General features: G+C 33.3%; 51 protein-coding genes and 2 tRNA genes (2 of these 53 cut by a window edge). 25 read left to right on the top strand and 28 right to left on the bottom strand.

The annotated features are described in order from the left end of the window. A protein-coding gene (locus ACHRVL_RS20750) for a LytR/AlgR family response regulator transcription factor (RefSeq protein WP_395415247.1) crosses the window boundary here: on the top strand, positions 1-349 show its final stretch. The gene continues 350 nt to the left of window position 1, outside the view; the window shows 349 of its 699 coding nt (coding positions 351-699); the start codon falls outside the window, past its left edge; it ends in the stop codon at positions 347-349. Between the two features lie 46 nt (positions 350-395). On the opposite strand, the gene ACHRVL_RS20745 is transcribed toward ACHRVL_RS20750, so the two are convergent. From ACHRVL_RS20745 to ACHRVL_RS20730, 4 genes are all read right to left on the bottom strand, one after another. Next, positions 396-2,138, bottom strand: coding sequence for a CocE/NonD family hydrolase (locus tag ACHRVL_RS20745; protein WP_395415246.1), 1,743 nt, complete (start codon positions 2,136-2,138; stop codon positions 396-398). Positions 2,139-2,150: 12 nt separating this feature from the next. Next, positions 2,151-2,870, bottom strand: a complete 720-nt coding sequence (locus tag ACHRVL_RS20740; protein WP_395415244.1) for a LytR/AlgR family response regulator transcription factor — start codon at positions 2,868-2,870, stop codon at positions 2,151-2,153. Beyond that, on the bottom strand, positions 2,867-3,922 hold the full coding sequence (locus tag ACHRVL_RS20735) for a sensor histidine kinase (protein ID WP_395415242.1): 1,056 nt from the start codon (positions 3,920-3,922) through the stop codon (positions 2,867-2,869). The genes ACHRVL_RS20740 and ACHRVL_RS20735 overlap by 4 nt, the downstream gene beginning before the upstream one ends. Before the next feature lie 183 nt (positions 3,923-4,105). Beyond that, positions 4,106-4,873, bottom strand: a complete 768-nt coding sequence (locus tag ACHRVL_RS20730) for a carbonic anhydrase family protein (protein WP_395415240.1) — start codon at positions 4,871-4,873, stop codon at positions 4,106-4,108. Positions 4,874-5,147: 274 nt separating this feature from the next. Here ACHRVL_RS20730 and ACHRVL_RS20725 point away from each other — a divergent pair, with 274 nt between their 5' ends. Then, positions 5,148-5,879: a hypothetical protein gene (locus ACHRVL_RS20725; RefSeq protein WP_395415239.1), complete on the top strand. Its 732-nt coding sequence runs from the start codon at positions 5,148-5,150 to the stop codon at positions 5,877-5,879. Between the two features lie 68 nt (positions 5,880-5,947). Here the strand turns inward: ACHRVL_RS20725 and rsmG are convergent, their stop codons facing one another. Beyond that, entirely contained in the window at positions 5,948-6,577 is a 630-nt protein-coding gene (gene rsmG, locus ACHRVL_RS20720; RefSeq protein WP_129055200.1) for a 16S rRNA (guanine(527)-N(7))-methyltransferase RsmG, read from the bottom strand. A 107-nt stretch (positions 6,578-6,684) separates the two neighbouring features. Here rsmG and ACHRVL_RS20715 point away from each other — a divergent pair, with 107 nt between their 5' ends. The 7 genes from ACHRVL_RS20715 (at position 6,685) to ACHRVL_RS20685 (ending at position 14,865) form a co-directional block, all read left to right on the top strand. Beyond that, on the top strand, positions 6,685-7,782 hold the full coding sequence (locus ACHRVL_RS20715) for an acyl-CoA desaturase (RefSeq protein ID WP_129023947.1): 1,098 nt from the start codon (positions 6,685-6,687) through the stop codon (positions 7,780-7,782). Positions 7,783-7,855: 73 nt separating this feature from the next. Then, positions 7,856-9,046: a pyridoxal phosphate-dependent aminotransferase gene (locus ACHRVL_RS20710; RefSeq protein ID WP_089058197.1), complete on the top strand. Its 1,191-nt coding sequence runs from the start codon at positions 7,856-7,858 to the stop codon at positions 9,044-9,046. A 171-nt stretch (positions 9,047-9,217) separates the two neighbouring features. Next, positions 9,218-10,255, top strand: a complete 1,038-nt coding sequence (locus ACHRVL_RS20705; protein WP_395415236.1) for a hypothetical protein — start codon at positions 9,218-9,220, stop codon at positions 10,253-10,255. A 200-nt stretch (positions 10,256-10,455) separates the two neighbouring features. Continuing rightward, positions 10,456-12,330, top strand: coding sequence for a U32 family peptidase (locus ACHRVL_RS20700; RefSeq protein WP_395415235.1), 1,875 nt, complete (start codon positions 10,456-10,458; stop codon positions 12,328-12,330). A gap of 464 nt (positions 12,331-12,794) precedes the next feature. Beyond that, complete coding sequence (purT, locus tag ACHRVL_RS20695; protein WP_395415320.1) at positions 12,795-13,970, top strand: formate-dependent phosphoribosylglycinamide formyltransferase; 1,176 nt, start codon at positions 12,795-12,797, stop codon at positions 13,968-13,970. 2 nt (positions 13,971-13,972) lie between these two features. Further along, positions 13,973-14,290: a DUF6370 family protein gene (locus ACHRVL_RS20690; protein ID WP_395415233.1), complete on the top strand. Its 318-nt coding sequence runs from the start codon at positions 13,973-13,975 to the stop codon at positions 14,288-14,290. Then, the gene (locus ACHRVL_RS20685; RefSeq protein WP_395415232.1) at positions 14,290-14,865 is read left to right on the top strand and encodes a Crp/Fnr family transcriptional regulator; all 576 of its coding nucleotides are present in this window, start codon (positions 14,290-14,292) and stop codon (positions 14,863-14,865) included. The genes ACHRVL_RS20690 and ACHRVL_RS20685 overlap by 1 nt, the downstream gene beginning before the upstream one ends. Before the next feature lie 186 nt (positions 14,866-15,051). On the opposite strand, the gene aceA is transcribed toward ACHRVL_RS20685, so the two are convergent. Then, positions 15,052-16,332, bottom strand: coding sequence for an isocitrate lyase (gene aceA, locus ACHRVL_RS20680; RefSeq protein WP_395415231.1), 1,281 nt, complete (start codon positions 16,330-16,332; stop codon positions 15,052-15,054). Positions 16,333-16,539: 207 nt separating this feature from the next. After that, positions 16,540-18,141: a malate synthase A gene (gene aceB / locus ACHRVL_RS20675; RefSeq protein WP_395415229.1), complete on the bottom strand. Its 1,602-nt coding sequence runs from the start codon at positions 18,139-18,141 to the stop codon at positions 16,540-16,542. A gap of 208 nt (positions 18,142-18,349) precedes the next feature. Here aceB and ACHRVL_RS20670 point away from each other — a divergent pair, with 208 nt between their 5' ends. The 3 genes from ACHRVL_RS20670 (at position 18,350) to ACHRVL_RS20660 (ending at position 21,727) form a co-directional block, all read left to right on the top strand. Beyond that, positions 18,350-19,831 (top strand): helix-turn-helix domain-containing protein, encoded by a 1,482-nt coding sequence (locus ACHRVL_RS20670; RefSeq protein ID WP_395415227.1) that lies wholly within the window; start codon positions 18,350-18,352, stop codon positions 19,829-19,831. 278 nt (positions 19,832-20,109) lie between these two features. Next, positions 20,110-20,826, top strand: coding sequence for a pirin family protein (locus tag ACHRVL_RS20665; RefSeq protein WP_395415225.1), 717 nt, complete (start codon positions 20,110-20,112; stop codon positions 20,824-20,826). Between the two features lie 367 nt (positions 20,827-21,193). Beyond that, the gene (locus ACHRVL_RS20660) at positions 21,194-21,727 is read left to right on the top strand and encodes a YceI family protein (RefSeq protein ID WP_089054976.1); all 534 of its coding nucleotides are present in this window, start codon (positions 21,194-21,196) and stop codon (positions 21,725-21,727) included. A 242-nt stretch (positions 21,728-21,969) separates the two neighbouring features. Here the strand turns inward: ACHRVL_RS20660 and ACHRVL_RS20655 are convergent, their stop codons facing one another. Then, entirely contained in the window at positions 21,970-22,833 is an 864-nt protein-coding gene (locus tag ACHRVL_RS20655) for a helix-turn-helix domain-containing protein (protein WP_099720251.1), read from the bottom strand. Positions 22,834-22,928: 95 nt separating this feature from the next. On the opposite strand from ACHRVL_RS20655, the gene ACHRVL_RS20650 reads away from it, so the two are divergent. Further along, complete coding sequence (locus ACHRVL_RS20650) at positions 22,929-23,291, top strand: DUF983 domain-containing protein (protein ID WP_071636409.1); 363 nt, start codon at positions 22,929-22,931, stop codon at positions 23,289-23,291. A gap of 72 nt (positions 23,292-23,363) precedes the next feature. Next, positions 23,364-24,239 (top strand): ACP S-malonyltransferase, encoded by an 876-nt coding sequence (gene fabD, locus ACHRVL_RS20645; RefSeq protein WP_073489107.1) that lies wholly within the window; start codon positions 23,364-23,366, stop codon positions 24,237-24,239. A 186-nt stretch (positions 24,240-24,425) separates the two neighbouring features. Here the strand turns inward: fabD and ACHRVL_RS20640 are convergent, their stop codons facing one another. The 3 genes from ACHRVL_RS20640 to ACHRVL_RS20630 all read right to left on the bottom strand — a co-directional run bounded on the left by ACHRVL_RS20640 (position 24,426) and on the right by ACHRVL_RS20630 (position 27,656). Continuing rightward, on the bottom strand, positions 24,426-25,343 hold the full coding sequence (locus ACHRVL_RS20640) for a DMT family transporter (RefSeq protein ID WP_395415222.1): 918 nt from the start codon (positions 25,341-25,343) through the stop codon (positions 24,426-24,428). Between the two features lie 123 nt (positions 25,344-25,466). After that, positions 25,467-26,480, bottom strand: coding sequence for a UDP-glucose 4-epimerase GalE (galE, locus tag ACHRVL_RS20635; RefSeq protein WP_395415220.1), 1,014 nt, complete (start codon positions 26,478-26,480; stop codon positions 25,467-25,469). Between the two features lie 42 nt (positions 26,481-26,522). Then, positions 26,523-27,656 carry a DegT/DnrJ/EryC1/StrS family aminotransferase gene (locus ACHRVL_RS20630; RefSeq protein ID WP_395415219.1) on the bottom strand — a complete coding sequence of 378 codons (1,134 nt, stop codon included), beginning with the start codon at positions 27,654-27,656 and terminating at the stop codon, positions 26,523-26,525. 134 nt (positions 27,657-27,790) lie between these two features. Between ACHRVL_RS20630 and ACHRVL_RS20625 the strand changes: the two genes are divergently transcribed. Together ACHRVL_RS20625 and ACHRVL_RS20620 are read left to right on the top strand one after the other, a co-directional pair. Then, complete coding sequence (locus ACHRVL_RS20625) at positions 27,791-29,020, top strand: 3-deoxy-D-manno-octulosonic acid transferase (RefSeq protein WP_395415217.1); 1,230 nt, start codon at positions 27,791-27,793, stop codon at positions 29,018-29,020. A gap of 345 nt (positions 29,021-29,365) precedes the next feature. Next, positions 29,366-29,590, top strand: coding sequence for a hypothetical protein (locus ACHRVL_RS20620; RefSeq protein WP_089054494.1), 225 nt, complete (start codon positions 29,366-29,368; stop codon positions 29,588-29,590). Positions 29,591-29,708: 118 nt separating this feature from the next. On the opposite strand, the gene ACHRVL_RS20615 is transcribed toward ACHRVL_RS20620, so the two are convergent. The 4 genes from ACHRVL_RS20615 to mutS all read right to left on the bottom strand — a co-directional run bounded on the left by ACHRVL_RS20615 (position 29,709) and on the right by mutS (position 33,157). After that, the gene (locus ACHRVL_RS20615) at positions 29,709-30,089 is read right to left on the bottom strand and encodes a DUF1508 domain-containing protein (protein ID WP_395415216.1); all 381 of its coding nucleotides are present in this window, start codon (positions 30,087-30,089) and stop codon (positions 29,709-29,711) included. Positions 30,090-30,227: 138 nt separating this feature from the next. Next, positions 30,228-30,313, bottom strand: a tRNA-Leu gene (locus tag ACHRVL_RS20610). Positions 30,314-30,327: 14 nt separating this feature from the next. After that, positions 30,328-30,400, bottom strand: a tRNA-Gly gene (locus tag ACHRVL_RS20605). Between the two features lie 150 nt (positions 30,401-30,550). Beyond that, positions 30,551-33,157, bottom strand: coding sequence for a DNA mismatch repair protein MutS (gene mutS, locus ACHRVL_RS20600; RefSeq protein ID WP_395415214.1), 2,607 nt, complete (start codon positions 33,155-33,157; stop codon positions 30,551-30,553). A 159-nt stretch (positions 33,158-33,316) separates the two neighbouring features. Between mutS and ACHRVL_RS20595 the strand changes: the two genes are divergently transcribed. The 3 genes from ACHRVL_RS20595 to ACHRVL_RS20585 all read left to right on the top strand — a co-directional run bounded on the left by ACHRVL_RS20595 (position 33,317) and on the right by ACHRVL_RS20585 (position 36,674). Beyond that, positions 33,317-33,754 (top strand): DUF1573 domain-containing protein, encoded by a 438-nt coding sequence (locus tag ACHRVL_RS20595; protein WP_089054493.1) that lies wholly within the window; start codon positions 33,317-33,319, stop codon positions 33,752-33,754. A gap of 74 nt (positions 33,755-33,828) precedes the next feature. Next, the gene (locus tag ACHRVL_RS20590; RefSeq protein WP_395415212.1) at positions 33,829-34,371 is read left to right on the top strand and encodes an RNA methyltransferase; all 543 of its coding nucleotides are present in this window, start codon (positions 33,829-33,831) and stop codon (positions 34,369-34,371) included. A gap of 107 nt (positions 34,372-34,478) precedes the next feature. Then, a complete protein-coding gene (locus tag ACHRVL_RS20585) occupies positions 34,479-36,674 on the top strand; it encodes a T9SS type B sorting domain-containing protein (RefSeq protein WP_395415210.1) in 2,196 nt (731 codons plus the stop codon). Between the two features lie 78 nt (positions 36,675-36,752). On the opposite strand, the gene folK is transcribed toward ACHRVL_RS20585, so the two are convergent. Together folK and ACHRVL_RS20575 are read right to left on the bottom strand one after the other, a co-directional pair. Further along, on the bottom strand, positions 36,753-37,886 hold the full coding sequence (gene folK / locus ACHRVL_RS20580) for a 2-amino-4-hydroxy-6-hydroxymethyldihydropteridine diphosphokinase (protein ID WP_395415208.1): 1,134 nt from the start codon (positions 37,884-37,886) through the stop codon (positions 36,753-36,755). A 58-nt stretch (positions 37,887-37,944) separates the two neighbouring features. Continuing rightward, a complete protein-coding gene (locus ACHRVL_RS20575; protein WP_395415206.1) occupies positions 37,945-39,135 on the bottom strand; it encodes a carboxypeptidase-like regulatory domain-containing protein in 1,191 nt (396 codons plus the stop codon). Between the two features lie 201 nt (positions 39,136-39,336). On the opposite strand from ACHRVL_RS20575, the gene sppA reads away from it, so the two are divergent. The 3 genes from sppA to ACHRVL_RS20560 all read left to right on the top strand — a co-directional run bounded on the left by sppA (position 39,337) and on the right by ACHRVL_RS20560 (position 44,827). After that, positions 39,337-41,094 (top strand): signal peptide peptidase SppA, encoded by a 1,758-nt coding sequence (gene sppA / locus ACHRVL_RS20570; RefSeq protein WP_395415205.1) that lies wholly within the window; start codon positions 39,337-39,339, stop codon positions 41,092-41,094. A 14-nt stretch (positions 41,095-41,108) separates the two neighbouring features. Then, complete coding sequence (locus tag ACHRVL_RS20565; RefSeq protein WP_395415203.1) at positions 41,109-42,056, top strand: alpha/beta hydrolase; 948 nt, start codon at positions 41,109-41,111, stop codon at positions 42,054-42,056. Between the two features lie 170 nt (positions 42,057-42,226). Then, positions 42,227-44,827: an AsmA-like C-terminal region-containing protein gene (locus ACHRVL_RS20560; RefSeq protein WP_395415202.1), complete on the top strand. Its 2,601-nt coding sequence runs from the start codon at positions 42,227-42,229 to the stop codon at positions 44,825-44,827. 53 nt (positions 44,828-44,880) lie between these two features. Here ACHRVL_RS20560 and ACHRVL_RS20555 read toward each other — a convergent pair whose 3' ends face one another. Further along, on the bottom strand, positions 44,881-45,960 hold the full coding sequence (locus ACHRVL_RS20555; protein ID WP_395415200.1) for a glycosyltransferase family 9 protein: 1,080 nt from the start codon (positions 45,958-45,960) through the stop codon (positions 44,881-44,883). Positions 45,961-46,219: 259 nt separating this feature from the next. Continuing rightward, entirely contained in the window at positions 46,220-47,014 is a 795-nt protein-coding gene (locus tag ACHRVL_RS20550; protein WP_129055154.1) for a DUF2797 domain-containing protein, read from the bottom strand. Positions 47,015-47,239: 225 nt separating this feature from the next. Here ACHRVL_RS20550 and ACHRVL_RS20545 point away from each other — a divergent pair, with 225 nt between their 5' ends. Next, the gene (locus tag ACHRVL_RS20545; RefSeq protein ID WP_395415198.1) at positions 47,240-48,748 is read left to right on the top strand and encodes a GH3 auxin-responsive promoter family protein; all 1,509 of its coding nucleotides are present in this window, start codon (positions 47,240-47,242) and stop codon (positions 48,746-48,748) included. 50 nt (positions 48,749-48,798) lie between these two features. Beyond that, complete coding sequence (locus ACHRVL_RS20540) at positions 48,799-49,314, top strand: hypothetical protein (protein ID WP_395415197.1); 516 nt, start codon at positions 48,799-48,801, stop codon at positions 49,312-49,314. Positions 49,315-49,680: 366 nt separating this feature from the next. Here the strand turns inward: ACHRVL_RS20540 and serB are convergent, their stop codons facing one another. The 6 genes from serB to ACHRVL_RS20510 form a co-directional block, all read right to left on the bottom strand. Then, positions 49,681-50,910 carry a phosphoserine phosphatase SerB gene (gene serB, locus ACHRVL_RS20535; protein ID WP_395415195.1) on the bottom strand — a complete coding sequence of 410 codons (1,230 nt, stop codon included), beginning with the start codon at positions 50,908-50,910 and terminating at the stop codon, positions 49,681-49,683. A gap of 241 nt (positions 50,911-51,151) precedes the next feature. Then, entirely contained in the window at positions 51,152-51,589 is a 438-nt protein-coding gene (locus ACHRVL_RS20530) for a VOC family protein (RefSeq protein ID WP_395415193.1), read from the bottom strand. A 71-nt stretch (positions 51,590-51,660) separates the two neighbouring features. Then, positions 51,661-52,104: an SRPBCC domain-containing protein gene (locus tag ACHRVL_RS20525; RefSeq protein WP_395415191.1), complete on the bottom strand. Its 444-nt coding sequence runs from the start codon at positions 52,102-52,104 to the stop codon at positions 51,661-51,663. A gap of 2 nt (positions 52,105-52,106) precedes the next feature. Continuing rightward, positions 52,107-52,514, bottom strand: a complete 408-nt coding sequence (locus tag ACHRVL_RS20520; protein WP_395415189.1) for a VOC family protein — start codon at positions 52,512-52,514, stop codon at positions 52,107-52,109. 92 nt (positions 52,515-52,606) lie between these two features. Continuing rightward, positions 52,607-53,011, bottom strand: coding sequence for an SRPBCC family protein (locus ACHRVL_RS20515; RefSeq protein ID WP_395415188.1), 405 nt, complete (start codon positions 53,009-53,011; stop codon positions 52,607-52,609). Between the two features lie 41 nt (positions 53,012-53,052). After that, complete coding sequence (locus tag ACHRVL_RS20510; protein ID WP_395415186.1) at positions 53,053-53,463, bottom strand: VOC family protein; 411 nt, start codon at positions 53,461-53,463, stop codon at positions 53,053-53,055. 143 nt (positions 53,464-53,606) lie between these two features. Between ACHRVL_RS20510 and ACHRVL_RS20505 the strand changes: the two genes are divergently transcribed. Then, positions 53,607-54,572, top strand: coding sequence for a GlxA family transcriptional regulator (locus ACHRVL_RS20505; protein ID WP_395415184.1), 966 nt, complete (start codon positions 53,607-53,609; stop codon positions 54,570-54,572). A 136-nt stretch (positions 54,573-54,708) separates the two neighbouring features. On the opposite strand, the gene clpX is transcribed toward ACHRVL_RS20505, so the two are convergent. From clpX to ACHRVL_RS20490, 3 genes are all read right to left on the bottom strand, one after another. Next, positions 54,709-55,941: an ATP-dependent Clp protease ATP-binding subunit ClpX gene (clpX, locus tag ACHRVL_RS20500; RefSeq protein ID WP_089054474.1), complete on the bottom strand. Its 1,233-nt coding sequence runs from the start codon at positions 55,939-55,941 to the stop codon at positions 54,709-54,711. Between the two features lie 177 nt (positions 55,942-56,118). After that, positions 56,119-56,793, bottom strand: coding sequence for an ATP-dependent Clp endopeptidase proteolytic subunit ClpP (gene clpP, locus ACHRVL_RS20495; RefSeq protein WP_089054473.1), 675 nt, complete (start codon positions 56,791-56,793; stop codon positions 56,119-56,121). Between the two features lie 229 nt (positions 56,794-57,022). Next, positions 57,023-57,671, bottom strand: partial view of a trigger factor gene (locus tag ACHRVL_RS20490; RefSeq protein ID WP_089054472.1) — the 3' portion only. 674 nt of this gene lie beyond the right edge of the window; 649 of the gene's 1,323 nt are visible here — the last part of the coding sequence; the start codon falls outside the window, past its right edge; the stop codon is at positions 57,023-57,025.

Below are 57,671 nucleotides of genomic sequence, written 5' to 3'. Positions count from 1 at the left end.
ACAAACTCTTAAAAAAGAGAGTAATTCAACGACTGAAAATTATATTTTTGTTACAAGCGGCAATAAAAATATTAAAATTATTCTGGATGAAATATTATTTATTGAAAGCCTCAAAGATTACATAACAATACATCTCGAAAATGGCAGGTCGTATCACATCAAACAAAATATTTCTGTTTTTGAAAAGTTATTAAATCCAGATTTTGTTCGTGTTCACCGCTCATTCATTATTCATGCAAAAAAATTAACCTCTTATTCTAAAAATGAAATTGAAATAAATTCCGTCGAAATTCCAATTGGGAATAGCTACAAAGAAAACTGGTTAATTCACTTAAATACAATCACGTAACAAAAATCCGAATCTTTTTATCGAGATTCGGATTTTTGTTTTTTCTTTACTTCCAAATTGGAATTTTCACAAAGCTGTCATTATACCATTTAACTTTTAATGGTTCTTTTGTATCTTCAATTGTTTCATCGCTGACTTCTTTTCCTGTTCCATAATTTAATTGAGAAAACGGATTTTTATTAACATTGATAACTACCAGCAAACGACTTCCTTTACTTAATTGTTTGCTTACCAAATGCGTATTTGAAAAAGGAATTGATTCAATTTCATTTGGTTTCAGTAAATTTCTTTTAGCAATATCTTTAGTATAACTCGCACGTCCTAAAAAGTATGAAAGATGAAAATATTCCCCATTTGGCATTACTTCATATAAAGTAACTCCTACATCCATATCTTTCTTATTGATACTGGCTTTTATTTCGCCAAAAAAAGAACCATTAATCAAGATCGGTTCTTTCAACGGTTCGCTTACAAAAACAAAGCCATTTGCTGTATCGATTTCTTTTCTGATAATAGGATCTGGATAATACTCATTATTTTGAACTTGTCGGTCCGCAAAATCAACTTCTTGGTACAGGTACTTTTTTTGAGCTGCTTTTTTATCTTTCAAAGAATAAAACTTTCCTCTTTTACTATCTGACAAATACAATTTAAGAAAACCATTAGCCATCTTATCAAGAGAGGGAGCGCTTCGCCATTCATTTGCCCCCATTATTTCATAGTTAATCTTGTCTTTAAGTATTTCTGGTTTTTCACCATTTTTCAAAATGTAATCAAACCATTGGTAGGTTATTTTTTTAATATTGATTATCGACACTGGATCAACTTTGTAATCATACAATTCTTTTTCACCTCCAACCTGAGTCCCAAAATGATCGTAAGGTCCAATAACCACATAGACTGGGTTTTTGGGATTGTATTTTTGAAGTTCTCTTACATAATATAAGCTTGAATTTTGAGAATCATTATAATAACCATCAAATACTAATACGGGAATATTTATTTGTGCAAAATCATTTTTATAGGGTGCCATTTTTTGCCAATATTCATCAAATGAAGGATGCTTGATCCACCGTTGAAAAAGTCGATTGGGACTTCCATCTAGACTGTCTAGTTTTTTGTAAGCTTCGCCCGTTTCCCACCATTTCCATTGCATTTTTCTAAAACGCTGTCTGTCATTTCCCGCAATTGTATCCAAATATTTATTATTACCAACATAAAATGACCATTCATAATTAGGATTTATAAATACATTGTTTTCCATTGGCAAACCCATTCCAGGTCTATTAGCAACATACGGAACTATCGTCTTAAGTGCTGGATGCATTTTTTTACAAGCAGCCCATTGTGTAAATCCGTTATAACTGCCACCATACATTCCTACGCTTCCGTTGCACCATTTTTGCTTGCTGATCCAATCAATAATATCATAAGCATCATTACCGTCATTTTCATAAGGAAGTATGTCACTTTGACTAAATCGCTTTCCCCTTGTATAAGCAATTACACCTACATAGCCATTATCAACAGCTTCTTTTAAAGATTTAATGTCTCTACCTTTATCTCTAACATAAATCGTAAATTGAAATAGTACTGGTTTTGGAATAAGAGCTTCTTTTTTTCTCACTATTATTGCCGATATAAAAGCGCCATCTCGTGTTTTAATCATCACACTATCTTGAATATCATAAGCACTTTTTAAATCTTCAGATTTTATTCTGTCAGTTTGTTGCGAAAATGTATTTGATACTATTAAAATAAGAAATACAAAATTTAAAATTGTTTTCATTGAATAGCTTTATTAAATCCCATTGCTTTTTTTGAATTTTGCTGATTGACGTTTGGACACCTTTAATAATTCTCCTGTTTTAAGTTTTACTTCAAGTCCGCCATCGATTGTACTATTAACTTCCTGAATGTATTTAATATTTACAATTTCCGTTCTGTTTATTCTAAAAAAAACAGTTCTATCCAGCATCTCTTCCCATTGTCGGAGTGACCGCCTTTGCATCGCTTTTTTGTCTTGAAAATAAAGTCTAGTATAATTCTCTAAAGATTCAATTAAATAAATTTCATCTAATGGAATGAAAAACCTTTTTTCGCCATCTTTAATAAAAATCCTTCGGTCTTGTTCTGTCGCATTGCTCAAAACAGATTTCATGCCTATGGTATTTCTTATTTTTTCAATTGCTTTCGAAAAACGTTCATCTCTTATGGGTTTCAGTAAATAGTCTAATGCATTTACTTCAAATGCTTGTACTGCAAATTGATTATGGGCTGTAATAAATAATACCTCTGGAACATTCTCTAAGGATTCTAATAAATCAAAGCCAGATCTTTCAGGCATTTCAATATCTAAAAAAATCAAATCAGGCATTTTCTTTTCAATCAGATCTTTGGCGTCATACGCATTTTCAGCCTCACCAATTAGAATAAAATCTTCATACAATCGTAAAGCTCGTTTAAGTTCTTCTCTCGACAAACGTTCGTCATCAACTATTACAACTTTTATCTTTTTCATTTCGATGGTATTAAAATTGTTGCCAAAACTGTTTCATCCTGCATCTCTTTAATTTCAAAAAAAGCTTGTCCATTATATTGCAACAGCAATCGCTCTTTCAGATTTTTTAGTCCAATGCCAGAATCCTTCATTTCTTTGCTGAGTTTACCTGAATTTTGGACTGTAATTTTTATTGAATCATTTTCGGTTTTTACTTTTACTTCTATAAATCCGCCGTTTTTTCTTTTTTCAATTCCATGTTTAACGGCATTTTCAACTAATGACTGAATACTAAAAGGCAGAATCAAATGCGTTAATTCTTCTTCATTTGCTTCAATTTTGATTTGCAAGCGTTCTTCAAAACGCATTTTTTCCAATTCAAGATAATCTCTAACCAAATTAATTTCATCACTTAAAAAAATTAATTTCTCAACATTACAGTTTAAAGAATTCCTTAACAATTCAGACAAAAGATCAATTGCTCTTCTGGCTAAATGTGGATTCTCTAATACCAAAAATTTTATATTATTTAGTGAATTAAAAAAGAAATGCGGATTAAGCTGTGCATTTAGATTATTTAGTTGTGCTTCTTTTACAATAATAGACAGTCTAGCGTTTTCTTTTACTGTTTGCAATTCAAGTCTTGAATAATGATAAAGGTGATACGCTAATACCCAAATCGACATTAATCTGGTTCCTGTAATAAAAATTTGCAATTGCATCGATTTAAAAAATACGGTAAAAGGTAAAAGATCACCTTTTAGTATAAAGAGACGAACCAGATATAATTTACCAGCAATCAAAACTGTATATAACAAAGAAAGTATCAAAACACCTATTATCATTTTTGGAATTATTTTTTTTAGATTTAATTTATTCCATTCCTTTTTTAAAACAAAATTTCGGTAAAGATGTGTTAGTCCAATGCCAATCGAAACATCTAGTATTAAATCGGCAACACCAATTTCCCAGATAAAATTACCGCTGAAAAAAGCCTGAAATCCCCAGTATAAAGAAGCTGTAAGCCATCCTGCCAGTTGAATTTTCCAATAAGTCGATATTGTTTTATTCATTTTTAAAGTAAAAGATATTAGTGACTTGGTAAAGGTATTTCTCTACTGTAGAGCGAACAAATAAAAGTACACGAAAGAAAAATAATAGGTGATAAATGAAATTTTCTTGCTCAAAATTTTATCTGCATGAAAAAAGCCGGATCCATTTTCAAGATTCGGCTTTTATTTTTAATGATTTTAGAATTAAAGAAAAACAACTTCTCCCGAATGCAAATCATAATAAGCTCCTATAATTTTGATTTCGCCTTTATCTGCCATTTCTTTTAAAATAGGACTTTTTACTTTGATATTTTCGATTGTTTCAAGTACATTTGTTTTTGCAACATGCGCTACAAATTCATCATTTTTAGAAGTTCTGTCTCCTTTAAAATCTTGAGATTTTGCTATTGCCGGTTTTATTTTAGCAAGCATTGCCGTGATATTCCCTAATTCTACATTGTCAATCGCTGATTTTATTGCTCCGCAGGATTCATGTCCTAAAACCAAAATGAGTTTTGCTCCAGAAACTTTACAGCCAAACTCCATACTGCCTAATAAATCTTCATTAACAAAATTGCCGGCAACTCTTCCAACAAAAAGATCTCCAATTCCTTTATCAAAAACATCTTCTACAGGAATTCTGCTGTCAACACAAGAAAGAATAACTGCCTTTGGGTATTGCCCTTCAACAGCATCGCGAACCAATGCTGAATGATCTCTTAAAGTTAAATCGTTATTCATATATCGCTTATTTCCCTCTTTTAAACTCTGAATAATCAAATCGGGAGTAAGTGCTTTTTGTTGTTCTGCAGTTAGAACTTTTTCTTTTAATGGAACTAATTTTGAAGCTGTTTCGATCATTACATTTTCATGTAATTCTTCAGGCTCTTGCGTTTTTTTTGCTTGTTTTTTCTCGCAAGAAACTACGAAAAACATCATTAAACAAATCGTACAAAGTATTTTATTCATCATAGATATTTTTTAAATTAAACAATAAAAAAAGTTCAAATAACCAATCAAAGGGAAACAAAATTTCTTACAATTTTACCGAATTAAATTTACACAAAATAGCATTACTTTAATTAATACTTTTCGAATAGCTATTGTAGTACTTTTCTTATATTGCTGATTACTAATACCATACACTTGTTAAAAAACTTATTTTGTTGTTTTAAAAACTTATAGTAACATTTCGTAAAAAAACATCCCTCTAAATTTGTCTAAAATAATTTAACACATTAATCAAATGAGGAATTTAAACAATGTCCCTAAAATAATTTTAGAATCAAAAAGTATCGGTCATTCAATTGATTTTACGTGGACTAGGAAGAAAATAGACAAATTTTTAGACCCTCTTGAACAAAATCAAGAGTTGGAAAATGCGCTAACACATATTAACCATAAAGGCTCTATTGGTCTAACTGCGGCATTATTAGAATGGATTTACTGGCGCTTTACAGGATTCACGCAAACAACAAATGACACTCAAAAACGAATTGAAGCTCTTTGGTGCTGTATTAATAACCGAGAGCAGACAAATCCTTTATTGTTTGATACCGAGCTTGAAATTCCTGCCGCAGGTCCTGTAGATGGTGCATTATGGATCGCTTTAATGAACGTGACTATGATTGATGTTAGATATAGAAAAGGATCTTATTTTTTACAAAATGAACTTTTAGGATTAGCATTGTTAGCGCGTCATATTACTCCAAAAAAGAAAACTTTTGACAAATGGCTTAACAGCACGATCTCTAACTTAGTTTCAATTTATCCTTGTACTTATAGTTATATTGATTTAGACGAATCTGACGAGGCAGTTTACAATTCATCAAATGAGCCCGTAATATGCCGCGATTTTTTCTTTGATCCCGAGTTTAAATACAGTCTTGAAGCATCAGAAAATGCAATTCACAATTTTATCGATAATTTAGATCTCAAAGCAAATCCATTTTTGAATTCTGCTAAAAAAGCCTCTTAATCAAGATAATATTAATTCAAAAAATAACCCGAAAGAAAACTCATTCGGGTTATTTTTTTATATTTAATTTAAGCTTTAAATTTTAAAGGCAGATGAACCACTTTTTTAGTTTCAAAAAATTCATCGTCAAATATTTCTGCTAAGTCATACAGAGTAGTATTTGGAAAATCCTTTAATTCTTCTGTCAGATCTCCACCTTTCAAATACAAAATTCCGTTTTTCAAAGTATGCTTGTGCTGCTTTTTAATTTTATCTTTTATCCAAGAGACAAAATCTGGCATATTGGTTACGGCACGGCTGACAATAAAATCAAAATCACCTTTTACTAATTCTGCACGCTTTTGTTCAGCCTTTACGTTCTTTAATTCTAATGCATCAACAACACCTTGAACTACTTTTATTTTTTTTGCGATTACATCAATTAAATAAAAACGTGTTTCAGGAAAAAGAATCGCCAATGGAATTCCAGGAAAACCTCCCCCAGTTCCAACATCAAGAACTGTTGCTCCCGGCTCAAATTTCATGATTTTAGCAATTCCTAAAGAATGCAAAATGTGTTTTGTATATAAGGCATCAATGTCTTTTCTAGAAATCACATTGATTTTTTCATTCCAATCGTGGTATAAAAAGTCTAATTTTTGAAATTGTTCGATTTGAAGATCGGTCAAATCAGGAAAATATTTCAATATCTCATCCATTGCTCTAAATTTTTAACAAAAGTACTACTTTACGATTGAAATATTTAACTCAATTTTGCAAATTGAGAATTTATAATAATTACCTTTGAAACCTATTTAAATTAATTATGAATAACACTGCTCCAACTTTTGCAAGGCAAGACAATCTGAAGTTTTTCAGAACACTTAACTCTCGGGTAAACAATTACTTTAAAGAGAACAACATTCAGAAAACCGGAAACTGGAAGCTGCACTTAAAAGCTGTTATTCTGTTCGCGGTTTTTCTTACTCCGTATTTTTTAATCCTTACACTTAATATGCCATTTTGGGTAATGCTTCTTTTATCGATCGTAATTGGTATTGGTATGGCTGGTGTTGGAATGAATGTAATGCATGATGGAAATCATGGGTCGTATTCTAATATAAACTGGATTAACAAATTTATGGGAGGTACTATTTATGTACTGGCAGGAAATGTTTATAACTGGCAGGTACAGCATAATGTGCTTCATCATACATATACCAACATTCCAGGGCATGACGAAGATTTAGACGCTGGAAGAATTATCCGTTTTACTCAAGATGCAAAATGGCATAGTTTTCATCGTTTTCAACATTATTATTCTGTTTTCTTGTATGGGTTATTGACTTTTAATTGGGCCATTACTACCGATTTTAAGCAAATGAGAAACTACCTTAAAAGAAAATTATCTTATGGTGAACCAAAAAGCCCAAAAATTCTTTGGACAACTTTAATCATAACCAAAATCATATATGTTTCCATTTGGATTGTTTTACCAATTGTAATAGGAATTACTTGGTGGAAAGTTCTTCTTGGCTTTTTCGTAATGCATTACACTGCAGGATTAATCTTAAGTGTTGTTTTTCAATTAGCTCACGTTGTAGAACACACTACAAATCCAACTCCAAATGAGTTAGGAGAAATGGACAATACTTGGGCAATTCACCAATTGTTTACTACAACAAATTTTGCTCCAAAAAATGCAATTGTTAACTGGTACACAGGAGGATTGAATCATCAAATCGAACATCATATTTTTCCAAATATAAGTCACATACATTATGGTAAAATTGCAAAAATCGTAAAAGAAACTGCAAAGGAGTGCAACTTACCTTATTATGAATACAAAACAATGCGAAGTGCTATTATTGCACACTTTAAGCATTTACGCGATTTAGGAATGAAACCTGAATTATCAGTTTAAGCTAAAAAAAATCTATTAATAATAACCTTCCTTAATTAAAAGTTGAAAATTAAGGACATTCAAAATTTTTATAATGAACCATATTCTTTCAGACAGAATCAACAACCTTGCGACTTCACAAACATTAGCAATGGCAGCATTAGCTCGCGAATTAAAAGCACAAGGAAAAGACATTATCAGTTTAAGTTTAGGTGAGCCTGACTTTAATACACCTGACTTTATTAAAGAAGCTGTTAAAAAAGCAGTAGACGAAAATTATAGCACATATTCTCCAGTAGAAGGTTACCTTGAATTAAGAGAAGCAATCTGCAGAAAATTTAAAAGAGACAACGGATTAGAGTATAAACCAACTCAAATCGTAGTTTCTACAGGAGCAAAACAATCTTTATATAACATTGCACAAGTAATGTTAAACGATGGTGATGAAGTTATTTTACCTGCACCATATTGGGTTTCTTATTTCGAAATCGTTAAACTTTCAGGAGGAGTTCCTGTTGAAGTTCCGACTTCTGTAGATACAGATTTCAAAATTACACCGGAACAATTAGAAGCTGCCATCACACCAAAAACAAAAATGATGTGGTTTTCTTCTCCTTGTAATCCTTCAGGATCTGTTTACAGTAGAGAAGAATTAACGGCACTGGCTAAAGTTTTAGAAAAACATCCAAATATTTACGTAGTTGCAGATGAAATCTATGAGCATATTAATTTCTCTGGAACTTTCTGCAGTATAGGTTCAATCCCAGGAATGTTAGAAAGAACAATCACTGTAAACGGAGTTGCAAAAGCTTTCGCCATGACAGGATACAGAATTGGTTATATTGGAGCACCGGAATTCATCGCAAAAGCATGTACAAAAATTCAAGGACAAGTAACATCTGGAGCAAATTCTGTAGCACAACGCGCTACAATTACGGCTGTAGATGCAGATCCAAGTGTATTAAACCACATGGTTCAGGCTTTCCATACACGTAGAGATTTAGTAGTTGGATTATTAAAAGAAATTCCTGGAGTAAAAATCAACGTTCCAGAAGGAGCATTTTACGTATTCCCAGACGTTTCTTCTTTCTTCGGAAAAACTTTAAAAGGAACTGAAATTAAAGATGCAAACGATGTTTCAATGTATCTTTTAGCTGAAGCCAACGTTGCAACCGTAACTGGTGATGCTTTCGGAAATCCAAATTGTATTCGTTTCTCTTACGCAACAAGCGACGATATTTTAAAAGAAGCACTACGCAGAATCAAAGAAGCTTTGACTGCATAACAACATAAATAAGTTTTATTGAAAACGGCTTAAGGTTCAAAAGTTTCATCACTTTTATACTTTAAGCTGTTTTTTTATGCTAACCACTTATGACTTTTGACGAAGTAATTTTTTGTTTATTGTTAAAATAAAAAAAAATCCTACTTTCGTTGTAACCAAAACAAATCGAAAATGAAAAAAACACTACTCGCAATTATATTAACCTTTATTGTAATTAGTTGTGCGAGCGAAGAAACTCCTACTCCTACTGCACCAGAAGGTAATGTTCCAGCTGAACCTATTATACCATCAATACCTCCAATCGTCAAAGCTCAACTTAAACCAGCAATTACTAATAATATTAAATCATTAACAGCAAAGAAAGTTGAAGATAATTTAAAATTAGTAAAAAGAGTTTATTATTATAAAAATGTGCCTAACTTCAGCCAAGAAGCCGCTATTAAAGATTCATTAAACACATTTAAGGACACCCTGACTCGTTGGTGGGGAAGTAGAACTGATTACGAGTATGATGAAAAAAAACAATTAAAATCGACTAAAAAATACTTAGCTGGTTTTAATGGTAATCAGGCAAGTACCAATATAGATTTCATGGATACTTTTACTTATTCTAACGGAAAAGTAAATACCACTACCGAAGACAGATATTTGTACGACACAAGAGGTAATATTAGCGAATTAAATACCAAAGACGGTATTACTGTTCAGTATTCTTATGATAATTTAGATAGAATCACTCAAGCAAAAAGATATGTCCCATACAACAACATTAACTTCCCTAACATTTCGGGTCATAGGTTTATAATAGACTTAGTTCACATGGATCTGGGCGATAACAAAACTAAAGTTTTAGCATTTTACTGGATGCAAACTTATGACAAAACAGGTCACCTAGTAGCTGGTCAAGAACATTACAGCCTTAATGAAGATGTATATAATGTTGATACTAGTAAACCCGGAGTTTATGCAAATGAAGCCTGGTATAAAATATCAGGTTATCCAATTCTAAATTATATGAAAACTCAGGGTGAGGATTATAGTAACTACTTATGCACACCAACTACTCACATAACAGATTGGCTTTGGTATGCCAATAGACCAATAAAGGAGTATTATATTTATAATAAAGAAGGTTATCTCATTAAACAGATCACTACTACCGATTACACAAATGGAACAGCTTCTTCAATAACTATATTTGAATATTAACTTCAAAACAATATGGTACAAATACCCCCTTTTTTGGTATTTAATAAAGTTAACATCAAAAAGCTTCGACCTTTAAGTTCGAAGCTTTTATTTTTAGTATAACTCAAAAAAAATCGCTTCAGCATTAGCAAACTCAAATATTTTATAAGACCTTTGCACACTTTTTTTCGGGAATACCACAAAAGTCTAAAGTTTTAGAAATGAAGAAGAAAATCGAAATATTAGCTCCTGCTAAAGATTTAATTGGAGGAATGGCAGCCATCAACAGTGGCGCCGATGCAGTATATATTGGAGCGCCACAATTTGGTGCACGTTCTAACGCCAACAACTCTATTGAAGATGTTGCTGCTCTAGTACAATATGCGCATTTATTTAACGCTCAGGTTTTTGTCGTTATGAATACTATTTTATACGATAACGAACTTGAAACGTGTCGCTCAATGATCTGGGAGTTATACGATATTGGTGTTGATGCCTTGATCATTCAAGATATGGCTATTATGGAAATGGACTTACCTCCTATTGTACTTCACGCCAGCACACAAGCCAATAATCGAGATGCCGATAAAATTAAATTCTTAAAAGATGCCGGAATCAAACGTGTGGTTTTGGCCCGTGAATTGAACTTGCATCAAATTAAAACGATTTACGACGAAGCTGATGTTGAATTAGAATTTTTCGTAACCGGAGCTTTATGTGTTTCCTTCAGTGGAAACTGTTATATGAGTGTGGCAAACGGAGAACGCAGCGCCAATCGTGGTTCTTGCGCACAAAACTGTCGTTTACCGTATAACTTAATCGACGGAAACGGAGAAACTTTAATCAGAAACAGTCACTTGCTTTCGATAAAAGATTTAGATATTTCAGAGCAAATTCCGAATTTAATTGAAGCTGGAATCGTTTCTTTTAAAATTGAAGGACGTTTGAAAGATGTGGTTTATGTAAAAAATAACGTGTCTTATTTACGTCAAAAACTAGACAATTATTTAGAAGGAGAAGGAAGCGAAAAATACATGAAAGCCTCTTCTGGAACTTGCACTTATACTTTTGACTCCTCTTTGAACAGAACTTTCAACCGTGGTTATACGGATTATTTCGTAAACGAAAGACACAGCTCAATTGGTTCTTGGGAAAGCCCAAAATCAAAAGGTCAATATATTGGTAAACTAATTAGAACGGTTGGAAACGCTTACGAAATTGAAAACGGCGAATTCCTAAACAACGGTGACGGACTTTGTTTCATCAACGAAAACAACGAAGCGGACGGAATTTATGTAAACAAAGCCGAAAACGGTAAAATTTACCCGAACGTTTTAAAAGAAATAAAAGATGGAACTTTCATCTACAGAAATAACGACGCCGCTTTCATCAAAATTGTGGAAAGAGAAGATAGTGCTGTTCGTAAATTAAGCACCTCTTTATTGCTGACAGAAACTGAAACTGGTTTCGAATTAATCGCAACCGACGAAGACGGAAATGTAAGTATTGTGAATTTAGAACATGCTAAAGAGCAGACAAAAACGGGCGAATCAATCGAAGAAAACATCAAAACGCAATTGGCAAAAACAGGTTTTACGCCTTATACGGCGAATGAAATCAACATTATGTTCTCTCAAAACTGGTTCCTTCCTATTTCAAAAATCAACGAAATGAGAAGAACGGTTTACGATCAGTTGAGCGAAATTCGTTTGGCAAATTACAAACGTGAGGAACACCAAATGGTAAAAACTTCACATCCGTATCCTGAAACCAAATTGGATTTCATGTACAACGTTTCAAACAAAACGGCTCGTAAATTCTACGAACGCCACGGTGTAACCGAAATCGAAAAAGCATTCGAATTACAATGGGATCCAGGAAAATCTCGTGTAATGACAACCAAATATTGCATCAAATACGAATTAAAAAAATGCCCGATACACCAAAAAGATATCGTTGGTGTTAAGGTAAAAGAGCCTTTAGTATTGAAACAGGGAGAACTTGAATACAAACTAAAATTCAACTGCAAACCCTGCGAAATGGAAATCTGGGAAAAAGATGCCGAATTTGAGATTGAGGAAGATCATTTTCATTAATATACAAACCGATACTTTTTAAAAGAAGTATCGGTTTTTTATTTTGGCGTGTCCCTCCGGGTCGGGCTATCCGTTACAAGTCCTCGCACTTCCTTCGTCAGGCTGTGGGCTTTCCACTGCTATCCCTCACGCGAACGGTTTTATAAGAGCGTTTTCGTTTTCCAGTATTCATATACACACAATCTTGTCATTTCGACGAACGAGAAATCTTCGCAAGTAACTCCGTTCCAATAAGCCAATCTTTGTAGAGTTACTCGTGGAGATTTCTCGTTCCTCGAAATGACAAACTGCATGATTAATGTTTCTAAAAAAATAAAATTAAAATCTGCACAATCGGCAAAATCTGCGTGAAAACCTTTTTGCACATTTCTTTTAACTTAAAAACAAAAACTTAGCGTTCTTTGCGTAATTCTTTGCGAACTTTGCGGTTAAAAGCATTTTTCTGTACTTTTACTACTCAAACAATACAACACTTCAAAATGAAAATACTCCTTCTAGGTTCAGGCGAATTAGGCAAAGAATTTGTCATTGCCGCACAACGAATCGGACAAACCATAATTGCAGTTGACAGTTACGAAAATGCACCAGCCATGCAAGTTGCCCACGGTTTTGAAGTCATCAATATGCTTGACGGTGAAGCGCTTGATCGAATTGTAGCCAAACACCAACCCGATTTTATCGTTCCTGAAATAGAAGCCATTCGCACCGAACGTTTTTACGATTACGAAAAACAGGGAATCACCGTTGTTCCTTCAGCGAAAGCGGCAAATTTCACTATGAATCGTAAAGCAATTCGTGATTTAGCAGCGAAAGAACTCGGGCTAAAAACAGCCAAATACCAATACGCAACTTCAGCAGAAGAATTGCAAAAAGCCGTTCAGGAAGTTGGAATTCCTTGCGTCGTAAAACCTTTAATGTCATCCTCAGGAAAAGGGCAATCAACAATCAAAACAGAAAGTGATATCGAAAAAGCATGGCAATATGCTGTTGCAGGTTCGCGTGGCGATGTTATTGAAGTTATTGTTGAGGCTTTTGTTGATTTTGATTCAGAAATTACGCTTTTAACAGTTACTCAAAATGGTAATCCAACTTTGTTTTGCGCTCCAATTGGCCACAGACAAGAACGCGGCGATTATCAGGAAAGCTGGCAGCCGGCACAAGTTTCTGAAGCCGATTTGTACGAAGCGCAGGACATGGCCGAAAAAATTACCGAAGCACTTGGCGGCGCTGGACTTTTTGGCGTTGAATTTTTCCTAACGAAAGAAGGCGTTTATTTCTCTGAACTTTCGCCGCGTCCGCATGATACCGGAATGGTAACTTTGGCCGGAACGCAGAATTTCAACGAATTCGAATTACATTTAAGAGCGATTTTAAGTCTTCCAATTTTCGAAATTACTTTAGAAAAAGCTGGAGCAAGTGCTGTAATTTTAGCATCAGAAGATTCAACAAATCCAACTTTTACCGGAATCGAAAAAGTGGCTGCTTTACCAAAAACCGATTTCAGGATTTTTGGTAAACCAACTTCAAGACCGTATCGCCGAATGGGAGTTATTTTAAGTCATGATTCATTAACCACTCCAATCGAAAAAGTAACAGACCGTGCCAAAGAAACGGCAAAATTAATAACTATAAATTCTTAAAAATGAAAAAACTAACATTCATGCTCTTCCTATTTATCGGAATCGCAGTTCAGGCTCAATCAAAAAAAGTAATTGACAAACCAACAGTTGTAGAAGCTGCTTGTGGAGAATGTCAATTTGGAATGAAAGGCAAAAGCTGTGATTTAGCCGTTCGTATTGATGGAAAAACCTATTTCGTTGACGGAACAAAAATCGATGATCATGGTGATGCTCACGCTGAAGACGGATTTTGCAATGCAGTCAAAAAGGCAACAGTAACCGGAACAATCGAAAAAAATCGTTTTAAAGCTACTTCATTCACTTTAGTAAACGAAAAATAATGGCGTTAATTCTTGAAAATATCGCCAAACACGTTTCATTAACACCCGAAGAACAGGCTCTTTTTTTGTCTAAAACAGAAACTAAGATTTATAAAGCCAAAACGATTTTATTAAACGCCGGCGAAGTTTGCAAACATTCTTATTTTGTAAACTCGGGTATTTTAAGAAGTTTCAATATCAACGATAATATTGTCGAACATGTACTTTCATTTGCCTGCGAAGGCTGGTGGATGAGCGATATGTACAGTTATTTTTCACAAAAACCAGGACAGCTTTTTATTGAAGTTCTGGAAGACGCAGAAGTTGTTTCTTTATCCAAAGAAAATCAGGAACAACTCTTTCTTGAAATTCCAAAACTGGAACGCTTTTTTAGAATTTTAATAGAAAATTCACTCGTTGCGAATCAGCAAAGATTAATGGATAACTTGAGTTTACCTGCCGAAGAACGATTTGAAAAATTCACTAAAAAATACGGAACATTAGTTCATAAAGTTCCTCAAAAACAAATCGCTTCTTTCATTGGAGTAACACCAGAATTCTTCAGCAAAATGAAAGCTCGTCTTTTGAAGAAATAGTTTTTTTGCCACAGATTTCACAGATTGAAAGGATTAAAAAAAATGTTACCACGAATTACACGAATTTTCACGAATTAAATTAAAAGAAAATTAGTGTAAATTAGTGTAATTCGTGGCTAAAAAAAATCCTTATAATCTGCTGCAAAAAAATAAAGCCAGTTCAATGAACTGGCTTTTCTTTTTGAATTAAAATTGCTCAACCTCCGTAGAATGCTCCATCGCTGTTAGGGTTGATTTTCCAATCATAACCGTATTTTGAACCGCATCAAAATAAGAAGTCCCCACAAAAGCTTGATGTTTTACAGCTCTGAATCCGTTTTTCTGTAAAGCAAATTCACGTTCTTGCAATTCAGAATATCCTGCCATACCTCGCTCTTTATAAGCTCTTGACAATTCAAACATACTTGTATTCAAAGCATGAAATCCAGCCAAAGTAATAAATTGGAATTTATACCCCATTGCAGCTAAATCTTCTCTAAACGTTTCCATTTCGGCAACTGTTAATTTCGCAGCCCAATTGAAAGACGGAGAACAATTGTATGCCAACATTTTATCTGGAAATTCTTTTTTCATAGCTGTTGCAAACTTTCTCGCAAATTCTAAATCCGGATTACTGGTTTCCATCCAAATTAAATCGGCATAAGGCGCATAGCTCAAACCTCTTGCAATTCCCTGTTCGATTCCGTTCTTTACGTAGAAAAAACCTTCTGCCGTTTTTTCTCCAGTTAAAAATTTTCTGTCTCTTGGGTCTGCGTCGCTTGTTAATAGATTCGCTGCTTCTGCATCAGTTCTAGCCACAATTAAAGTTGAAACCCCCATAACATCTGAAGCCAAACGCGCAGCAATTAATTTATTAATTGCTTCCTGAGTTGGAACTAAAACTTTTCCTCCCAAGTGTCCGCACTTTTTAGCCGAACTCAATTGATCTTCAAAATGAACTCCAGAAGCTCCGGCTTCAATCATTGATTTCATTAATTCGAAAGCATTTAGATTTCCCCCAAAACCTGCTTCGGCATCAGCCACAATCGGAACTAAATAATCTTTTTTATCTTCAATATTGTTAACCGTCTGAATTTGATCAGCACGTAACAACGCATTATTTATCTTTTTTACCACCATCGGAACGCTGTTTACCGGATAAAGCGATTGGTCAGGATACATTTCGCCCGCCAGGTTTGCATCAGCAGCTACCTGCCAGCCACTTAAATAAATCGCTTCTAAACCCGCATCGACTTCCTGAATCGCCTGATTTCCAGTCAACGCCCCCAAACCAGCGACAAAATCCTGACTTTTTAACTTTCTCCATAATTTTTGCGCTCCCATTTTGGCAATAGAATGCTCAATATGATAAGAACCCTGAAGTGTAACTACTTCACTCGCAGTGTAAGGACGTTCAACACCTTTCCATCTCGGGTTCGTGATCCAATCGTTAATCAATTCCTGAATTCTATCTTCTGTTGTTTTCATAAGTAATTATTGTTAAGTTGGTTAGTAAAGTTTATTGTTATGTTGAGTTTTTAAACACATAGAAACATAGATTCTCTTTGTGGTTAAAGGCATTTCATTTGTTTAAACAAACATAGCTATGTGTGAAAATCTAGATTTATTAAAAACCTCTTTTTTCACATTTTGAACCTACGTCTCTATGCGTTAAAATTAAACTCAACGTTTTCTTTATAAATATTTGTAACATGGAATAGTCAAAAAGTCAACAAACTCAGTATTTACTACTAATCTTTCCAATACTTTTTCAGCAAGTGGAAATTGTTGTTTTTCGTGATTTTCTTCCCCTAATTCTTCTTTAATTTTTCTGAATTCATCTAAAGCCAATTCGTGATAATAAGCCAAATCTAATTTTTGTCCATTATCTAAAACCACTTTATTCTGAAGCCATTGCCACAATTGCGATCTCGAAATTTCGGCCGTTGCGGCGTCTTCCATTAAATTATGCAATGCGGCGGCGCCTTGTCCATTTAGCCAGGAAGCCAAATATAGAACTCCTACGTTAATGTTTTTTCGAACACCGTTTTCAGTGATGATTCCAATTGGTGGCTCAATTAAATCCTCTTCTGTAATTTTTCGATGCTCTCTTTTAATGTGAATTTGATTTGGAGTTGGCATTCCTTTATCAAAAATTTCTTTTGCTAGCGAAACCAAATCTGGATGCGCCACCCAAGTTCCGTCGTGCCCGTTTCGAACTTCACGTTCTTTATCGGTTTTTACTTTGGCGAAAGCAATTGCATTGGCTTCTTCATTATTTCGAATCGGAATTTGCGCTGCCATTCCTCCAATCGCATGTATTCCTCTTTTATGACATCTTTGAATAACTAAATTTGAATAGGCATTCATAAAAGGTGAAGTCATAGTTACCTGATCACGATCTGGAACAATGAATTTTGGATTTTTTCTGAACTTTTTGATGTATGAGAAAATATAATCCCAACGCCCGCAGTTCAATCCCACGATATGTTCTTTCAATTCGTAAATAATTTCATCAAGCTGAAAACTTGCTGTTATGGTTTCAATTAAAACCGTCACTTTTATCGTTCCTCTTTTCAGTTTCAAATAATCCTCGGTAAAATCAATTACATTATTCCACCAGCGAGCTTCCAGATAATGTTCTAATTTCGGAATGTAGAAATACGGTCCAGAATGGTTCTCTAAAAGTCGTTTATGATTGTGAAATACATACAAACCAAAATCTACCAAAGAACCCGAAACTTCATTTCCTTCAACCAAAAGATGCTTTTCAGGCAAATGCAAACCTCTTGGTCGAACAATCAGCGTGGCAATTTTTTCATTTAAATGATAGGATTTCTGTTTTACCAAATCCGTATAAGTAATTGTTTTGTTTACCGCATCGATTAGATTTACTTGCCCGTCCATCAAATTTTGCCAGGTTGGCGACGTGCTGTCTTCAAAATCGGCCATAAAAGTTTTTGCTCCCGAATTCAACGCATTGATAATCATTTTGCGATCAACTGGTCCAGTAATTTCTACCCTTCGGTCTAACAAATCTTTCGGAATTTCTCCAGCTGTCCAATTGCCTTCTCTTACGCTTTTAGTTTCTGGAATAAAAACCGGCAGAATTCCTTGATCGAAAGTGACTTGTTTTTGTTCTCGCTGCAAAAGCAATAATTTTCTTTGTGATTCGAATTTTCTATGCAATTCGGTTATAAAAACAATTGCCTCTTCTGTCCAGATTTTTGGATAACGAAGCTTCTTTTCGGCTAAAAATTCCATTGCCGTTTCGGTAATTTCTAATTGGTTTTTCATAGCTGTGATTTTATTTTTTTATTATAAAAAAATCTCATCGTTACATTGTCTTCTATTCATTTCAGAATATCGAAATCATAACGTTTTGATTTTTAATAATTTCTACATAACAATATTAGAAAAAAGTTTTTTACAAAACAAGCGAACGTTCGCTAAATATTAAAAATATTTTTTTGGCGATTATTTTTATAATGGCTATATTTGGTTCATGGATATTGAAAAAGACTATATAAAGCTGATCTTCGGACTAAAATTGAAGCAAGTTCGAACACAAAAAAATCTATCACTTTTTGGCTTAGCCAAATTGACAAATCTTTCAAAATCGTATTTAAACGAGATTGAAAAGGGAAAAAAATATCCAAAAACAGATAAAATTTTATTGCTCTGCGAACATTTGGACGTGACTTACGACCAAATGGTGTCTTTAAAACTAGATAACAACCTCGCTCCGATTGGTGAAATCTTAAAATCTGGAATTTTAAAAGAGATTCCACTAGAGCTTTTCGGCATTCAGGAAGCCGATTTAATTGATATAATTGCAAATGCTCCTGCAAAAGTCAATGCGTTTATTAGTACGATAATCGAAATTGCACAGCATTATAATCTTAGCCGTGAAAGTTTCTTTCTGGCTGCTTTACGCTCGTATCAGGAAGCACACAGTAATTATTTTGAAGATTTAGAAGAAAAAGTAATTACGTTTTCTAAATCATTTCAGATAAATCTGGATTCTAAAATCACAATTGAAGAATTAGAGGCAATTTTAAAAGAAGAATACGAATACAAAATTCAAGAAATTGCTTTTACAGATCAGGAAGCTTTGGGCGATTTGCGTTCTATTTACGTTCCAAAAAGCAAAACTTTATTACTTTCGACAGAAATCGATGCGCCGCAAAGAGCTTTTATTCTAGCTAAAGAAATCGCTTATAATTATTTAAAAATTTCAGATCGTTTACTGACTTTCAGTTGGATTAAATTTGAAAATTTCGATCAGGTTTTAAATAATTTTTATGCTTCTTATTTTGCAGGTGCTTTATTATTACCTAGACAATTGGTTGTAAACAAAGTGAATGCTTTTTTAACTAATGAGAAACCAAATCCTGAAGAATTTGTTTCACTGATTGAAAGTTTTGAAGTTTCTCCAGAATCCTTTTATCAACGATTAACTAATTTATTGCCAAAGGATTTTCAGCTCAAAAACTTATTCTTTTTAAGAATGTCGCATAAAATAGGATCTGATGTTTATCATATTAAAAAAGAATTACATATTACCAATCAGCAGGAACCGCACGCCAACGAAACGAACGAACATTATTGCAGAAGATGGGTTTCGGTGAAAACCATCGACGAAGCCATCAAACAAAATAAACCACACTTTTTTGATGCGCAAATTTCGAGTTACATTCATAGCGGAAATGAATATTTGGTTTTTTCATCGGCAACTAAAGATCCTTTTTTGCATAATACTATTCGAAGTATCTCTGTTGGAATTTTGATTAATCCGACTATGAAAAAGAAATTCAAATTCATTGAAGGAAAACCTTTAGTCAAGAGAATTGTGGGTGTTACTTGTGAGACTTGTGATGTAAAAGATTGCTTGGAACGTGCTTCTCCGCCAATTGAATTGGAAAAGAAAAAACGTCATGAGAATACAGATGCTGTTGTGCAGCAGTTTATTTCTCAGTATAGTTAATTTAGATTGTTAAACTTCTTAGATATTTTTCGCAATGTCGTCATCCTGAGAAACGAAGGATCACACAAGAAACTCATCATGCAATATCGCCAATATTTGTCGAGCCTCTTGTGTGATCTCTCCTCCGTCGAGATGACAAACTGTGCAGCAAAAAACCTTTGAACCTCTGCAACTTTGCACGTTCGAACCTCTCAAAATAACTTCTTAATCTAGGTTAAGTCCTTTTTGCTTACATCAACTGTATCTTTGTACTATAAAATTAACAAACATACAAAATCATGGAAAATATAGTATTGCACAAAGCAGAAACAAGAGGAAACGCAAATCACGGATGGTTGAACGCTTATCACAGCTTTAGTTTTGCGAGCTGGTACAATCCAGATAGAATTCAGTTTGGAGCGCTTCGTGTTTTGAACGACGACACAATTGCGGGCGGAATGGGTTTTGGAACTCATCCTCACGATAATATGGAAATCATTACAATTCCATTAGAAGGTGATTTGGCTCATAAAGACAGTATGGGAAATACCGAAATCATCAAAAATGGAGATATTCAGGTGATGAGTGCCGGAACCGGAATTCAGCATAGTGAGTTTAACCCAAATGCTGATCAACAGACTAAATTATTACAAATCTGGTTGTTTCCAAATAAAAGAAATGTTACGCCGCGTTACCAACAAATTACTTTGAATGTTGCTGACAGACACAATAAATTAGCTCAGGTTTTATCTCCAAATGCTGATGATGACGGAGTTTGGATTCATCAAGATGCTTGGTTTAACATGGGGAATTTTGATGCTGGAATAGCAGCAGAATATAAAATCAAAAAAGAAGGAAACGGAGTTTATGCTTTTGTTTTGAAAGGAAATGTTACGATCAACGGTCAGGAATTAAACACTCGCGATGCGGTTGGAATTTCAGAAACTGACGTTTTAAACATTAAAGCCAACACAGACGCTGAATTTTTATTGATGGACATTCCGATGAACTATTAATTCAAAGATTACAATTAATATTTTTTTTCAGAAACGATATTTAAGTTGATTTTCAGCTTATTATCGTTTCTTTTTTTGTTCAAATTTTATCAAGTTTTTTTGCCACAGATTAAAATGATTAAAATGATTTTGTTTCAGAAGCATGGGAATAAATAATCTGTGGAAATCTCTTTAATCTGTGGCAGAAAAAAAACTCTTCTCCCGTCCTGAGGCTTCGGGATCAGGATCGCTCAGAGTGAGAACAAAAATTTGACAATCAAAAAAATATCTCCTTTTTTATTTCTTAATCTAGGTTAAGTGCATTACACTTACTACGAGCGTAACTTTGTCCTATCAAAATGAAATTAATTATTTAAAAAATAAAATTATGGCAACTACAAAATGGTCAATTGACCCAACACACTCAGAAATTGGTTTTAAAGTTAAACACATGATGTTTACAAATGTTTCAGGTAAATTTGGAACTTATGATGCAACAATTACTTCAGACGGAGATAATTTCGAAAATGCAGATATCCAATTTTCGGGTGATATCGCTTCTATCGATACTGCAAATGCAGACAGAGATGGTCACTTAAGAAGCGGGGATTTCTTTGATGCTGAAAATCATCCAAAATTAGCGTTCAAAGCTTCCTCTTTCAAAAAAGTAAATGATGGAGAATATGAATTAACTGGTGATTTAGATATTAAGGGTATCTCTAAAACTGTAAAATTTCCTGTAGAATTTAGCGGAACTATGACTGATCCTTGGGGAAACACAAAAGTAGGTCTTAACATAGAAGGAAAAATTAACCGTAAAGATTGGGGTTTAAACTGGAACTCAGCTCTTGAAACTGGAGGTGTTTTAGTAGGAGAAGAAGTGAAATTAAACATTGAATTACAATTTGTAAAACAAGCTTAATACTTTACAATAGGTTTTAATTTGGTTGGTTAAGAAGCCTGCACTTTTTCTCGGGAGTGCAGGCTTTTTTTTGGGTTTGCCACGAATTACACTAATTTCCACTAATTTTTTTTCTCAAAACTGGATGATTTTTGCCACAGATTAGAAGATTTCCACAGATTAAAATCCAAATAATCCTTTTAATCTGTGGCAAAAACTAAAATAATAATTCGTGGAAATTAGTGTAATTCGTGGCAAACTAATCATCGTATTGTATTTCGAAATTCTGTCGGTGAGATTCCTGTTTGTTTTTTGAAGAATCTGGAAAAATACGAGTAATCTTCGTAACCCACTTTAAACGCTACTTCGTTTACCGCTAATTGCTTATCGATCAACATTCTTTTAATCTCAAGGATTACGCGGTCTGTAATTACTTCTGTGGCTGTTTTTTGCAGAATTTCATTGCAGATTCGGTTTAAATGTTTTAGCGTAATATTTAGCTTTTCTGCGTAGAAAGAAGGGAGTTTTTCTGTTCTAAAATACTCTTCCAATAACGATTCAAACTTGTTGATTTTAATATTATACGAATGCGTTTGATGTGAATAGGTTTCGCTGTACTTGCGAGCGATTTCGATATGAATTGAATCTAATAAATTCAGCATTTTATCTAATTGATACTTCGCATTTTCATTACTTTCTTGAATCAGCAAATTAAAATATGAAAGAATTCTGGGAATTTCTTTTTCTTCAAAAACCATTTCGGGACGATTATGAATAGAATGATAAAAATTGTAATCGTTGATATTTTTTTGTCCGAAATATAAATTATACAATTCCTGAGAAAAAATAATTACAAAACCCTCTACATCTTCAGACAAACTCCAATGATGCATTTGCCCAGGCTGCAGTACAAACAAACTGCCTCTTTTTATTTCAAATTGATCAAAATCGACTTCATGCAATCCAGAGCCTTTGGTAAAAAACACCATTAAATAAGAATCATGACGATGGGGTTCTTCGACAAAACTGTGACTTTTTAGATGCTCTTTAAACGTATTCACATAAAAATCACGATGAATATCATTACAGTTAAAATTCTGAACACTATAAACGGGATATTTCTTCATAAAAATGTCTTTATTGTGCTATAATCAGCGAAGATATAAAAAAGCCTTTTATAATACTCTGAATTACCTTTGTATAAATAAAAAACAACAAAATCATGTCAAGCGCATTAACTCATATATTAAGCAACGAATGTCCTATTTGTCATAAAGGAAAAGTATTTACAGACAAAAATATTTTTTTGACTTTCGGACTTCCAAAAATGAATGAATACTGCAGTCATTGTAATTACAAATTTCAAAAAGAGCCTGGTTATTTCTTTGGGGCTATGTATGTAAACTACGGATTAACAGTCGCTCAGGGAATTGCGACGTATTGTATTGCTCAGTTTTTCTTTGAGAAAAATTTCGATTTAAGAATCATTCCAATCATTGCTGTTGTTATTACTTTACTAACTTCTTTCAATTTGAGATTCTCTAGGTTAGCATGGATTTATATGTTTAAGGATTATACGAAATAAAAAAGTGTTATTTTTGCCTTTCAATTGAAGCTAATTTTCAATTCCAAAAAAATAAAAAAACAAATTAGACAAATGAAAGCATACGTATTTCCAGGTCAAGGCGCACAGTTTACAGGAATGGGCAAAGACTTATATGAAAACTCGGCTTTAGCCAAAGAATTATTCGAAAAAGCTAATGAGATTTTAGGTTTTAGAATTACAGATATTATGTTTGAAGGCACTGCCGAAGAACTAAAAGAAACTAAAGTAACACAGCCAGCTGTATTTTTACACTCTGTTATTTTAGCTAAAACTTTAGGCGAAGATTTTAAACCAGAAATGGTTGCTGGACACTCTTTAGGTGAATTTTCAGCTTTAGTTGCCAACGGAACTTTATCTTTTGAAGACGGTTTGAAATTGGTTTCTCAACGTGCCCTTGCTATGCAAAAGGCCTGCGAAATTACGCCATCTACAATGGCAGCGGTTCTAGGTTTAGCGGATAATATTGTTGAAGAAGTTTGTGCTTCTATCGATGGAATTGTGGTTGCTGCAAATTATAACTGTCCAGGGCAATTAGTAATTTCGGGAGAAACTACAGCTGTTGAAAAAGCTTGTGAAGCGATGAAAGCTGCAGGAGCAAAACGTGCTTTAATTTTACCTGTTGGAGGAGCTTTTCACTCACCAATGATGGAACCAGCAAGAGAAGAATTGGCTGCTGCAATTGAAGCAACTACATTCTCTACTCCTATTTGCCCAGTATATCAAAATGTAACTGCAAATGCAGTTTCTGATGCAAACGAAATTAAAAAGAACTTAATCATTCAATTGACTGCTCCTGTAAAATGGACACAATCTGTACAGCAAATGATCGCTGACGGCGCAACTTTGTTTACAGAAGTTGGACCAGGAAAAGTATTAGCTGGTTTGATTAATAAAATTGACAAAGAAGCGGTTACTGCGAATGCTTAATCACAGAGGCAGACTGCAGTTCGTCTTTTAAATCAAATATTACATGAAAAAAGCTCTGAAAAATATATTTTTCAGAGCTTTTTGTCATTTCGACGAAGGAGAAATCTTCGCGAGTAGCTCGACAAAGTTTGTGGAATTTCTTGTGGAGATTTCTCCTTCGTCGAAATGACATACCTAAAGGAAACACTAAACTTCGGACTCAAATGCTTTCTTTTCTCTCTTCTTGTAATTTACAATAAAAACGCCAAGAATAATAAGCGCTGTCGCAATTATAAAGTCGATTGTAATGACTTCATCTAAAAGAAGCCAACCTAAAAATACAGCAATTATCGTATTTATATAAGCTAAAATAGAAACCTGAACCGCTGTAACATGCTTCAAAGCATAACTGTAACTAAAAAAAGCAATTACAGATCCGAAAATCGACAAATACAAAGCTGCAAAAATACTTCTTGAACTCCATGAACTAAAATCTGGATTTGGTGAAAAAATAGAAGCTAAAACCAACTGAATACAAGACGCCGTTGTAAATTGATAAAACAAGTTAAGCACAATATTGTTTGATTTATTGGCGTGTGTTTTAGTATAAATTGTTCCAATGGCCCAAGCCAAAATTGCAAATCCCATAAACATCATTCCGCTTCTGTAATCAGCATCTAAAAACGATCCAAGTCCGTCTTTGAATATAAAAACGACTCCCGAAAATCCAATTAATACTCCAACAAAACCTTTAAAACTCATTTTTTGCAGGCCAACTAAAATGCTTCCAAGAAATATCAATATTGGAGATAAGGCACTTATCACAGATGCTAATCCGCTTGGCAAAGTCTTTTCAGCAATTGTGGTAAAACCATTTGCAATTACAATCATTAAAACTGACGGAATAAGCTGTTGCTTGAAATTTCCCCAACCAATCCATTTCATTTCTTTTTTGAACAGCAAAATCGTCATCATAATCAATCCCGCCAATCCTTGACGAATTGAAGTGACAAACCAAGGCGGAATAGTTTCAACCGCAACCCTGATTCCTAAAAACGTTGTCCCCCAAATAATTCCAACCGCTGCGAGAGCAAAAATCAATTTATAATCTAAACTTTGTTTCATAAAAATGAAATAATCATTTAAAAAAAATACCAAATAATCAAAAATCGATTATCTGGTATTTTTTTATTAATTAAAACACACTATTGTGCGTCTCGACAATATATCTTTCTTCTAGTTCTTTCTTTACGAGCGAACTTTTTGTTCCCATTTCCAAGCACTTGCCATTGCTTCGTCTAAACTCAATTCAGCTTTCCATCCTAAAACATTGTTTGCTTTATCTGTATTTGCATAAGCTTCGGTAATATCACCTTCGCGGCGCGGCATAATTTTATAAGGCAGTTTTTTATCGCTTACTTTTTCGAAACTATGAATTACTTCTAGAACCGAACTTCCTTTTCCTGTTCCTAAGTTGAAGGTTTCTACTTTTGCCAAATTCTTTTTATTCAACAAGCGTTGTAAAGCGATTACGTGCGCTTTTGCCAAATCTACCACGTGAATGTAATCTCGAACAGCAGTTCCATCAGGAGTTGGATAATCATCTCCAAAAACAGACAATTCTTTGCGAAGTCCTATTCCAGTTTGTGTAATAAACGGTACTAAATTTTGAGGAACACCAATTGGTAATTCTCCAATTTCATTTGTAGAATGCGCTCCAACCGGGTTAAAATAACGCAGCAAAATAGCATTGATATTAGTTACTTTAGCTGTATCTGTAATAATTTCTTCCCCAATTTGTTTAGTGTTCCCATAAGGCGACATGGCAGCTTGCACTGGAGCATCTTCGGTAATTGGCATTTTTTCGGCTTGACCATAAACTGTACAAGACGAACTAAAAATAAAACTCGCTTCTGGTTTTTGCTGCAATTCCTGTAAAAGATAAACTAAACTGCTGATGTTGTTTTCATAATACAGCAATGGGTTTTCAACACTTTCTCCAACTGCTTTTGACGCTGCAAAATGAATTACTCCTGTAACATCGTTGTGTTTTTTAAAGAAATCCTGAACGGCACTCTTTTCTCTTAAATCAATTTTTTCGAATAAAGGTGTTTTTCCTGTAATTGTTGTAATTCCTTTTAAAACATCTTCGGTAGAGTTTGAAAGATTATCAATTATCACAACTTCAAAGCCTTCATTTTGCAATTCGACTACGGTATGAGAACCAATAAATCCTAATCCTCCTGTTACTAATACTTTCATTTTGTGGTTGTTTTGTGCTGTTGTTTATTTGGTTTAATTATTTTATTTATTTAAAAATTCTAACACAGAATCTGTTATAAATTTAATTTGCTCATCATCAAGTTCTGTATGCATTGGCAAAGCAATAACTTCTTTTACTAATTGATTGGTAACTGGAAATTGCTCTTCTTTATAACGAGAATCTACATATGCTTTTTGAGAGTGCAGCGGAATTGGATAATAAATTGCACATGGAATTCCTTTATCTAATAAGTGCTGCATCAAAGCATTTCTATCAGCATCTAAAATTCTTAATACATATTGATGAAAAACGTGATCATTTTCGTTTGCATCAAAATCTGGCGTAATAATATGTGCATTTCCAGCAAAAGCCGCATTGTATTTTGTTGCCGCTAAACGACGTGCTTTATTATACTCATCCAACAAAGGCAGTTTTGCATTTAAAACTCCAGCTTGAATACTGTCTAAACGCGAATTTACTCCCACAACATCATGATGATAACGTTCATACATTCCGTGATTTACAATTCCACGAATAATGTGCGCTAATTTATCATCGTTTGTAAAAATTGCTCCACCATCTCCATAACAACCTAAGTTTTTAGATGGGAAAAATGAAGTTGCTGCAACGTGACCAATAACTCCTACTTTGCTCTTCACTCCTGATTTTGAAATATAATCAGCACCAATAGCCTGCGCATTATCTTCAATTACATATAAATTATGTTCCGCTGCAATTTCCATAATCGCATCCATATTTGCAGCGCGTCCAAATAAATGTACCGGAACAATTGCTTTTGTTTTTGGCGTAATTGCTTTTTTAATTGCTTCAATATCGATGTTCATATTTACCATATCAACATCAACTAAAACCGGAGTTAATTGTAACAAAGCAATAACCTCAACGGTTGCTGCAAAAGTAAAATCGGCAGTGATAACTTCGTCACCTGGCTGAAGACCTAATCCCATCATGGCAATCTGCAAAGCATCTGTTCCGTTTGCGCAAGGAATTACGTGTTTGGCACCTAAATAATTTTCAAGATTTTTTTGAAATTGATGTACTAAAGGTCCGTTTATATAAGTATTAGTATCTAAAACTTCTTGAATCGAAGCATCAACAGTAGTTTTTATTTTTTCATATTGACTCTTTAAGTCAACCATTTGAATTTTTTTCATTTTCAATATATTTTAAAATTAAAGATCTGTTTTACTATCAGATTCTCTAAAAGGAGGAACAAAAATAGTTATTTAATAACTTCAAACCATGAAAATAGTCGAAAGAAATGTATTTTAGCCACAAAAATAAACAGATGCTTTTTCTATATAATTTAGTTATTTCTATTGCGGGCTTTTTTCTGAAAATTGTCGCCCTTTTTAGTCCGAAAATTAAGCTTTTCGTTGAGGGACGAAAAAACGTTTTCTCAATTTTAGAAGAAAAAATAAAACCTTCAGACAAAACTATTTGGTTTCATTCTGCATCACTTGGCGAATACGAACAAGGTCTGCCTGTAATTGAAAAAATCAAAGAAAAATATCCTTCTCACAAAATTATTGTAACCTTTTTTTCGCCTTCAGGATATGAAGTACGTAAAAACAACACTGTTGCCGATGTTACTGTCTATTTACCATTAGACTCAAAAAGCAATGCAAAACGTTTTCTAAAACTCGTTCATCCTGAATTCGTCTTTTTCATTAAATATGAATTCTGGCTGAACTATTTAAAAGAACTGGAGAAAAGCAAAACACCAACTTATCTCATTTCAGGAATTTTCAGAGACTCTCAAATGTTCTTTAAATGGTATGGAGGTTTTTATAGAAATGCTTTAAAAGCTTTTACCTACTTTTTTGTTCAAAACGAAAGTTCAAAACAAAAAATCGAAACAATTGGCTTTAAAAATGTAATTATCTCCGGCGACACTCGTTTTGACAGAGTGGTAGCAATTTTAGAAAGAGATAACACGCTTGATTATATCGAAAATTTCAAAAACAATCAGCCAATCATAGTTATAGGCAGTTCTTGGCCGAAAGACGAAGCTTTAATAGCGGAATATATCAATCAAGCACCTGATAATATAAAATTCATTATTGCCCCACATAATATTAAGACCGATCAAATTGCTGCATTGAAATCGCTCCTTACAAAATCTACTATTTTGTATTCTGAAAAAGAAGAGAAAGACCTATCAAATTACAATGTCTTTATAATAGACACTATTGGACTTCTAACCAAGATTTATAGTTATGCTGCAATTGCATACGTGGGCGGCGGTTTTGGAAATCCAGGAATTCATAATATTTTAGAACCGGCCACATTTGGAATTCCAATTGTAATTGGACCAAATTTTGCAAATTTTGCAGAAGCTGTTTCTTTAGTAGAACTTGAAGGATGCGTATCTGTATCTACTTTTAACGAATTAAAAACTGTTTTTGACCGCTTATTAAATGATGCTGCCTTTTTTAAAGAAAAAAGTAAAATATGCAAGTCGTTTATTCAAGAAAACAAAGGCGCAACAGATACTATAATGAGAATCGTTTCATAAACAATCTTTTCTTTACTCATTATTATGGCTCTTATTTTCACATTATACACTAATTTACCCATTTTGTTTTTTTTTACCATCTTATAAATTCACCAAGAAAACAAAATAAACTTTAATCAAGAGGATCAAAACCACCTATTTCCATAAAGAATATTCAGCAAATAATAATTTGTACAGAAAAATAAACAATTTAAGATAATTTTATCATTCTGGCACATTATTTGTTAACTAAGATAAACGTGAGCAATGAAAATATTTTAAAAAAAAAATAAAAAAATATTTTACATATTAAAAAATTTATATCTTTGCCACGAATTAATAATTAACCTTTTATAATAAAGTAAGATGAAAAAAGTATTTTTAAGTTTAGCTGTTGTTGCTGTTTTAACTGTTGTATCTTGTAAAAAAGCTGACGCTGCAGCTACTGAAGCTGTAGATTCTACTGCTGTTGCTGTTGATTCTGCTGCTACTGTAGTTGATTCTGCTGCTGCAACTGTTGATTCTGCTGCTGCTAAAGTTGATTCTGCTGCTACTAAAGTAGAAGAAGCTGCTAAAGAAGTAAAAAAATAATTAGAACCTAAATTCTAAAAATTTTAAAACCATCGATTCGATGGTTTTTTTTTGACCAAAATTCAACCTTTGGTTTTTACAAATAAAAAAAAGCGCTCACTTCCGTGAACGCTTTTTTTTATTCTTCTACCTCTTCCTCAACCGAAACCTCCTCATCCCCAAAAATAGATTCACCAGATGAGAAATCCAAAATCTCCGATCTCGAAGCATAAGTCACAATTTCCTTAATTCCTTTTTGAAGAAGCAATTCCGTAGTATATTTTCGACTTGTCGCAAAGTGAATATCACCCAGCATCAATTTAAAAAAATACTTCCCTCCCGAGCCTTTAAATTTTAAAAACCTCGAAAGCTCAATTGTCTTTTTAAACTTCTCAATATCCTCTTCACACTCAAACCTCAACTCATAACTCAAACTCGTAAAAATAACCTTTCCCTTCCTAGATGTAAACACAAACTTATATTCATCATTAAACCGCTTGCTAATTACAAAAGCCCCCATATTTTGATTGTTGATTTTAGATTTTAAATTATTGCTTTTAGATTTCCTTAGAATCTTCAAAACCAATCTACTCTGCAAATTGATTTTATCATTGAGTTTACACCACAAAAAAAGCCTCTTCAAAAGAAGAGGCTTTAGTACTCAGAGCGGGACTTGAACCCGCACGAACATTGCTGTTCACTGGATTTTAAGTCCAGCGTGTCTACCAATTTCACCATCCGAGCATTGTATGGTTTTGAGCGAAAAACGGGGCTCGAACCCGCGACCTCGACCTTGGCAAGGTCGCGCTCTACCAACTGAGCTATTTTCGCATTTCAAATTCTAATTAAGAACTGCAACACTTGACTTGTCTTGTATTGCGAGTGCAAATTTAGGACATTTATTCAATTACACAAGCGTTTTTTCAAAAAAAAATCAACTTATTTTATAACTTTCTGATAACCTAAACTTTAAATATGAAATTATTTTTTAACCAACATTCTTTTTATCTCGTTAAGCTTCATCAGTGCTTCAACAGGTGTAATCGCATTGATATCAAGCCCCAGAATCTCCTCTTTTATCTCTTCTAACAAAGGATCATCTAAATTAAAGAAACTCATCTGCATTTCATCATTAACCTCTTTCACTCCATTTAAAGCTTCGCTAGAATGATTTTTTTCTAACTTCTTTAAAAGCTTCTGCGCTTTCAAAATTACAATTTGAGGCATTCCAGCCATTTTTGCTACGTGAATTCCAAAACTATGTGCACTTCCTCCTTTTACGAGCTTACGAACAAAAAGAACGGTATCTTTTAGCTCTTTTACAGCAACATTATAATTCTGAATTCTAGACAGCGATTCTGTCATTTCATTCAATTCATGATAATGCGTTGCAAACAAAGTCTTTGCTCTGCCAGGATGCTCGTGCAAAAATTCAGCAATCGCCCACGCAATTGAAATTCCATCATAAGTACTGGTTCCTCTTCCAATTTCATCTAAAAGCACTAAACTTCTATCAGATAAATTATTCAAGATCGAAGCTGTTTCATTCATTTCTACCATAAAAGTAGATTCTCCCATCGAAATATTATCAGAAGCTCCAACTCTAGTAAAAATTTTATCTACAATTCCCATTCTTACGCTGTCTGCAGGAACAAAACTTCCCATTTGAGCAAGTAAAACAATTAAAGCCGTTTGTCTTAAAATAGCCGATTTACCAGACATATTAGGACCGGTAATCATAATAATCTGCTGCGTTTCTCTATCTAAGAAAACATCATTTGCAATATAAGGCGTTCCAACCGGCAATTGTTTCTCGATTACTGGGTGTCTTCCGTTTTTTATATCAAGCTCAAAAGTTTCATCAATTTCTGGACACACATATTGATTTTCTACAGCTAACTGAGTAAACGAACACAAACAATCTAGTTGCGCCACCAAATTTGCATTCATTTGAACAGGCTTAATATAAGTTGCAATCCAAGCAATTAATTGCTCAAAAAGTTCTGTTTCAATTTTATGAATCTTCTCTTCTGCTCCTAAAATTTTTGTTTCATATTCTTTTAATTCCTCAGTAATATAACGTTCCGCGTTTACAAGTGTCTGCTTACGAATCCATTCTTCTGGAACTTTATCTTTATGCGTATTTCTAACTTCGATATAATAACCAAAAACATTATTGAATGAAATTTTTAAAGAAGAAATCCCTGTTCTTTCTGACTCTCTCCTTTCAATTCCTTCTAAATATTCTTTTCCTGAAGTTGAGATAGCACGTAAATCATCTAATTCTTCACTTATACCTTTGGCAATTGCATTTCCTTTTGCAATCGCAACTGGCGCATCTTGATTTAATGTTATTTTGATTTTCTCACGCAGCAAATCGCAAGCATGCAGACTGTCTCCTATAATTTTTACCGCCTCCTGCTTACTTTCCAGCGCTAAGCTTTTAATAGGGATAATAGCATCTAAAGATTCTTTTAAATAAACAATTTCGCGAGGAGAAACTTTTCCTGCTGCTATTTTAGAAATCAAACGCTCTAAATCTGAAATCTGTTTAATTTGATATTGAATATTATGTAAGACTTCTGGATTTGATTTCAAATACGAAACCACATCATGACGTCCTTTTATTTTTTTGCTGTCCTTAAGCGGCAAAGCCAGCCAACGCTTCAACAATCTCCCTCCCATTGGAGAAAGCGTCCTGTCGATAACATCTAAAAGTGTAACAGCATTTGGATTATAACTATGATACAATTCTAAATTACGAATTGTAAAACGATCCATCCAGACATATGCATCTTCTGCAATTCGCTGTATAGCTGTTATGTGCTGCACACGATTATGCTGTGTTTCGGATAAGTAATACAAAATCGCTCCAGAAGCAATAATCCCTTCTTTTAATTCTTCTACTCCAAAACCTTTTAAAGAGTTGGTTTGAAAATGCTTGGTAAGCGTTTCGAGTGCATAATCTTCTTTATAAATCCAATCTTCTAAATAAAAACTATGAAAATCATCTCCAAATGCATCTCTGAAATCGCTTTTATTATTTTTAGGAACTAAAACTTCACTCGGATTAAAATTCTGCAATAACTTATCAATATATTCAGCATTTCCTTGAGCTGTTAAAAACTCTCCTGTTGAAACATCCAAAAAAGAGATTCCGATATTTTTATTCGCAAAATAAACTGATGCTAGAAAATTATTTGTTTTAGAATGCAAAACCTCATCGTTTAAAGAAACTCCGGGCGTTACAAGTTCAGTAACACCCCGTTTTACGATAGTTTTAGTCATTTTAGGATCTTCCAGCTGATCGCAGATGGCAACACGAAGTCCGGCTTTAACCAATTTTGGCAAATAGGTGTTAACAGAATGATGAGGAAAACCTGCCAGCGCTGTTTCTGTATCTGAACCTGCACCTCTTTTTGTTAAAGTAATGCCAAGAATTTTTGAAGCCCTAATGGCGTCTTCTCCAAATGTTTCATAAAAATCTCCTACTCTGAAAAGCAGACATGCATCAGGATATTTTCTCTTGATTTCGTTGTACTGTTTCATTAAAGGTGTTTCCTTCACTACTTTTTCTTTAGCTGCCAAAATTGATATATTTTAAATGAAAATTAAGACAGCGAATTTATAATTTTTTAACGGCATATTGAAGGCTTCAAAAATTAAAATATTTTAAGCTATTTTTAAGCTCACTTTTAAGAATTTTATATAGATTTGTTCAATCATTTAAACTAAGAATCTAAAAAGATGAAAAAAATAATTTTATTCGCTATGTTAGCAGTTGTTGGTATCACAGCTTCTAACGCTCAAAGCACTAAAAAAGCTGCTGCTAAAGCTGCCAAAGTAGCTAAAATTGAAGGAGCTGGAATGGCTTTTGAAACTGAAACTATTGATTACGGAACTATCGCTCACAATGCTGATGGAAAACGTGAGTTTGTTTTTGTTAACAACGGAACAAAACCGTTAATCATTACAAACACAACAGGATCTTGTGGATGTACTGTACCAACAACTCCAAAAGAGCCGATTGCTCCTGGTGCTAAAGGTATTATTGGTGTAAAATACGCTACTGACAGAGTTGGTGCTTTTACAAAAACAGTAACTGTTACTTCTAACGCTGAAGGACAACCAACAAAAGTACTTACTATTAAAGGTACAGTTTTACCAGATCCAGTAAAAAGCTAATCTGAAAAACAATAAAATAATCGAAAAAGCTTCCTTATCTTTGGAAGCTTTTTTTATGACCTGAATTTATACCAATGAGAAAACTAGAAAACAGCGAACTAGAACGCAAATCAATTGAAGATTTTAAAAAGTCAGACAAGACACCTTTAATATTAGTTTTGGATGATATTCGCAGTTTGCACAATATTGGATCTGTTTTTAGAACTTCGGATGCTTTTTTGATCGAAAAAATAATGCTATGCGGTATCACTGCAACACCTCCAAATAAAGAAATTCACAAAACAGCTCTTGGCGCTACTGAAACAGTTGCTTGGGAACACCACGAAAATGTATTAGAAGTTATCGAGAATCTTAAAAAAGAAAATGTAATGACACTAGCCATTGAACAAGTGGAAAGTTCCATTTTTCTTCAAGATTTTAAAGTGGAAAAAAATCAAAAATATGCTTTGGTTTTTGGAAATGAAGTATACGGTGTTGCACAAGAAGCTGTAGCTATTTGCGACGGCTGTATCGAAATTCCTCAATTAGGAACGAAACATTCTTTAAATATAGCGGTTAGCGCAGGAATTGTAGTCTGGGATTTGTTTCAAAAACTAAACTGGCCAAATAACGATTAAGAAATTATTCTTTTACAAAAAACTGTGATTTTAAATCGAAAAGCAGCTGTAAATGTTAGATTTTTAAATATATTTTTTTATTCTTATAAAATTGATACTTTTATAAAATGAAAAATGTTAATTTCTTTAAAATATCGCTTTTACTACTTCTTTTAAATGTGGTAAAAACTCATGCAAATGAGAATTTTAAAACTGAAAACAAGTATACAGACACATACTTACACGACAGTATTAAAACGAATAAAAAAAGAAATACCACGTTAGATTTTGCTATCACACCTCCTGTTATAACTGCAACTGGAAATCAATTTTACTGTCCGCAAAGCGCAATAAAAATCGTAGAGACTATTAGCATAACTCACGATCCTGCTGAACCATCAACTCAGGCAGTTTATATTCAAATTTCATCTGGTTATTCAAGCGGTCTTGACAAACTAGAACTTTCAAACCCAGCTTTACATCCTGCAATTACAACAAGCTGGGATCCCACCGCTGGAAAATTACGATTATACAGTTCAACTGGAGCGAATATCTTGTACTCTGATTTTGTTAATGCAATTGAAGATGTTGTATATTCTAATTCCTCAGCCACAGCTTCTGGCACTAGAACATTTTCTATAACGATAGGCCAAGCCAATTACCTTCCGTCAACACAACATTTTTATTTATTTGTACCAAGTATTGGCATCACGTGGTCGAGCGCTAAAACCGCAGCCGAAGCAAGCACTTATTATGGATTACAAGGTTATCTTGCTACTATTTTATCTGCTGATGAAGCTAAATTAATTGGTGAACAAGCCTCTGGAACGGGATGGATTGGAGGAAGCGATGCAGAAACCGAAGGTGTTTGGAAATGGGTCACGGGCCCTGAAGCAGGCACTGTTTTCTGGAACGGAAGCGCAAATGGCTCAACACCAAATTTTGCTTTTTGGAACACCGGAGAACCAAACAATCAAGGAAATGAAGATTACGCTCATATTACGCAGCCCGGCATAGGAATAAAAGGTTCTTGGAACGATTTATCAAATACGGGATCATTAACTACAGGTGATGCTTATCAGCCAAAAGGTTACGTTGTTGAATATGGTGGAATGCCGGGAGAAGTTCCTTTACAAATTGCTTCAAGTACAAAAATCACAATTCCAGAAATCACTAGTTTACTTACTCCAAGTCCAGTTTGTGACGCAGGAAACTTTACTCTTAACGCTACTGCAACTGGCGGCGTCACTATTAGCTGGTACGATTCACCTACAGGTGGAACTTTATTAGGAACAGGAAACAGTTATACAACTCCATCACCAATAACAGTAACTACAACTTATTATGCTGATGCGGGCTGTGAAATAAATAGAAAATCAGTAGTTGCAACGGTTAATCAAACTCCGAATATTCCAACTGCTGTTTCTTCAAATGTTTCAAGATGCGGATCTGGAAGCGTAACTTTACAAGCCAGTTCAAATATTGGACTTATTAATTGGTATGCTGACTCAACTGGCGGTACAAGTATTTTTACAGGCAATAGTTTTCAAACTCCTGCTATTTCTACAAATACAACTTATTACGCAGAAGCTTCAAATAATGGCTGCATTAACACGAATCGTATTCCAGTTGCCATTACTATCTACACTCCTCCTGTTGTTACAGATGAAACTTTGCCTTTATGCCAATTTCAAACTATAACATTAGATGCTGGAATTGCAGGAATGAGTTATTTATGGTCTAATGGAGCGACAACGCAGACTACCGACATTACTCAAGGCGGCATTTACACTGTTGATGTAACCAGTCCCGCTCCTGAAAATTGTACAAGTCGAAAGACAATTACGGTTGAAGAACATGAAATTCCGCAAATAGATCGAATTGGTGTCAGCGGAACAAAAGTTGTGATTTATCTTAAAAAAGAAACTGCTTATTTTGAATATTCTGTTGATGGAATAAACTTTCAGGATTCAAATACTTTTTATGATGTTCCTGGTGGATTGCAAACAGCATATGCTCGAGATAAAAATAGCTGCGGATTGGATATGCAAAATTTTGTTGTTCTTATTTTTCCAGCATTTTTCACCCCAAACAATGATTCTTATAATGACACTTGGGAGGTTACCGGAATGGAAAATTATCCTCAGGCGCAGGTTACTATTTTTGATCGATACGGAAAGTTGATTGCTCAGCTAAATGCATCTAAAATGAGCTGGGACGGAACATTCGACAAAACTCTTTTGCCTGCTTCCGACTATTGGTACGCTTTAATGATTGATAATACACAACCCATTTTAAGAGGTCATTTTTCACTGAAAAGATAATTTCTAATTAGAGAGAATATGTCAATTAGAAAATGTGCCAATTAGAAAATTATCTAATTGGCACATTTTCTAATTATCTTAATTCAATTTCTTTCTAATTTCATCTAAAACAAACAAATAATCTTCTTGCTTTTTTACAAAATCACGATTAGAAACATCTATTATCAAAACATTTAAATCAAATTGAGATTTAATATATTCTAAATAACCATTATTGATTTTATCTAAATATTCGGCTTCTATATTTTGTTCGTAACTTCTGCCTCTTTTCTTTATATTTTGAAGAAGTCGTTCTGTATTTTGATATAAATAAACATACAAATCCGGCTTAGGCATTTCTTTGTAAATAATATCAAACAAGTTTCGGTACAAGCGATATTCATCTTCCGCCAATGTAATTTTAGCAAAAATCAGCGATTTAAAAATATGATAATCGGCTACGATAAAGTCTTTAAACAAATCAAACTGTGCCAAATCATCTGATAATTGCTGGTAGCGATCCGCTAGAAAAGACATTTCGAGCGGGAACGCATATCTATTTTGGTCTTTATAAAACTTGGGCAAAAATGGATTATCAGCAAAACGTTCTAAAACTGTTTTTGCATTAAAATCGTCAGCAATTTTATGTACCAAAGTAGTTTTACCTGCACCAATATTACCTTCGAAAGCAATATAATTAAAGTGTTCAAATGCAATTTCCTGCAAGGGATTTTTTAGATCCTGAACGACTGTACAAACGCTGTCATCTGGTGAAACTACAATTAACTCCGAAATTGATTTCTGAAAAACCGGGTGCTTCCAATCCAATTTTAAATCTGAAATTGGTAATAAAACAAAATTTCTGTTCTGCATTAATGGGTGCGGAACCTGAAGTTTTTCAGATTCTATAATTTCATCATCATAAATAATTAAATCAACGTCAATAATTCTAGATTGATACCCTTCTTTATTAGAGCGAATTCTACCTAATTGTTTTTCGACTTTTAAAACTTGATTTAGTATTTTTTGTGCAGATGAAGCCGTATGCAAAAGTAAAGCGCAATTATAAAAAGCATCACTCTCAAAACCCCAGGCAGGTGTTTCATACAATTTTGAAACCTTGATTACTGTTCCCACTTCTTGATGTATCAAATTGATACAACTTTCGATGTTTTCTAATCTGTTTCCTTGATTGCTGCCTATAGATAAAACGACTTGATGCTGTGACTTCATAATAAATGCAAATTAACTAAAACTATTTTAGAATTAACTACATTATTTGTTTCAAGAATTAGAAGTTTCCAACCACTTCAAACTCTTTCTTATTGTCTTTATTTTCTGAAACTCGTTTTAAAAATGCATTTAAATCGCTCGTTAGAGGTAATTGGTTTTGACTTTTCCAAAATTGTTCTGAATATGGATATTTTACTTTAAAAATATCTTTATCCATAGACAAATTTGATTTTGCTTTTTCGGCAATAAAACTATTAGTTACAAAAAAATTGGTCGAATAATCATAAAAAGCTTTTGGAACCTTTTCGTTACCAAGCAGTTCAACTCTAACATCTGATTTTGCATTATTTAAATAATATTTATTAGTACTGCTGCTCTTTCTATAATTTGATGTTGTTTTAAAAATCGTTGTTCGATATTCTACATTACCCTTTTTTTGAAACGGCACTTTTTCTCCATCATCATAAAGATCAAAGTGTGTTTCGACAATTGCATAATCTTCCTTATTAATTATAAAATAGCCGCTTGTTTTTTGCCCAACAGAATTATCTATTTTTTTACTAAAACTAATTTTAAAAAAATTATTCGCTGCATTTTTTTCCTGCGTAAGTTCGAAATCTTCCAATTTTATAGATATCATCGCATTGATGTCAAATAATTTTTCAAAACTTTGAAATTCAAAATAAATAAAATCTTCTTTATCCTTAATTCCAACTTTTCTCATATTCAAAATCTCAACTTCACATTTGTTATCCGGCTGGGTTTTCGTCTTAAAAATACTTTTTCTTGATACTTTTCCATAAATATCCTGCAGCCTCATTAATTCATCATTTCTTTTTAAAACACATCGCAGAAAGAAATTTTCATTATAAGGTTCAAGTATATAATTTTCCTTCATTTTAGCATATACCTTTTTCATTATAGCCATTTCACCGCCTACTACCACTTCTTCAAGCTCAATTGTTTTGCTTTGTAAAAAAATTGTATCTCGTTTATTTACTTCCTCAAAACTAAGTTTTAGATTTTCATAACCAATCAAGCTAAAATTCAATTCATTATAATCTGTAATAAAAGAAAAATAACCTTCTTCATTAGTTATAGAGTTATCTTTTAAATTATAAACATTTACTTTTTCCAATGGCAGTTTTGTCACTTTATCAACCACCACTTTTTTAGTTTGTACTTTTTGCGCTTCGGCATAAAAACCAATGAGAAAAAAAAGGCTCAACAAGGCAATTTTATCTTTCATATTGCAGTATTTATTTTTATCAAATATAAAATATTCCAACTTCAAACCATACTTATCTTACAAATTATGCTATCTTTATTTAGACACTTAAAAATGTAAAAACTACAAATATTTCGCTGATGCGGATACAAAAGTTAAATCGATTTTAGATTATATTTGTAACAAATCCATCTTTTTGATACTTATTAAAAAAATATACATATGAAATTTTTAGGAAATGTAATCGCTACTGTTATTGGTATTTTTGTATTTATCATGATCTTCTTTTTTGGGGTAATTCTAATTGGAGCCATTTTTGGGGGAGAAGACAAGGTTTCTGTAAAAAATGATTCAGTTATAGAATTAAATCTAAAACAAATCAATAACGATTATGCGGGTAAGTATAAAGATCCGTGGGTAACAGTTTTTTCAGATAAAAAGGGGATTGGTTTAACTGATGTTATTAATGCTATTGAAGCGGCAAAAACGGACAGCAATATCAAAGGAATTTCGATTTTAAATGATGAATCGTCTTTAGGGCTGGCTCAATATAAAGATTTGCGAAACGCTCTTGAAAGCTTCAAAAAATCAGGAAAATTTGTTTGGGCTTATGCTAATACTTATTCTCAAAAAGAATACTATTTAAATTCTGTTGCCAATACTGTTTATTTGAATCCTGCCGGAGATCTTGATTTTAAAGGACTTTCGTCTGAAGTTATGTTCTTCAAAGATTTTCAGGAAAAATCAGGAATTCATATGGAAGTTATCCGCCATGGAAAGTATAAAAGTGCGGTTGAGCCGTTTTTAGAAAATAAAATGAGCGATGCAAATAGAGAACAAGTTACTGCGCTTTTAAACTCTATTTGGACAACGGTTTGCAGCGACATTTCAAAAAGCAGAAATATTCCTGTTGCGAAATTAAATGAAATAGCAAATGGTCTATTGGCTAGAACTCCTGCAATGGCAAAAGCAGAACGTTTAGTTGACATTGTTGCTTATGAAGATGTTTATCATAATGCCATCAAAAAAGCTTTGAAAGTAACTGGAGATGATGATTATAATAAAATTTCTATCCTAGATTACACGCAAAACAATATCACTACTGCATTAACAAATACAGCTGATAATCAAATTGCGATTATCTATGCTCAAGGCGAAATTATTGGCGGCGAAGGTGATGTAACTGTAATTGGCGAGGGTTCAATGCGTCGTTCACTGCAAGAAGCTCGAAAAAATGAAGATGTAAAAGCTATCGTTCTTAGAATTGACAGCCCAGGCGGAAGCGCTTTAACTTCAGATTTAATTTGGAGAGAAATTGAAATCACTAAAAAGGTAAAACCAGTTGTGGTTTCAATGGGAAATTATGCAGCTTCTGGAGGTTATTATATTGCTTGTAATGCAAATAAGATTTTTGCCGAAAGTAATACTATTACCGGTTCTATAGGTGTTTTTGGAGTATTGCCAAATTTCACGCCGTTGGCTAATAAATTAGGAATTAACACAGAACAAGTTAAAACACACGAAAATTCAGCAAATTATAGTCCGTTTGTGCCGCTTGATGAAAAATTTAAAGCTTTTACACTTGAAGGAGTTGAACAGATCTACAAAAATTTTGTTACGCATGTTGCCGAAGGTCGAAAAATGACTTTCGCACAAGTTGATTCTATTGCTCAAGGAAGAGTTTGGTCTGGATCTGAAGCGGTAAAAATTGGATTAGTGGACAAAATTGGAGGTCTTAATGACGCTATTGCTGAAGCTGCTAAAATTGCTAAGGTTAAAGATTACAGCACACAAAATTATCCTGAGTACGAAAAAACTTTTAGTGATTTAATGGCTAACCTTCCTTTTGCAAAATCTAAAGAAGCTTTTATAAAAGAAGAAATCGGAGAAGAAAACTATCTGCTTATCGAGCAAGTTAAAAGATTTCAGAGACAAAAAGGCGTGCAGGCAATGATGCCGTTTGGAATAAACATTAAGTAATGCTATCTAAAAAAATGAAAACTATATTTCTCTTCTTTTCCGTTTTATTCCTGACAATTGCAAATGCACAAAGTACAACGCAGCATACTTTTAAAGAAACGAATGTAACTTTAAAAATCAATATTGATCAGCTGTACGGAACTCTAACTGTTCCTGATGAAGTCAAAAAATGTCAGGTTGCTTTGATAATTGCAGGTTCAGGGCCAACTGACCGAAATGGGAACAATCCGATGATGAAAAATAATTCCTTAAAAATGCTGGCAGAGGCTTTGGCAAAAAATGGAATTGCATCATTACGATTCGACAAAAGAGGAATTGGAGAGAGTAAAGCTTCTGCAATAACAGAATCGAGCTTGGTTTTTGAAAATTATACAGAAGATGTAAAAAGCTGGATTAACTTTTTGAAACTTGACAAACGTTTTACACAACTTACTGTTATTGGTCACAGCGAAGGTTCTTTAATTGGAATGATTGCGGGAGCAAAAGCGAATAAATTTGTTTCTATTGCAGGCGCAGGAGAATCTGCAGATAAACTTATAAAATCGCAAATAGCTTCTAAATCAAACAAGCAATTAGAGGATATGACGTTTCCTATTATTGACAGTTTAAAAAGCGGCAATAAAGTAAATAAAGTTGATCCGCTTCTAAATTCGCTTTTTAGACCAAGCATTCAGCCTTACTTAATTTCATGGTTTAAATATGATCCTCAAACTGAGATTAAAAAAATTACCGTTCCCATTTTAATTTTACAAGGAAACAACGATATGCAAGTAAGTGTTAAAGATGCCGAAAGTTTGGCTCAAGCCAACAAAAACTCGCAATTGGCAATCATTGATAAAATGAATCATATTATGAAAATTATTGACGGCGATAAGCAGGAAAATATGGAAAGTTATAATAATGAAACCCTGCCAATTTCAGAGGTATTGATTGAAAAAATAGTCTCCTTTATTAAAAAATAAATGCAATATCATAAATTTAAATCCGTTTGAAACTTATCAGGCGGATTTTTTTTATTTAAATATTACATCCATTTCTTACAATTTTTAAGAAAACTTTATCTCCTGTCTCATTCAAAAAAAACTATTTTTGCAAGAGTCATAATTTCAAATTAAATCTCAAATCTATAAATATGTTAAAGAAAATTCTAAAAATAAGCGCCATTGTAATTGTGGTTTTTGTTGCCGCATTATTCGCCATTCCTTATTTCTTTAAAGACCAAATCAAAGCAAAAATTGCCGCCGCTATAAACGAAAGTGTAGACGCTAAAGTAAGTTTTGCTGATGCTGATTTAAGTTTGTTTAAAAACTTCCCAAATGCAGCGGTAGGAATTGAAAAGCTGGTTATTATAAATAAAGCCCCTTTTGAAGGGGATACACTTGTGTCTTTGGGCGAATTGAATTTAAAGATGAGCATTAAAGAACTTTTTAAAGGAAAAGACGAACCGCTGAGCATTCAAGGAATTACTTCTGAAAATGGTTTGGTAAATATTATCTTTAATAAAGACGGCGTAGGCAACTTTGATATTGCTTTGAAAGACAAAAAAGAAACGGCTACGGATAATGCAAGCAAACCACTTTCTTTAAAAATTCAAAATTACAAAATCGAAAATTTCACGTTTAGATATATTGATCAAGGATCAAAAATAAAAATGGTTATTGACAGTTTGAACCACGAAGGAACCGGCGATTTTACCAATTCAAAATTAGATTTAACAACGAAATCAACTGCTAAAGTATCTTTAGATATGGATAAAATTAATTACATGAAAAATGTAAAATTGACTTTAGATGCAGTTTTAGGAATTGATTTAGATCAAAGCAAATACACTTTTAAAGAAAACAAAGCTTTAATTAATCAATTACCATTAGAGTTTGACGGCTTTATACAAATGGTTGAAGCGGGACAGATTTATGATTTAAAATTTAAAACACCAACCTCATCGTTTACTAATTTCTTAGGATTAATTCCTTCAGCATATTCATCAAGCCTAGATGGCGTAAAAACAACTGGAGACTTTACGGTTGCAGGTTTTGCAAAAGGGCAATTAACAGATACTACTGTACCAAAATTTAATATTGCCATTGCATCAAATAATGCTTCGTTTCAATATCCAAACTTGCCAAAATCTGTTCAAAATATTGTAATCGACACTAAAATTATAAATGAAACAGGGATTTTAAATGATACTTATGTTAATCTAGACAAACTTTCGTTTAGAATCGATCAAGATGTTTTTAACGCTAAAGCAAATATCAGAAACATTACTGTAAACCCTTTTGTTAATGCGGCTTTAAAGGGAACAATAAACTTGGCGAATCTTTCAAAAGCATATCCTATTAAAATGGACAAACCTTTGGCAGGTATTTTAAAAGCTGATGTTACTACACAATTTGATATGGCTTCTGTAGAAAAAAGCCAATATCAAAATATTAAAAATGCTGGAACAATGAGTTTATCAGGATTTAAATATACTGATGAAAACAATAAATCGATGAACATCAGCACGGCTTTAGTTGAGTTCAATCCAAGTACAATTAACTTGAAACAATTTAATGCAACTACTGGAAAAAGTGATCTTGCAATAAATGGTGTTCTGGAAAATTTCTATGGTTTTATGTTCAAGAAACAGGAATTAAGAGGAAACTTCAATATGAGTTCAAATCAACTGGCTGTTGATGATTTTATGACTGCCGGCGAACCTGCAAAAGCAGAAACAAAAACTGCCGCAAAACCAGCTGAAGCAATGAAAATTCCAGCTTTTTTAAACTGTACTTTAAATGCAAAAGCAACAACTGTTTTATACGACAATTTGAAGCTTAAAGATGTTTCTGGAAAATTAATCATTAAAGACGAAAAAGCTTTATTGGAAAACTTTAAAACATCAATTTTTGGCGGAACAATTGGTTTAACCGGTGCTGTTTCGACTAAAACCAAAGTTCCAACATTTGATATGAATTTAGGTTTTAACCAAGTTGATATTGCCCAGACTTTTACGCAATTGGATATGATGAAAAAAATTGCTCCAATTGCTGGAATCATAAATGGTAAGCTAAATTCGACTGTAAAACTAAACGGTAATCTTGATGCAAATGAACTTACTCCAGATCTAAAATCAATTTCGGGAGATTTATTAGGGCAGCTGCTTTCGACTACAATAAACTCTAAAAATTCAACTTTATTAAATGCTTTAGGTTCAAACATCAAATTTATTGATATGAATAAAGTCAATTTGAATGATATTAAAGCGGCTTTGACTTTTGATAACGGAAAAGTAAACGTAAAACCGTTTGACATTAAATATCAAGACATAAAAATTACGGTTGGCGGAACTCACGGTTTTGATCAAACGATGAACTACAATTTAAAACTTGATGTTCCTGCTAAATATTTAGGAAATGAAGCAAACGCTTTTATTGCAAAAATGTCGCCTGCAGATGCTGCAAAATTGCAAAACATACCAATAAATGCTATAATTACGGGTAATTTTTCTAATCCAAAAATTACTACAGATATGAAAACGGCTGTTTCTAGTTTAGCAACACAAGTCGCAAATCAGCAAAAAGAAAAACTGACACAAAAAGGCACCGCTGCTTTGACTGATTTAATCAATAAAAACACTAAAGCAAAAGATACTACGCAGGCTGCAAAAACCGAAAAAGAACAAAAAACTCAAGAAGTCACTAAAAAAGCAAGTGACTTATTGAATGGATTATTTAAGAAGAAAAATTAACGCAAAAAGAAAGGCATTCTATAACGAATGCCTTTCTTTTTATATATGGTTTTTTAAATAGCTTTCGAAAAGATATTTAATTTACCATTGTTTAGAATTGAATTAATGGTTTTTATATAATCCTTTTTAGAATACAAATTGATGTCTATCCCTACGCTGCAATTATCATAAGGCTCATATTTTTGTATGTTTGAAACAGAAAACAAACCAATTGTAGGTGTTTGAACTGCGCTTGCCAAATGCATAATTCCGCTGTCAGCGCCAATAAACAAATCTGCATTTGCAATAACCGAACCTATTTCGCGAATATCTTTACTATAAAATGTCGGCGCTTTAAAATCAATTTGCGAGACATTTTCTACGGGTAAAATTTCAACAATATTATAGTTTTTATATTCTGCGGTAAGCTGCGAATAAAAAGATTCCCACCACTCTACAGATAAACATTTTGCGCCAGTTGCATAAGTAAAAATGCAAATTGTTCTTTTGGCATTAGAAACTAAATCATTTAGAATTTCTTTGCCTTCAGCAATTTCAGAAGAAGATAATTTAAGATCTATTGGAGCTATGATTTTATTGCTTTTTGCAAATCCTAGTTTCGTTAGATAATATCTGAAATTATAAACTGGATATTTTGCAATATGATTGTAGTCACTTTTTACAAGTTTAGATTCTTCAAATAAATCTCCAAAGAATTTGTATTTAGCATTTGAGAACTGGACCGCTAAACGTCCTGAAGAAGAATTTTGATCGACGTTGATCGCAATATCATATTTTCGTCTTTTTATCGAAATCCAAACATTTAGATATTTCAATAAACTTTTGAATGGCTTTTTGGGTAAATCAATAACTTTATCGATACAGTCGTAATTCTCAAAAATTACCGGCGCTAAAGTTCCCTTAACAAACAAATCGACTTTACAATTTGGAAACATTTCACTGACTTCCTGAACGAGAGGAGTGATCAGTAAAAGGTTTCCTAATCTGGCATTTGGTCTGCAGACTAAAACCCTTTTTATCTCCATTTTGTCTACTAAAACAAAACCGGGATCTTCCTTTGGTTTTCCAATATTCTTAGTCAGACTACGCATTATACTGCGCCTGTATTGATTTACTTTTGTTAGAACACTCATCTGTATCGAATAATTTATGAATTATTAAATCGCTCTTAATTTTAGAACAAAACCTCTAATGACTTGTTTCCAAATCTAGGTTCTTTATTTTTCTAAAAATAAATTCTTTCAATAAGCATTTATTACAAAATTGTAATCAAATGTATCAATATTTGCATCTTTATGTCTTTGGAAAGAACTATAAAATTACAATATTAATTTCATAAACAACAAAATACTAGATAGTTACACAATTAAAATCGACAGATGAACGAATTTTCTAGACGTTTATATTGACAACATAACCTTCAGAACCGCGAATATTAAAGACCGTTCCATTTTCGAAAATTAAGTATTGCCCTTTAATTCCAATTAATTTTCCTTGAAATGAAGGTGTTTTATCCAGATTCAAACTTGCTACTTTTGATGGATAATTTAAAACAGGATAATTTAGCTCGTATACATCGTTTTTCTCACTGTAGAAGTAATCTTTAACCTCAGCAGGGATTAGGTTTTCTACTTTTGCTTTTTCAAGAATCAAATCACAAGATTCTGCGGTACTCTGCAGCATCTTTCTCCAATTTGTTTTATCAGCATAATGATCTTTTAACGCAACCTCAGTAATACCGGCCAAATAACGATTTGGAACTTCAACAATTGTAATTGCCTGTGTCGCACCTTGATCGATCCATCGTGTCGGAACTTGCGTTTTACGCGTTACTCCTACTTTTATCTCGCTCGACAATGCCAGATAAACAATATGCGGCTGCAATTGTACTTTTTGTTCGTATTCTAAATCTCGATCAGCAACCCCTAAATGAGCAGTACTCAATTCTGGTCTCATGATCCAGTCGCCCACAGCTGGACTGGAATAAAAACACTCGTAACAAAAACCTTGTCTGTAGATTTTTTTCTTTTTATGGCAATTCAAACATTCGTAACCTGCAAAATTAATCTCAATCTCTTTATTCAATAACTGATTAACGTTGATAAAACTGTCCTCGAAAACCAAATAATATTGAATTGGGTTTCCTAGTTCAGTCTGCATTTTTGTAAGTACGCCTTGATATTGCATTTAATTTTAGGTTTTAGATTGCTGATTTAAAAATTTTAGATTCAGTTCTGAGAAGTTCGGCTTTTGAAGTAGAATCTTTGCCTTAAATAGAATTGTTTTTTGCAAAAAAACACTATTTTTGATACAACGGCAAAGTTAATATTTGTCTGTCGATATTCAAATTTTAAGTTTCGTGTTTTTTACGTCAATCTGTAAAGACTAACATCTAAAATCTAAAATTCACTCATGCCCTTATCCATTATAAATTCTTTCGCTTCTTGGGTCCTGAAACAAAGGATACATCAAATAGAACTTTTTCTAAAATATCCAAATGAAGTTCAAGAAGAACTCTTGCACAATTTATTGACTGCATCAGAAAATACAGTTGTAGGAAGACAGTATGACTTTGCTTCTATAAATTCTTATCAAACTTTTGCTGAAAGGGTTCCTATTTCAAGTTACGAAGAACTGCAGCCTTTAATTGAACGCACGCGTCAGGGTGAACAAGGTGTTTTTTGGGAGTCGCCAATTAAATGGTTTGCAAAATCAAGCGGTACTACTAATGCAAAAAGCAAATTTATTCCTGTTAGTAATGAAGCTTTAGAAGATTGTCATTATAAAGGGAGCAAAGACTTACTTTGTTTGTATTTGAATAATAATGAGGATTCTGAATTGTTTCTTGGAAAGAGTCTTCGCTTAGGCGGAAGTTCTCAAATTTATGAAAACAACAATACTTTCTTTGGCGATTTATCGGCAATTTTAATCGAGAATATGCCCATTTGGGCAGAATTCAGCAGTACGCCAAGCAGCAAAACCTCGTTAATGAGCGAATGGGAAACTAAAATCGCGGCAATTATAAATGAAACAAAAAACGAAAATGTAACGAGTTTTGCTGGAGTTCCGTCGTGGATGCTGGTTTTAATGAACAAAGTTTTAGAAAATACGGGCAAGCAAAGTTTATTAGAACTTTGGCCAAATCTTGAAGTTTATTTTCACGGAGGTGTAAGTTTTTCTCCTTACAGAGAACAATACAAGAAAATTTTGCCTAGTAAAGATTTTAAATATTACGAAATTTACAATGCTTCTGAAGGCTTTTTTGCGATTCAGGATTTAAACAATTCCAGCGATTTGTTATTAATGCTGGATTACGGCATTTTCTACGAGTTTATTCCAATGGAGACTTTTGGAACTTCAAATCAAAAAGTGGTTCGTTTAGCTGATGTCGAATTGAATAAAAACTACGCTATTGTTATTACAACCAATTCTGGTTTATGGCGTTATTTAATTGGAGATACGGTTCGCTTTACTTCTTTAAATCCTTATAGAATAAGAGTTACGGGCAGAACGAAACATCATATTAATGTTTTTGGCGAAGAATTAATGGTCGAAAACACAGATCAGGCAATTGCAAAAGCCTGCCAAATTACACATACTGAAGTTATCGATTATACGGTTGCTCCTATTTTTATGCAGGACAAGGAAAAAGGCGCACACGAATGGATGATAGAGTTCAAGAAAAAACCTGCCGATGTTGGTCTTTTCCAAAAAGTGCTGGATGAAACTTTACAATCTTTAAACTCTGATTATGAAGCGAAGCGCTACAACAATATGACACTAAATCCTTTGGTGATTAATGTAGCTCGCGAAAACTTGTTTTATGACTGGCTCAAAGAAAGAGATAAATTAGGCGGACAACATAAGATTCCGAGACTTTCGAATCAGAGGGACTATTTGGAGCAGTTGAAAGAAATGTAGAATTTGTCATTACTTAAACTAAAATAACCTTAAATCAAAAAATCTGATTCATGAAATTTAAATTTTTATTGTTATCACTTTTCCTTTTTCAATTTGTCAGTTCTCAATCGAAGCCAAACAACAATTTGAAAGAAATAAACAGAAATGGCTATAAGATTTTTTATAGTCCTGATTTGAGATTGGATGAAAGTGGAAGAAATGGAACAGAGTTTTACTTGTTTAGTCCCAAAGAAAATCAGGAAGACAACTTTACAGAAAATATAAACTTAACTATTCAAAATTTAGAAACTTTAGATATTGACTTAAATAAGTTTGTAGAAATATCTGAAGAGCAAATTAATACTTATGGAAAACTAATTGAAAGCAAACGAAATAAAACTGGTCAAAATGAATTCCATCTATTTATTTATGAAGCAAAAATGAATGGCTTTGAATTAAAGTTTTTGCAATATGATTTTGTTAAAAACAATAAAGCATACATCTTAACTTATACTGGTAAAAAAGATGATTTTAAAAAATTTCAAAACCAAATGGAAAAAATTATGCAGAGTTTCAAAGTAATATAATTTTTTTAGAACAGTTTCTTTTTATCTCACTAACGAGTCTTTCTCTTATGAAGATATTTATTAAAAATTACTCTTCCCTTTAAAAATACATAATTCCACAAACTTGCATGAGGGATAGCAGTGGAAATCCTTTTGTGCCAGGGTTCGGCACAAAAGATTGAAACGGATAGCCCGACCCAGAGGGGCATGCCCATAAAAAAACCTTAGCTTTTATTGAAAAACTAAGGTTTGTTTATTTTATTTAGATTCTATTTGTCATTTCGACGTAAGGAGAAATCTTCACGAGAAGCTCAACAAAGATTGGACTCACGTTGTGGAGTTACTTGCGAGGATTTCTCCTTACGTCGAAATGACAAACTGTTTTATTTACATCATATCAATATATCGATCATGATATCCTAAAAGATATAAAACGCCATCAAGTCCTAAACTTGAAATTGAGGTTGAAGCGCTTTCTTTTACTTTTGGTTTTGCGTGAAAAGCAATTCCTAAACCAGCTAAATTAAGCATTGGTAAATCGTTTGCTCCATCTCCAACAGCAATGGTTTGGTTGATGTGAATTCCTTCTTTTTCGGCGATAGCTTTTAGTAATTCAGCTTTCTTTTGTCCGTCTACGATATCACCCAAATATTTCCCTGTTAGTTTTCCGTCTTTAATCTCTAATCGATTAGCATGTACATAATCGATTCCAAGTTCTTTTTGAAGATAATCGCCAAAATAGGTAAATCCTCCTGAAAGAATTGCGGTTTTATAACCGTAATATTTTAGGGCTTTCATCAAACGATGCGCTCCTTGTGTAATTGGTAAGTTTACAGCAACATTATGCAAAACTTCTTCGCTCAAACCTTCTAACAAAGCCATACGTTGTTTGAAACTTTCGTTGAAATCAATTTCGCCATTCATTGCAGATTCTGTGATTGCTCTTACTTGAGGCCCTACTCCATTCAACTCTGCCAGTTCATCAATAACTTCTGTCTGAATTAAAGTTGAATCCATATCAAAGCATACTAAACGACGGTTTCGTCTGTAAATATTATCTTCCTGGAAAGAAATATCTACGTTTAAGGTTCTGGAAATTTCCATAAAACTTGCTGTCATGGCAATCTTATCTACAATATCTCCTGTTAGGGATAATTGTATGCAAGATCTTGGATATTCTTCTTTTTCGACAACAGAAGTTCTTCCTGTTAATCTTATTATAGAAACGATATTTAAATTTTGATCGGACAAAAGTTTTGCTACAGCAGCTAATTGCGAAGCCGCTAATTTTTCTCCTAGAATATTAATGATATAACGCTGCTTGGATTGTGTTTTTACCCACTTTTCGTAATCCTCAAGAGAAATTGGAATAAACTTTACTTTTACTTCTAATTCATAAGCTTTAAACAATAAATCTTTTAAAACTGGACCAGAAGTAGAACCTGCTTCGATCTCAAACAAAATTCCTAAAGAAAGCGTGTCATGAATATCGGCTTGTCCAATATCAAGAATAACAGCATCATAAGCCGCTAATACTGCTGTTAAACCAGCTGTAACTCCTGGTTTATCATGTCCTGAAACTTTTAACAAAATAATTTCTTTATTCTCTATTGCCATGTTATCTGAATTGATTTTACGAAGCGACAAAAATCGACAATCTCTTGATGATAAAAAAGAATAACAGTTATTTTTTACAGCAAAAAAGCACATAATAATGTGCTTTTTTGAGTAATTTAACAATTATGTTCCGCTATTAAAATAACGTAACAAAATTTAAGTTTGATTTTTTTTCAGCTTCGAATTCGTGATTTTTTTAAACACTATGCTTATACAATTCGTGAATTCACAGTGCTAAAAATTATTTTGGACTTTGGTCGAAGTTTACCATCCAGTTGATACCAAATTTATCCGTAAACATTCCGAAATAAGCACCCCAAAATGTTTTATCCATTGGCATAAAAACGTTCCCGCCTTCTGAAAGTCCGTTAAAAATTCGGTCTGCTTCTTCTGTGCTCTCAACATTAACCGAAACAGAAAAATTTCCTCCAAATTTAACATCACCTGATTGTTCGGTGCTGTCGCTTCCCATTAAGATGGTATTCCCAATAGGCAGTGAAACGTGCATGATACGGTTGGCTTCTTTTTCTGAAACTTGAGTACAACCGCCATCTTCAGCAGCAGGCATGTCTTTAAATTTTCCGATATATGGAAATTCTCCGCCAAATACGGATTTGTAATGTAGAAATGCTTCTTCGCAATTTCCATTAAAAACTAAATAAGGATTTACTGTTGTCATGATATTTTGTTTAATTGTTAATTATTAAATGTCTTCTCTTTGCTTTTTTGTTTGTTTCTATTTTCTTTCTTCTATCTTTCCTCTTCTGAAAGTTGTTTTACAACTTCTAGACCTCTAGGAAAAACATCTTTAAAATAATCTACAAATTTTTCGCCTGTATCAACCTGAGCAATCAAATCTGTAAATTCATCATCTTGAATTAATCTGTAGGTTTCCATTGCTCCGCTCCATTTTTTTGTTTCTTCATTGAGAGGCTGTTCTTTAAAATCTTTTATTTCGCCTATATGCTTAAAAGCCATATATTCGTTTGGTGTTTTTGTTTCGATTATACTATACATTCCTTCTCCGTTTGGTGACATAAAATGTATTTTATCACCTTCGTTCCAGTCGCTTATGGTATGAGATCCTTCGCAAAAAACACTTGTCCATTTTTTATACGTTTCCTCATCCCATAAAACACTCCAAACCTTTTCGGCTGGAGCTTTAATTCGTATTTTAAATTCTAAGGTTTCCATAATTAAGATAATTTAGCAAAATCCATAAATAAAACATTCCATCGATGACAGTCTGTATCAGCAAAACCGAAGCTATACATCCAGCCTTGACTTTCAGCAGGCGGAGCAAAAATAGTACCGCCGGCATCTTGCACTTTTTGAGCTAGTTCATCGACTTCTTCTTTACTTTCTGCATCAATCGAAATCAAAACTTCAGAGCTTAATTTTGTATCTGTTAAATTGTTTTGAGAGAAACTCGCAAAAAGCGATTCTTCAAAAAGCATTACCACAAATTTTCCTTCACCAACGATCATGCAAGTCGAACTTGGCGTATCATGTTCTTCATTAAAAGAGAATCCTATTTTCGAAAAAAAAGCTTTTGAAACTGCCACCTCTTTCACCGGCAGATTCAGCCATATTTGCTTTGTCATTTTTTGATGTTTTTTGTTATTTTTTTACTGCAAAGACGCTAAGTTTTTCCCTTTGAATCTTTGCTTCTCTACAACTTTGTTCCTTAAAAAAATTAATTGTTCTCTACATAACTTTTAAAGTTATCCAAAATGGCCTGCCATCCGCCGCGCTGCATTTCTTCAGGATTTTGAGTTTCTGGGTCAAAACTTTCAATTATTTCTATTCCATTTTCTGTTTCCTTAAAAGTAATTTCAACTTTTCTGCCGTCGGCCATTATGTATTCAATATTTTCTTTTGGCTGCACCAGTGTGTATTCACCTTCAAAATCAAAACTCATACTGCCATCTTTTGCTGCCATAGTCGATTTGAACTTTCCTCCTTTTTGCAAATCATTTTCGGCATAAGGTGTGTGCCAATCTGGAGAGGCAAAACTCCATTTTGTAATATGTTCTGGTAAAGTCCAAAAATCCCAAACTTTGTTTATTGATGCATTGACTGTATTTTGTACTGTTATCATTGTTTATATTTTTTAAAATTATACTTTGATTTATACTGTAATTACATTTGATCCGGAATCTGAGTTTCATCCATAAAGAAAACTTCCCAGTGATGTCCGTCTAAATCTAAAAAAGTTCTTTGATACATCCATCCATAATCGTTTGCTTTTTGATAATCTGTTCCTCCTGCTTTGACTGCTTTGTCTATTATTTTGTCGACCTCTTTACGTGTTTCAACAGAAATAGAAATAAGAACTTCGCTGGTTGTGTTTGAATCACAAATCTCTTTATCAGTAAACGTTTTATAAAACTCTTCAAGCAAAAGCATTACATTTATGTTTTTACCAATAACAATACAAGCTCCTTTTTCATTTGTAAATTTCAAATTGGTAGAAAACCCCAATTCATTAAAAAATGAAATTGCTCTTTTTAAATCTTTTACAGCAAGATTTATATAAATTTTTGTCTCCATAATATCTAAAGTTACAAATTATTTAAAGCAAATTTAGAATATTACTATCGGCTTTAGGATACAATAAAAGTCATCTTTAGGGGCATTTAAGACATTTTACTTACATTTGTTACACAGTTAATTTTCCAAAAAACCACAGAATCATGAGCAAAAGAGTAGGTTTAATCGTCCCTCACGACTATAAATTGTTGAGTATTGCTGCAATTTTAGAAGTATTTGAAACAGCCAATAAACTAAGTAAAGAACCCGAAAAACCATTTAATATTATGGTTTTTCAGTCGGCAGAACAAATTAATCAAGAAACTTTATTTGGATATGAAACGAACTCGATTGAAACTTCAAACAAGGTTTTAGATTTGATTTTGATTCCTGCTTTCACTACTGATGATATGAGCGGAATGATAGTGAAAAATAAAAACTTTATTCCGTGGTTAAAAAAACAGCACCAATCTGGAGCTGAGCTGGCGAGTTTTTGTACAGGAGCATTTTTATTTGCCGCATCCGGATTATTAAACGAAAAACTGGCTACTACTCATGTTGATGCCTGCAGTGCTTTTACAAAAGCTTTTCCGATGGTAAAATTAAAACCCGAAGAAACTTTAACTGCTGATGGCAGTTTGTATACAAGCGGCGGTTCGACCTCAACATTTCATTTGCTGATTCTTTTAGTTCAAAAATATTGCGGTAATGAAATTGCAGTACAAATTGCCAAGATTTTCTCTATTGATTTAAATCGATACAAACAAAGTTATTTCAGCACTTTTAGGCCAAACCATTTGCATAATGATACTTTGGTTGCCATGTTACAGCATAAAATTGAAAGTCAATATCACAGCATAGAAAAACTAGAAGAAATTACAAAAGACATTCCTACGAGTGCCAGAAACATGACACGTCGTTTTAAACAAGTTACTGGAATTCCACCAATTGAGTATCTGCAAAACATTCGAGTTGAAAGCTCTAAAAAATATCTTGAACAAACGCAGCTTTCGATTTCAGAAATTATTGAAAAAACTGGATATAATGACCCGAAGGCGTTTAGAAAGGTATTTTATAAAATGGTTGGAATGAAACCTATCGAATATCGAGAGAAGTTTAGAGTGCAATAGAAACTTTATTCACTAAGTAACTGCCGCCTTTGTCAAAATTCTAAAACTTTGACAAAGATATTTTCATCTTGAAAATTATGCATAAAAAAAACCTGCTCAAAAAATGAACAGGTTCTAAAAAAATATCTTTTAAAATTTACGAAGCAATTTCCATACGCTTCAATAAGTTTTTACTCAAAGTATGCTCTGCATAATCTTTATCGATTGATAAAACTTTATCATCAGAACTTGGCAGTTCGTACATTGCATCTGTTAAGATTGCTTCGCAAAGCGAACGTAATCCACGAGCTCCTAATTTATACTCTAATGCTTTATCAACAATAAAATCTAATGCTTCATCTGTAATGGTAAATTCAACTTCATCCATTAAAAATAATTTCTGATATTGTTTTACTAATGCATTTTTAGGCTGTGTTAAAATCGCACGAAGTGTTTCGCGATCTAACGGATCCATATGTGTTAAAACTGGCAAACGACCAATAATCTCTGGAATCAATCCAAAATCCTTAATATCTTTTGGAATAATATATTGCAGTAAATTGTCTTTGTCAATATTATCGACATTTTTAGATGTTGAATATCCAACTGCTTGACGGTTTAAACGTTTTGAAATAATACGCTCAACTCCATCAAAAGCACCACCAGCAATAAACAAAATGTTTTGAGTATTTACCTCTACAAATTTTTGATCTGGATGTTTACGTCCTCCTTTTGGCGGTACGTTTACAACTGTTCCTTCTAATAATTTTAATAATGCCTGCTGAACACCTTCTCCAGAAACGTCACGTGTTATTGATGGATTATCGCTCTTACGGGCAATTTTATCAATTTCATCAATAAACACAATTCCTCTTTCGGCTTTGGTTACATCATAATCGGCTGCTTGTAGTAAGCGTGTCAAAATACTTTCAACATCTTCTCCTACATAACCTGCCTCTGTTAATACAGTTGCATCAACAATAGCCAAAGGAACGTCTAACATTTTTGCGATTGTTTTAGCAACTAATGTTTTTCCTGTTCCGGTTTGACCAACCATGATAATGTTACTTTTTTCAATCTCTACTTCGTCGTCTAATTGCTGCTGCATTAAACGTTTGTAGTGATTGTAAACTGCAACCGACATTACTTTTTTAGTCTGGTCTTGTCCGATAACATATTGATCTAAGAACGCTCTAATTTCTTTTGGTTTCTTTAAAATTAAGTCACCAACAAGTTTTGAGCTTCCGCTTGATTTTAATTCTTCTAATACAATTCCGTGTGCTTGTTCAATACACTTATCACAGATATGTGCATTGATACCCGCGATTAATAAATTAGTTTCTGGCTTTTTTCTTCCACAAAACGAACATTCTAATACTACTTTTGCCATTCTTTATTTAAGTTACTAAGCTGCAAAGATACTAAGTTTCTAAGCTTTTTAATTTAAAACTTAAAAACTTAACTCCTTTACAGCTTAATATTTATTTTTTGTTTCAAGTTTAATTTTGTTTCAGGTTTCATGTCAATCTTAGAACATTAGTTCCTTCAACTTTCAACCTTTAAAAAATTATCCTCTTCTTAATACTTCATCAATCATTCCGTATTCTTTTGCTTCGTCAGCAATCATCCAGTAATCACGCTCACTGTCTTTGTGTACTTTATCAAAAGTTTGTCCTGAATGCTGCGAGATGATGTTGTATAATTCATCTTTCAATTTCAACATTTCGCGTAAGTTGATTTCCATATCAGTTGCAACTCCTTGGGCTCCTCCTGACGGCTGGTGAATCATAACTCTTGAATGTGGTAAAGCTGAACGTTTTCCTGCCGCTCCTGCGCATAATAAAACTGCTCCCATAGAAGCTGCCATTCCTGTACAAATTGTTGCTACGTCTGGCTTGATGTATTGCATCGTATCGTAAATTCCTAATCCTGCATAAACGCTTCCACCTGGAGAGTTTAAGTAAATTTGGATATCTTTTGAAGCATCAGCACTTTCTAAAAATAGTAATTGAGCCTGAACGATGTTTGCAATTTGATCATCGATACCTGTTCCTAAAAAAATAATTCTATCCATCATCAATCTTGAAAACACATCTAATTGAGAAATATTCAACTGACGTTCTTCGATAATATATGGAGTCATATTAGTTGGATTCATCGCAGCTATGATTTTGTCATAGTACATCGCGTTTACTCCTTGGTGCTTTGTAGCAAATTTTTTGAATTCTTTACCGTAGTTCATATGTATCTGTTCTAAGTTTTACTTTATTTAATGTATATATTCTTTCATCAAAGGTTGTACCTCTTTCTAAAGGATGTCAATTTGTCTTATTTTTTGTTTCAGGTTTCAGGTTTAGTTTGTTTCAAGTTAACTATATATTACATTTAAAACTTGAAACCTTAAACTTGAAACAAAAAATAAGCGTCGGCAGTAAAACTGCCGACGCTCAAATATAATTATTTTTCAGAAATTATTCTCCGTAAGAAGCAGCAATAAATTCTTCGTAAGTTACTTCTTTAGTTGTTGGATTTGCTTTTTCTTTAAACAATTCTAACAATTTCTCTGCTACAACTTGCTCAGAAAGTCTTTTCACCTCTTCTTGGTTAGATAAAACTCTTGCTACAATTCCTTGAACTTCTTCGTCAGTTGGGTTCGTTTGACCAAATTGAGCCATTTGTTGTTTGATAGCGTTTGTTGTAAAAGCTTTCAAATCATCAAATGTAATTTGGATATTACTTTGAGCCATAGCTTTTCCTTCAATTAATTGAAAACGTAAACCTTTTTCAGATCTTGCGTATTCAACTTCAGCTTCTTCTGCAGAAAGTTTTTTCTCTCCAACAGTTTGCAGCCATTTTTTAAGGAATTCAGCTGGTAAATCAAATTTTGTGCTTTCGATCAAGAAATCTTGAACGTCTAATAATAATTTTTGATCTGCTTGTTGTGCAAATTGAGCTTCAGCGTCTTCTTTGATTTTAGATTTTAAATCTTCTAAAGAAGCAACTTTTCCTTCACCAAAAAGTTTATCGAATAATTCTTGGTTTAATTCAGCTAATTCAGCTCCGTTGATAGCTTCGATTGTAAAGTTTACTTCGATATCTAAACCGTGAACATCATCATGA

The sequence above is a fragment of the Flavobacterium sp. FlaQc-28 genome (assembly GCF_044007415.1).
In the GTDB taxonomy this organism is placed as follows: domain Bacteria; phylum Bacteroidota; class Bacteroidia; order Flavobacteriales; family Flavobacteriaceae; genus Flavobacterium.
The sequence above is the reverse complement of the archived record's forward strand: the minus strand, read 5'-3'. Positions and strand labels throughout refer to the sequence as shown.

Excerpts from the sequence above, each read along its gene's own strand:
- ACHRVL_RS20745 (WP_395415246.1), bottom strand. The coding sequence starts at position 2,138 with ATGAAAACAATTTTAAATTTTGTATTTCTTATTTTAATAGTATCAAAT.
- ACHRVL_RS20740 (WP_395415244.1), bottom strand. The coding sequence starts at position 2,870 with ATGAAAAAGATAAAAGTTGTAATAGTTGATGACGAACGTTTGTCGAGA.
- ACHRVL_RS20735 (WP_395415242.1), bottom strand. The coding sequence starts at position 3,922 with ATGAATAAAACAATATCGACTTATTGGAAAATTCAACTGGCAGGATGG.
- ACHRVL_RS20730 (WP_395415240.1), bottom strand. The coding sequence starts at position 4,873 with ATGATGAATAAAATACTTTGTACGATTTGTTTAATGATGTTTTTCGTA.
- ACHRVL_RS20725 (WP_395415239.1), top strand. The coding sequence starts at position 5,148 with ATGAGGAATTTAAACAATGTCCCTAAAATAATTTTAGAATCAAAAAGT.
- rsmG (WP_129055200.1), bottom strand. The coding sequence starts at position 6,577 with ATGGATGAGATATTGAAATATTTTCCTGATTTGACCGATCTTCAAATC.
- ACHRVL_RS20715 (WP_129023947.1), top strand. The coding sequence starts at position 6,685 with ATGAATAACACTGCTCCAACTTTTGCAAGGCAAGACAATCTGAAGTTT.
- ACHRVL_RS20710 (WP_089058197.1), top strand. The coding sequence starts at position 7,856 with ATGAACCATATTCTTTCAGACAGAATCAACAACCTTGCGACTTCACAA.
- ACHRVL_RS20705 (WP_395415236.1), top strand. The coding sequence starts at position 9,218 with ATGAAAAAAACACTACTCGCAATTATATTAACCTTTATTGTAATTAGT.
- ACHRVL_RS20700 (WP_395415235.1), top strand. The coding sequence starts at position 10,456 with ATGAAGAAGAAAATCGAAATATTAGCTCCTGCTAAAGATTTAATTGGA.
- ACHRVL_RS20690 (WP_395415233.1), top strand. The coding sequence starts at position 13,973 with ATGAAAAAACTAACATTCATGCTCTTCCTATTTATCGGAATCGCAGTT.
- ACHRVL_RS20685 (WP_395415232.1), top strand. The coding sequence starts at position 14,290 with ATGGCGTTAATTCTTGAAAATATCGCCAAACACGTTTCATTAACACCC.
- aceA (WP_395415231.1), bottom strand. The coding sequence starts at position 16,332 with ATGAAAACAACAGAAGATAGAATTCAGGAATTGATTAACGATTGGATC.
- aceB (WP_395415229.1), bottom strand. The coding sequence starts at position 18,141 with ATGAAAAACCAATTAGAAATTACCGAAACGGCAATGGAATTTTTAGCC.
- ACHRVL_RS20670 (WP_395415227.1), top strand. The coding sequence starts at position 18,350 with ATGGATATTGAAAAAGACTATATAAAGCTGATCTTCGGACTAAAATTG.
- ACHRVL_RS20665 (WP_395415225.1), top strand. The coding sequence starts at position 20,110 with ATGGAAAATATAGTATTGCACAAAGCAGAAACAAGAGGAAACGCAAAT.
- ACHRVL_RS20660 (WP_089054976.1), top strand. The coding sequence starts at position 21,194 with ATGGCAACTACAAAATGGTCAATTGACCCAACACACTCAGAAATTGGT.
- ACHRVL_RS20655 (WP_099720251.1), bottom strand. The coding sequence starts at position 22,833 with ATGAAGAAATATCCCGTTTATAGTGTTCAGAATTTTAACTGTAATGAT.
- ACHRVL_RS20650 (WP_071636409.1), top strand. The coding sequence starts at position 22,929 with ATGTCAAGCGCATTAACTCATATATTAAGCAACGAATGTCCTATTTGT.
- fabD (WP_073489107.1), top strand. The coding sequence starts at position 23,364 with ATGAAAGCATACGTATTTCCAGGTCAAGGCGCACAGTTTACAGGAATG.
- ACHRVL_RS20640 (WP_395415222.1), bottom strand. The coding sequence starts at position 25,343 with ATGAAACAAAGTTTAGATTATAAATTGATTTTTGCTCTCGCAGCGGTT.
- galE (WP_395415220.1), bottom strand. The coding sequence starts at position 26,480 with ATGAAAGTATTAGTAACAGGAGGATTAGGATTTATTGGTTCTCATACC.
- ACHRVL_RS20630 (WP_395415219.1), bottom strand. The coding sequence starts at position 27,656 with ATGAAAAAAATTCAAATGGTTGACTTAAAGAGTCAATATGAAAAAATA.
- ACHRVL_RS20625 (WP_395415217.1), top strand. The coding sequence starts at position 27,791 with ATGCTTTTTCTATATAATTTAGTTATTTCTATTGCGGGCTTTTTTCTG.
- ACHRVL_RS20620 (WP_089054494.1), top strand. The coding sequence starts at position 29,366 with ATGAAAAAAGTATTTTTAAGTTTAGCTGTTGTTGCTGTTTTAACTGTT.
- ACHRVL_RS20615 (WP_395415216.1), bottom strand. The coding sequence starts at position 30,089 with ATGGGGGCTTTTGTAATTAGCAAGCGGTTTAATGATGAATATAAGTTT.
- ACHRVL_RS20595 (WP_089054493.1), top strand. The coding sequence starts at position 33,317 with ATGAAAAAAATAATTTTATTCGCTATGTTAGCAGTTGTTGGTATCACA.
- ACHRVL_RS20590 (WP_395415212.1), top strand. The coding sequence starts at position 33,829 with ATGAGAAAACTAGAAAACAGCGAACTAGAACGCAAATCAATTGAAGAT.
- ACHRVL_RS20585 (WP_395415210.1), top strand. The coding sequence starts at position 34,479 with ATGAAAAATGTTAATTTCTTTAAAATATCGCTTTTACTACTTCTTTTA.
- folK (WP_395415208.1), bottom strand. The coding sequence starts at position 37,886 with ATGAAGTCACAGCATCAAGTCGTTTTATCTATAGGCAGCAATCAAGGA.
- ACHRVL_RS20575 (WP_395415206.1), bottom strand. The coding sequence starts at position 39,135 with ATGAAAGATAAAATTGCCTTGTTGAGCCTTTTTTTTCTCATTGGTTTT.
- sppA (WP_395415205.1), top strand. The coding sequence starts at position 39,337 with ATGAAATTTTTAGGAAATGTAATCGCTACTGTTATTGGTATTTTTGTA.
- ACHRVL_RS20565 (WP_395415203.1), top strand. The coding sequence starts at position 41,109 with ATGAAAACTATATTTCTCTTCTTTTCCGTTTTATTCCTGACAATTGCA.
- ACHRVL_RS20560 (WP_395415202.1), top strand. The coding sequence starts at position 42,227 with ATGTTAAAGAAAATTCTAAAAATAAGCGCCATTGTAATTGTGGTTTTT.
- ACHRVL_RS20555 (WP_395415200.1), bottom strand. The coding sequence starts at position 45,960 with ATGAGTGTTCTAACAAAAGTAAATCAATACAGGCGCAGTATAATGCGT.
- ACHRVL_RS20550 (WP_129055154.1), bottom strand. The coding sequence starts at position 47,014 with ATGCAATATCAAGGCGTACTTACAAAAATGCAGACTGAACTAGGAAAC.
- ACHRVL_RS20545 (WP_395415198.1), top strand. The coding sequence starts at position 47,240 with ATGCCCTTATCCATTATAAATTCTTTCGCTTCTTGGGTCCTGAAACAA.
- ACHRVL_RS20540 (WP_395415197.1), top strand. The coding sequence starts at position 48,799 with ATGAAATTTAAATTTTTATTGTTATCACTTTTCCTTTTTCAATTTGTC.
- serB (WP_395415195.1), bottom strand. The coding sequence starts at position 50,910 with ATGGCAATAGAGAATAAAGAAATTATTTTGTTAAAAGTTTCAGGACAT.
- ACHRVL_RS20530 (WP_395415193.1), bottom strand. The coding sequence starts at position 51,589 with ATGACAACAGTAAATCCTTATTTAGTTTTTAATGGAAATTGCGAAGAA.
- ACHRVL_RS20525 (WP_395415191.1), bottom strand. The coding sequence starts at position 52,104 with ATGGAAACCTTAGAATTTAAAATACGAATTAAAGCTCCAGCCGAAAAG.
- ACHRVL_RS20520 (WP_395415189.1), bottom strand. The coding sequence starts at position 52,514 with ATGACAAAGCAAATATGGCTGAATCTGCCGGTGAAAGAGGTGGCAGTT.
- ACHRVL_RS20515 (WP_395415188.1), bottom strand. The coding sequence starts at position 53,011 with ATGATAACAGTACAAAATACAGTCAATGCATCAATAAACAAAGTTTGG.
- ACHRVL_RS20510 (WP_395415186.1), bottom strand. The coding sequence starts at position 53,463 with ATGGAGACAAAAATTTATATAAATCTTGCTGTAAAAGATTTAAAAAGA.
- ACHRVL_RS20505 (WP_395415184.1), top strand. The coding sequence starts at position 53,607 with ATGAGCAAAAGAGTAGGTTTAATCGTCCCTCACGACTATAAATTGTTG.
- clpX (WP_089054474.1), bottom strand. The coding sequence starts at position 55,941 with ATGGCAAAAGTAGTATTAGAATGTTCGTTTTGTGGAAGAAAAAAGCCA.
- clpP (WP_089054473.1), bottom strand. The coding sequence starts at position 56,793 with ATGAACTACGGTAAAGAATTCAAAAAATTTGCTACAAAGCACCAAGGA.